We start from the raw sequence: 47,853 nt of genomic DNA, 5'->3' as shown, positions 1-47,853 counted from the left end.
GGCTTCCACCTTATAGCCCCGATCTGAATCAGATAGAGAAAAAGTGGGCTTGGATTAAAGGTGTTAGGAATCGGCTGCGAATTACGGATGTGGATTGGCTGTTTCAGGTGTGTATCGATAAATAAGTTTATTTGCTATATGAGCGGTTGAACCGTTAACTGTGACTCAAACATGGATTCCCACTTGCGCGGGAATGACGGGAAAACATGGTTGCTGATGGCTCGGACTTGGCGGTTTTTAGGCTGCGAGTCGGGTGGCGCGGCATTCCCGCTTGTCCGGCAATCAAGGCTGCCCGAGTAGGGGAATCAGCGCATGCACCCCGACTATTGCATGAAGCGAAGCCGTTGTTCATGTTGTCCGGGAAAGAAGTTGATCAAGGCCGTCTGAAAACGGTGTCGCGTTTTCAGACGGCCTTCGTATTGCGGTTCGGCTAAACGGATTAGCGTGCCGGAACGGTTCCCATGCGCTGTTTCAGCGAAGTGGGGGAAGTGTTGAACAGGCTGGCGTAATAGGTGGCGTTGGCCATCACTTTTTTCACGTAATCGCGCGTTTCGGTAAACGGGATGGTTTCCGCGTAAATCGCGCCTTCGAGCGGGGTGGAAGCCTGCCAGTTGCGGGCGCGGGAAGGGCCGGCGTTGTAGCCCGCGGTGGTCATCACTTCGTTGTTTCTCAGACGGCGTTTTACGTCGGCCATATACCATGTACCCATGCGGATGTTGCCGTCCATGGTGTACAGTTCGCTGCTGCTCATGCCCGTTTTACCGGCGATTTCGCGGGCGGTGGCGGGCATGACCTGCATCAGGCCCTGTGCGCCGACAACCGATTGCGCGCCGATGGCGAAACGGCTTTCCTGACGGATCAGGCCGTACACCCAAGCCGGATCAACGCCGACCTGCGAAGCATAGCGCATGGTGGTTTCTTTAAAGGGCGACAGGTAGCGCAGGTTGTAGTTGAGCTTCTTGTCGGTGCGCTCGGCGCTGTTGATGGCCATGTCGTAGAACTTGTTGTCGTAGGCCAGCTGTGCGGCGGCCAAGAGCGTGTCTTCGTCCGCGCCGCGGGTGGCGAAACGCCATTCCGCCTGCGCCATGCTGCGCATTTTGCCGTTGCCGCTGCTTTGCGCGTTTTTAAACAGCGTCAGCGCACGGGCATATGCGCCGTCTTTGGCCAAGCGTTTGACATCGCCTTTGTCCGGTTCGGCATTGTTGCGGGTGCTGACGCGGTTGCCGAGTTCTTCGGCGGCCATCAATGCGTAGAAGTTGCGGCCGGATGCGGCGGCTTTTTCATAATGGCCGCGGGCCGAACCGCTGTTGCCTTGGGCAGCGAGACTGCGGCCCAGCCAGTATTGCCATGCGGGGTCGTTTTGCAGTTTCGCGGGCATGCTGCGGATGACGGATGCCAAATCGCTCCAACGTTGCAGGCGCAGGGCGGCACGGGCGTACCATTCGAACTGTTCGTTATCGAGCTGGCTGCGGTCGGCGCGGTTGAAGTGGTTCAGGGCGGTGCTCATATTGTGCGCACGGGCCTGTACCAAACCGAGTACACCCCAGGCATAGCCCGCCTGTTCGCGGCTCAGGCTGCCGGACATGCTTTGCAGCGCGGCGGCGGAGGATGCACTTTTCTGTGCGCTGCTGCCGATGATGTTGACCAGACGGAATTCCTGTTCGGTCTGGCCGCCGCCCAAAGCTGCGGCAAGGTTGCGCGCGTCGGTGGTCTGGCCGTTGCCGATCAGGCCGCGCACGCGGCGCCAGCCGTCGCTTTTGGAGAGTTTGCCGGACTGTGCGGCGGCTTCGACCAAACGCGTGCAGCCTGCGGGCAGGCGTTTGGTTTCCTTAACCAGTTCGCCCGCCAACTTGCCGTATTCGCCGCTGTTCAGTTCGGCGAAACACTGCACTTCCTGACTGCGACCGGCGGGGGCGAGCTTGGCGTATTCGCGGCGGAACATATCCCATGCGCCGCGCGCGCCGAGGCTTTTCAGCCATTCGTTGCGCACGTTTTCCGCCATCGCGCTGTCTCCGGCCTGTGCCAGAAACTGTTGCGGATAGGCATCGTCGCCGCGTTTGGCCGCGTCGAATGCGGATTGGTACTGGCTGAAGTCGGAAAGGACTTTGGAATCCGATTCGACCGCGCGCGAAGATTTCGTCGGCTGGCTGCCTGCTTCTACGGGATGGACGGTCTGTTCGGAGGATGTACAGGCCGTTACGGCCAGCATGGCTGCCAAAGTGGCGGCGAGTGCGGAATAACGGAAGGTGCGTTTGGCGCTCATGTGTGCTTTCTTCAAATTCTGGAATATTGGATTTTTAGATAGAAAATTGAACGAAGTATAACCGATTCGCTACTTGAAGACAAAAAGGCCGTCTGAAAGGTTTTCAGACGGCCTGAAAGGAGGTTTGAGAGCGGTTTGTTTTCGGTTAACCGCAAAAACGGGCGGGATTTATCATGAATTTTCTGCATGCGGAACGGCAAATAATATCACGCAAAGCCTGCCGTTCCGCTGTGTTAAAATATTGTCAACAATTTCAAATAGCTGTTTTTCATAAATTTTTCCCGGGTTGTTGTTGCCAATCAATGCTTCCAGAGGTTTTGCATGAAATTTCTCGATCGTTCCCGTTCCGTTGCGCCTGCTGGGTTCAACCGCTGGCTGGTGCCGCCTGCGGCATTGGCCGTACACCTTTCCATCGGCCAGATTTACGCTTATTCGGTGTTTAACGCGCCGCTCACGAAGGTAGTCGGCATTACCGAATCTGCTGCGTCCGATTGGACGCTGGCAACCGTCGGCTGGGTGTTCAGCATTGCGTTGGCGGTACTCGGCGCATCCGCGGCGGTGTTCGGCACTTGGATGGAACGGGTGGGGCCGCGCAAAGCGATGTTCGCCGCGGCCTGCTGTTTCGGGCTGGGTTTTCTGGTGTCGGCGCTGGGGGTTTATACGCACAACCTGTGGCTGCTGTATTTGGGCAACGGTGTGCTCGGCGGCGTCGGTCTGGGTTTGGGCTACATCGGACCCGTCTCGACGCTGATGAAGTGGTTTCCCGACAAACCGGGCATGGCCACGGGATTGGCGATTATGGGCTTCGGCGGCGGCGCGATGCTGGCTTCGCCGTTGTCGGTGGCGTTGATGAAGTTTTTCGGCGGCCCGGCCTCGGTGGGGGTGGCGGAAACCTTTGTGGTGTTGGGGATTTTTTATTTTGTGTTCATGATGTTCGGCGTGTTTACCATCCGTGTGCCGTCTGAAGGATGGAAGCCCGAAGGTTATGTGCCGCCGAAAAAAGCGCAAAAACTGGTCAGCAGCAGCCATGTGAGCGCGGCTCAGGCCGTGAAAACGCCGCAGTTTTGGCTGCTGTTCGGCATTTTGTGCCTGAACGTTACCGCCGGCATCGGCGTGCTCGGGCAGGCTTCGGTGATGATTCAGGAGCTGTTTTCCGAGCTGTCGGTGGGCAGGGATGCGGCGGTGGATGCCGCGGCGGCGGCAGGTTTCGTCGGCCTGCTGAGCCTGTTCAATATGGGCGGACGCTTTTTCTGGTCGAGCATTTCCGACCGCATCGGCCGCAAAGGCGTGTATATGGTGTTCTTCATACTCGGCTCGCTGCTGTATTTCGCTGTGCCGACTTTGGGGGAAAACGGCAGCAAGACATTGTTCGTTATCGGGTTCTGCGTCATCATGTCGATGTACGGCGGCGGGTTTGCGGCGATTCCCGCCTATCTGAAAGACCTGTTCGGCACTTATCAGGTCGGCGCCATTCACGGACGGCTGCTGCTGGCATGGTCGCTGGCCGCCGTGCTCGGCCCCGTGCTGGTAAACTATATCCGTCAGGCGCAGATTGACAGCGGCGTGCCGGCCGCCCAAGCCTACAGCGTAACCATGTACATCATGGCCGGTTTGCTGGTTCTCGGGTTGTTGTGCAACATCGCGGTGAAAGCCGTTCACGAAAAACATCACCACCAAAGCATCGAAGCAGCCGCGCACAGCGGCAATCCCGACGACGAAACCGCCGTTTCCGATGCCTATCTCGTTGCCGAACAACTTTCCCACAGCGGTTTTGCCGTGTGGTGGCGCTGGCTGCTGGTGTCCGTGCCGTTGGGCTACGGCATTGTGATGGTGTTTGCAAAAGTCATGGATTTGTTCAAATGATTTTTCAGACGGCCTGTCCGTGCCGCAGATGCCGTCTGAAACAACAACGTTACCGCCCGCAAAGGAGGCATGATATGAAACTGACCCTGCTGTCCCGCGAATATTGCAGCCTGTGCCACCAAATGCGTGCCGCGCTGGGGCCGTATCAGGTGCAATACGGCTTCACGCTCGAAATCATCGATGTCGACGAACACCCCGAACTTGAAGAGAAATACAATGAACTTGTCCCCGTATTGCTGGGCGGCGGCACCGAAATCTGCCATTGGTTTTTAGACGAGGCCAGATTGAAGGCATGGCTGGAAGAGCAGGTAAGGCACAAGGAAAAAGGGCGGGGTATGAACCGTTAGGTTTGCGGTTGTCGGGCATGCCGCCGTTATGGCCGGTTATGGTGTACTGCATACCTGCAACGCGCTTGCGGGCGAACGGCATTGGCGTTCACAAAAATCTGCAATGCCGGGTATGCGGTCAGGCCGTCTGAATAATGTTTTTGACCGTGTTCGGATCATGCGTTGACGGCATCAATGCCGCCTTTCCCGTGCAGGCGGAAGTTTGGATGTTTGAATTCAAATTTAATTTAGAAACAAAGGCTTGTTGTCTTGGGTGGCTGTTTCTGCCAACACGGGGAAGTCGCGCAGTACCTGTGATACCCGAGCCGTCATGACATCACGGAATGCGGAATTGCCGTTTTGCCGGTGATGAATCCCGCCGCAACAAAAGGCCGTCTGAAAACTTTTCAGACGGCCTTTTGTTGCGGCACGGCAATGCTTACATCTGCGTTGCCTGAATCGCGGTCAGGGCGATGGTGTACACGATGTCGTCCACCAATGCGCCGCGCGAAAGGTCGTTGACCGGTTTGCGCAGGCCTTGCAGCATGGGACCGACGCTCAATACGTTGGCGTTGCGCTGTACGGCTTTGTAGGTGCAGTTGCCGGTGTTGAGGTCGGGGAACACCAATACGGTGGCCTGACCTGCCACTTTGCTGTCGGGCGCTTTGGATTTGCCCACGCTGGGGACGGTGGCGGCATCGTATTGCAGCGGGCCGTCAATCAGTAGGTCGGGGCGTTTTTCTTTGGCGATGCGGGCGGCTTCGGCCACTTTCTCAACATCGGGGCCTGCGCCGGAAGTGCCCGTGGAGTAGGAAATCAGCGCGACTTTGGGGTCGATGCCGAAGGCTTTGGCGGAATCGGCCGACTGGATGGCGATGTCGGCCAGTTGCGCGGCATCGGGATTGGGGTTGACCGCGCAGTCGCCGTACACCAAAACCTGATTGGGCAGCAGCATGAAGAACACGCTGGAAACCAGGCTTGCGCCCGGAGCGGTTTTGATAAGCTGCAAGGCGGGGCGGATGGTGTTGGCGGTGGTGTGCACGGCGCCGGAAACCAGGCCGTCAACATCGTTTTGCGCCATCATCATGGTGCCGAGCACCACGGTATCCTGAAGCTGTTCGCGCGCCTGTTCGGGTGTCAGGCCTTTGGATTTGCGCAGTTCCACCATCGGGGCGACGTATTGTTCGATTAAGGTGGCGGGGTCGATGATTTCCAGCGAATCGGGCAGGGTGATGTGGCGTTCTTTGGCAACGGCTTCCACTTCGGCGCGCGGTGCGAGCAATACGCAGCGGGCGATGCCTTTTTCATGACAGATGGCGGCCGCCTGCACGGTACGCGGTTCCGCGCCTTCGGGCAATACGATGCGCTTACCGGCTTTGCGGGCGGAATCCATCATGTTGTAGCGGAACTGTGCGGGCGACAGGCGGCTGTGCGGCCGGTCGGTAAGCTGTTCCAAGCCTTGGAGTGCGGCAGTGCTGCCGAAATAGGTCAGGCCGGTTTGCTCGGCCACGGCCGCACCTGTGCCGGCGTCGGCATTGTCGAGTATGAAGCCCGCCAATACGCCCGGTGCGGTGGCATAAGCCTGTTTGGCCAGATTGAGTTTGCGTACCATGTATCCGATGTCGCCGTCGCAGGTGTGGGCGGCAAAGACCACGGCGGCATCCAGCGACAGGGCGAGTTCCACGTTTTGGGCAGACAGGAATACTTTTTCGGCATCGGGACGGATGCCTTCGATAACGGTGTTGGCAGCGGAAATCGCGCTGACTTCGCCCACGACCGAATCAAACCAGTCGTCGCCCTTGCCTTGGGCAATCAGAGCTTCGGCCCTGCCGTTGTCGTCGAGCGCCTGAAAGGCTTGTGCATCGTGCAGCGCGGCGGCTACGGCTTGGGTGGCGGCACGGCCGTCTGAACCGGTGGAAACGGGGACAATCAATACATTGGCCATAATCTTATCCTTATTAAACGGGTATCAAAACCGCCCGGTGCGGGCGTCGGTTTATTCTAGCACCAACAGCGCGGCGGATGGAACAACGGCGCAGTGGCGCAGGAGGAATGCGGTTCGGGAAGCAGGCCGTCTGAAATTTCGGGCGGATGCCGTTCAGACGGCCTTGCCGGTTGGGGTGCGTTCGGGTTGTCCGGTAAAAGTGTGTTGATGGTATTTAATTGAACGGTATTTCTGTGTCGGTGGGAAACGGCGGTTCTGCCGGACAAAATACCTGCATTGAAACGGTCGCGGCGGATTGCCGTTTAATCGGGGCGGCGGAAGGTAAGGACAGGTTGGTTTCATTCGCCGGCCCGATGCGGTATCCGGTTTGCAAAACCTGTTTCCGGTTCATCCGGCCGATTGCAGCGGAGCAGGCCGTCTGAAACTTCAGGCCAATATCCTTAAAACGGCATGTTCAGGGTTTTTGAACTTATGCTTCAGCAGGGCGGGCAGGTTGCGGTCGAAATAATATTGCCCGTCGGGCAGCAGCAGCGCGCCGCCGGTGCAGCGGAACGTGTGCGCGGTGGCCGAAAACGGCTGCGTTTCCGTGATTTCGATGTCGTGCGCCCGTCCCCAGTCGACTACGGGCAGCAGCGGGGCGGCTTCTCGGATGCGGCGGTTTTGCGTTTCGATGCCGTCTGAAGTATTGCACGTGCCGCTGCATTGGCCGACGGCGTGCACGGGGCAGACGGTTTGGTCGTGTCCGTCGGGCAGGATGCCCAGCGATTCGGGACAGAAACCGTATGCCTGCGCCCATTCGGCCAGGGCGCGGCAGGCGGCTTTTTTGTGCAGGAACAGACCGTAAGGCGGTTCACTGCGGCAGCCGTCGGCCAACGGCACAATCCGCGCCTGCAAGCGGCCGCGCGTATCGGGCGCGAAGCGGACGGTAAAATAATTTTTCGCACCGCTGCCGCCGTTTTCAGACGGCCTGAGATTGTGCCGGAGCATGGTTTGGGCTTTGAGCGATACGGTGTGCAGACTACCTGCCGACGGCAGAAATCGTACCTCCGAAGCCGACTGCACCCAAGCGGGCAGGTGTTTGCCGTGGAGTAGGGCGGCGGTTTCGGCAAACGCACGTTCGTGCGCTTCAACAGCTTGCGCCTGCCCGAAGGCGTCGAACCATATCGTAACGCCGTCTGAATCCGGCAGCGCGTAGAGTTGCTGCGAAAGCGCATCGGGCAGCCATGCGGGCAGCGGTTTCGGGTTCATTAGATGGCGGCAGTGGTTCGCCCACTCGGTTTCGTTTTTCTGCGTCAGACTGAGTTCCAGAAAATCCGCCAAAACCAAGACATCGGTCATGGCGCGGTGGCGGTTTTCAACGGGAATGCCGAAACGACAGATGATGCTGTCGAGACTGTGTTTGTAGTGTTCGGGATACAGCTTGCGGGAAAGCTGCACTGTACACAGCGCGGGAGCAGCGAAATCCAGCCCCGAGCGGGCAAACTCGCGGCGCAGAAACGTATAGTCGAAACGGCTGTTGTGCGCCACCACCAGCGTGCCGCGCAGCAGCGGCAGCAGTTCGTCGGCCAGCTCGCCGAACACAGGCGCGTCGGCTACCGTTTCGTTGCTGATGCCGGTGAGCCGTGCCACAAATTCCGGGATTTCCTGCTGCGGATTGACCAGCCGTTCATAGCGGCTGACCAGGCCGTCTGAAAACCGCAAAACCGCGATTTCGGTAACCCTGTCGTCGGTCAGGCTGCCGCCCGTGGTTTCCAAATCCACCACGGCCACCGGCATGCCGAAGCCCGCAAAAGCAGCCGCCAAATGCGGCCAGCGCGGAAAGTCAGCCATTTCTTATTCCTTATAATTCAAAGGCAAAACGCGCATTTTAACCCGTTTTCCGATTTTTTTCAGACTCAGGCTTGACACTTTCAGACGGCCTGAATATAATGCCAGTCTTTCTAGCAGCACCCGTAGCTCAGTTGGATAGAGTATCTGGCTACGAACCAGAGGGTCGGGCGTTCGAATCGCTCCGGGTGCGCCAGAAAACATTTATTTTATTCCGCGCCCATCGTCTAGCGGTTAGGACATCGCCCTTTCACGGCGGTAACCGGGGTTCGATTCCCCGTGGGCGTGCCAGATTCCGAAAACCCCAAGCAAATCAATCATGCTTGGGGTTTTTGTTTCGTATAGCCGATGCGGAAGTTTGATTCGGAATTTTGCGATATGCGTTACCTATAACCGCAGGGTATTTTTGAATAGGCTGTTCATCCCGTGGTTGACCGATGAAAATACAGTTTGGTTTTATCAGTGTCTTGTTTAGGCCGTCTGAAATTGTTCAGACGGCCTGTATCGGGAAGGTTTGATGAACAATTCCGAGGCGACGCGGTTTCTGCAATACGCGGATTCCACTATAATCGCGGCTTTTGCAGAATATCTCCGAATCCCGTTGAAAGGGCTGGTTTGTCCATGAATATCAGGCGTTTGCTTTTACGGTTTTTGCCCGGCAAAGTTGTCGGCAGGTTGTCGGTGTACGGCAGGCTGATGCGTATCGACAAGCCCATCGGTACGTTGCTGCTTTTGTGGCCGACTTATTGGGCGATGTGGGTGGCAGCAGAAGGCTATCCTGGCCATACGGTGTTTTGGGCGTTTACTTTGGGTGTGTTTTTGATGCGCAGCGCAGGGTGCGTGGTCAACGATTTTGCCGACCGTCATTTTGACGGTGCGGTTGCGCGCACGAAGAACCGGCCGTTTGCTGTCGGAGAGGTAGGGGAAACAGAAGCGCTGCTGCTGACGGCGGTTCTGTGTGTGTTGGCGGCGCTGTGCCTGCTGCCGCTTAATAATCTGACAAAATGGATGAGCCTGCCTGCGCTGTTTTTGGCGGTTACTTACCCGTTTACCAAGCGGTTTTTCCCGTTGCCGCAGTTTTATCTGGGATTGGCTTTTTCTTTCGGTATCCCGATGGCTTTTGCCGCCGTGCAGAACGACGTTCCCCCCGTTGCATGGTTGATTTTTGCGGCCAATGCGTTGTGGACGCTTGCGTATGACACGATTTATGCGATGGCTGATAAGGAAGACGATTTGAAAATCGGCATCAAAACTTCCGCCGTTACTTTCGGTAATCGTGATGTTCTTGCCGTTATGGTGTGCCATGCCTGTTTTACGGCGTTGATGGTGGTTCTCGGTTGGCAAATCGGTGCGCAATGGCCGTATTGGTTGGCACTCCCGATTACGCTGTGGATGCAGTGGCGGCAGTATCATGCCGTCAAAACCCGAGACCGCATGGTGTGTTTCCGTACATTTCTCGGCAACAACCGTATCGGTTTGGTTTGGTTTGTCGGTTTGGCCGGACATTATTTGCGGCAGGCATGGTAAGGATGGGCAGCGGCATGACAAAGGCCGTCTGAAAAGTTTTCAGACGGCCTTCGCTGTGTCAGCAGGTTGGTTGCGGCCGGTCGGTTTTTTATTGTCTTGAAGTTTGATTTGTATCTGTTTTTTGTTTTTTCGGTTTGGTTTGGAATCGTAGGGAACACGGGGCGGACAGGAGTGTAAATTGCACTGCCGCGATTGTGGTTTGGACAGACAGTGGGTACAATCGCAACTTGTTTTTCCCTTTGTAAGAGAATCCTATGAGCCTGATCGGCGAAATCCTACCGTTATCCCACATCGCTTTGGATTTGGAAGTGAGCAGCAAAAAACGCCTGTTCGAACAGGCCGGGCTGTTGTTGGAAAACGAGGCGCAGCTGCCGCGTTCGGATGTGTTCGAATGCCTGTTTGCGCGCGAAAAGCTCGGGACGACGGGTTTGGGGCAGGGGGTGGCGATTCCGCACGGCCGTCATGCCTGCGTTAAAAAAGCCACCGGTGCTTTTATCCGTACTCAGGAGCCGGTGGCGTTTGATGCGCCCGACGGCAAGCCGGTATCGCTGGTGTTTGTTTTGCTGGTGCCGGAAAACGCTACGGGCGAGCATTTGGAAGTGTTGTCGAAACTGGCCGGCCGCTTTTCCCAAAAAACGGTGCGCGAGGCGCTGATGAACGCGGCTTCCGCAGAAGAAGTGCAGAAGCTGCTGACCGAAGAATAATTATGCCGAGTATTTCCGTCCGCCGGCTGTATCAGGATAACCAGCACAAGCTGCAACTGGCTTGGGCGGCCGGTACAGCCGGAGCCGATAACCGTATCGGCGTTGAGGCCGACAAGCCCGTTTTGGCGCTGGTCGGCCATTTGAATTTTATCCACCCCAACCAAGTGCAGGTTATCGGGGTGGCCGAGGCCGAATATCTGCGGCGCATGGAGTCGGACGACGTTCCTTATGACTTGGATGCGGTTGTCGACAGCACCAAACCTTTGCGCGATATTCAGGCCGGCAGCAGCACGCCTTTGGGCAGGTTCGGCAAACTGTTCGACATTCCGATGTCGATGGTGATTGTGGCCAACGGTCTGCCGGTGTCGCCGATGCTGCGCGATTATTGCCACACCAACAATATCCCGCTGCTGACATCCAAGCTGGAAAGTCCGCATCTGATGGATGTTTTGCGGATTTACCTGCAACGCCAGCTGGCGGTTTCCACCGTAAAACACGGCGTGTTTCTCGATGTTTTCGAAATCGGCGTGATGATTACCGGACAGTCGGGTTTGGGCAAGAGCGAGCTGGCGCTGGAGCTGATTTCGCGCGGACACAGCCTGATTGCCGACGATGCGGTCGAGTTTTACCGTACCGGCCCCGAAACCATCGACGGCCGCTGCCCGCCGATGCTGCGCGATTTTCTTGAAGTACGCGGCTTGGGCATTCTCAATATCCGCCATATTTTCGGCGAAACGTCCATCCGTCCGAGAAAAATGCTCCAGTTGATCATCAACTTGGTTCCGGCCGACGACGAATACATGAAACGGCTCGACCGCCTGAGCATCCGCAGCGAAACCGAATCGGTGCTTGATGTCAGCATCCGTTCGGTAACGCTGCCGGTGGCGGTGGGCCGAAACCTTGCCGTACTCGTCGAAGCGGCCGTGCGCAACTACATCCTGCAACTGCGCGGCAAAGACAGCACCAAAGAATTTCTCGAACGCCACCAAACCATCTTGAAAGAAAACGAACCGAAACATGAAAATAGTGCTGATTAGCGGTCTGTCCGGCTCGGGTAAATCCGTCGCACTCAAGCAGCTTGAAGATTTGGGTTACTACTGCGTGGACAATCTGCCGATGGAGATGCTGCCCGCGCTCGTGCTGCACCACATCAACCGTGAAAACGAAACCCGGCTTGCCGTCAGCGTGGATGTGCGCTCGGGGGTCGACATCGTGCAGGCACAGGTGCAAATCCAATATCTGCGCGACGAAGGCCACCAAATCGAAATCCTGTTTCTCGAGTCGGAAGAAGGCGTACTCGTGCGCCGTTTTTCCGAAACACGGCGCGGCCACCCGCTCTCGGGCCATAACCTGACGCTGCTCGAAAGCCTGAAAAAAGAACGGGAATGGCTGTTCCCGCTGCGCGAAATGGCCTACTGTATCGATACATCCAAAATGAACGCCCAGCAACTGCGCTATGCCGTACAGCAGTGGCTCAATATCGAACGGCGCGGATTGTTGGTCATTCTCGAATCGTTCGGTTTCAAATACGGCTCGCCGGTCAACGCCGATTTCCTGTTCGATATGCGCAGCCTGCCCAATCCTTACTACGACCCCGAACTGCGCCCTTACAACGGCATGGACAAACCCATCCAAGATTATCTCGACGGCCAGCAGTGGGCGCAGGATATGGTCAACGACATCGATACCTTTCTCGCCCGCTGGCTGCCGCGGATGCAGATTGAAAGCCGCAGCTATGTAACCGTCGGCATCGGCTGCACGGGTGGCCAGCACCGTTCCGTGTATGTTGTCGAAAAACTGGCCGAACGGCTTACCGGCAAATACGAACTGCTGGTGCGCCACAGACAGGCTCAGAATCTGGCAGGACGGTAATCCGCAATAGCCGCCGACAGGCCGTCTGAAATAGGGGAGGTGTTGCCGCACAAACGGCAGGCCGTCTGAAAAACAGTTTTCCCGAAAATCAGTTTCAGAAAACTTAAAGTCTGGCCTTCAAACTGCGACATTTTCCCCTAATATCCTTAAGGCCGTCTGAAAACTTTTTCAGACGGCCTGAACACAGAAAGCACACAAAAATGGCAATCCAATGGTTTCCCGGCCACATGAACAAGGCCAAAAAAGCAATCGCCGAGCGCATCAAAAGCATAGACATGGTTATCGAAATGCTGGATGCCCGCCTGCCCGCTTCCAGTGAAAACCCCCTGCTTGTCCAATTATCCAAAGGCAAACCCAAACTCAAAATCCTAAACAAACAAGACCTTGCCGACCCCGAACGCACCGACGTCTGGCTCGGGTACTACAACAGCCGCCCCGACACCCGCGCCATCGCGCTGGATTCGTCCGAAAAAGGCGCAACCGCCAAAATCACCGCCGCCTGCCGCGCCATGATGCCCAACCGCGGCGGCATCGACAAACCCCTGCGCGTCTTGATTTGCGGCATTCCCAATGTCGGCAAATCCACCCTAATCAACGGCATGATAGGCAAAAAATCCGCCAAAACCGGCAACGAACCCGGCATCACCAAAGCCGAGCAGCGCCTGTTTCTCGCCGACGACTTCTGGCTCTACGACACCCCCGGCATGTTGTGGCCGAAAATCATCGTCGAAGAGGGCGGCTACAACCTCGCCGCCAGCGGTGCCGTCGGCCGCAACGCGCTCGACGAAGAAGAAGTCGCCCTCGAACTTTTAGACTACCTGCGCCGCCACTACCTGCCGCTGCTGCAAACGCGCTACCAGGCCGACAAAGACCCCAGCAGCCACTGGCAAGACACCGACTGGCTCGAATGGATAGCCAAAAAACGCGGCGCAGTTTTAAGCGGCGGCCGCATCAACTACCAAAAAGCCGCCGAAAACACCCTCACCGACTTCCGCGACGGCCAAATCGGGCGCATCACCCTAGAAACACCGCACCAATGGGAAAGCTGGCTGAAAGCGGCCAAACAGAAAGAAGCCGAGCTTAAAGCCGCGAGGGAAGCCAGAAAGGCAGAGAGAAAAGGAAAACCCTCATGAAACCGATATTTTCCGCCGCATTATGGGCAGGCATCTTATCTTTAACCGCCTGCGCCCATTCAGACGGCCTGAACAAGCCGGCAACCGAACCATCAGAAGAGCGCGTCCGAATCTACAAATCCGACGGCTCGCGCCAATGCGAAGGCGGCGGCATCAGCCCCGAAGCCATGAAAAAAGAATTACAGGGCATACGCGTGTATGCCGCCGAAAAACAGGTTTTGCGCGGCATGATGTTCCCCGCCGTGTGCGGCGGCCAAACCGGCAGCATTAACGTATATACTATTGCCGAACAAGATTTATCCGAAGCCGGAAAGCGCGGGTTTAATATATTGAAGCAGAAAGATTAGCTTATGTTTCAGCCAGGTAGGTTGGGCCATGATCTAACCTACGACTTGTTATCTTGAAATTAAGAAAGAATACATAATGAATTACTCTTTGATTATTGATAATATTTGGAATGTCTTGGTACCTAGTATAATTGGAAATACTGTCTATGACGGACTCAAAACCATATTAGGTGAGGTGTTTGATGGACTATTAGCACATAAAAATAATGGTAATAAAAAGCAGTTTACTGAAACATTAACAATTACGCTTGAGAGAAATCCGGAAATGGTTAAACAATTGGAAATATTCTTTCAACAGAAAAATACTTCCAATAACATTAGTATTAAAACAGGAAATATTCATGCAGGTGGGAATGTAACTATTGGAAATATTAAAAATGGATAAAATTTTAACATGCAATACGACTGGTGATATTTATAGTAATGGTGATGTATCTATTGGCAATCAGACTATTAATTATTGCAAATCAATTGAGTGGCAGAGTTTAGAAAAAAACAAACAAAAGATTTTAGAAAACATTAGAAGTACCGAACATAAAATTGAGAGATATCCTGATGATAGTGATTTTAAGGAAGAATTATTAAAATATAAGAAGGAACTGATTGAGTGCAATTGCGAGCTGGAGCAGTTTAAGCATGAAATTTTTCAATTGGCACAAAAATTTAGTCAAATTGAAATTAATAGTGAACGCAGAAAAATAGCATATCAAGCTTTCTTAGATGGTAAATATTCAGAAGCAAGAGCTATATTAGAAACTGAAGAGGCTATACAAGAACACAAGGATTTATTACAACAAAGAGAGTATTTGAAACGACAGCAAGAAGAAAACGAAAAAAAGTTAAAACATAAATCTGAAGAAAGTATTTTATTAGCGCATTTATATATGATTTATTACTCTTTGGGTAATGATAGAATCAATAAAGTAAAAGAGTACTTCGAGTTAGCGATTAAAGAACATGATATACCGAAATATCGTTTGGAGTATGCTCGATTTTTATATATAAACAATGATTTAAAAAAATCAGAGGAAGTTTATGTAGATACGTTAAATAAATGTGAAGAATTGGCTTTGCGAGACAAAAAAGAAAATGCAATATATTTAATATGGTGTTTAAAAGATTTTGCTGGCTTATTACAAAATTATCCCAATAGATGGAATGAAGCAGAGCAGCATTATTGTCGAGCAATCTCCATATATGATTCATTAATGGATTGTACGGAAAAATATGATAAGCAATTCATATTATTATTAAAAGAATATGCAGATTTATTAGATTATTGTGCTCGATATCAAGAGGCAGAAAAATATTATAATAAATGTTTGAAAAGTATAGAGCATAAATCTATAAATGATCCTGTGTTGCAAGCAATGGTTTTTCATGATTTTGGAATTATGCTTGCAAAGAATCCAAAAAAATTTGATATTGCCGAGAGCTTACATAAACAAGCATTACAGATTAGACGTACATTACCAGAAAACCAACTAGAAGCTTTAGAGCATTTAATTTATAGTTTGAAAAGTTTAGGGAAATTATTATCAGACTATCCTGATAAATATAATGAAGCCAAAGAATATTTTGAAGAGGCCTTAGCTCATCTGGAAAAGTTAATTGAAAACGAATCAATAAAATATCAAAAATTAGAAGCGGATATATATTCTCTCTTTGCAATGTTATTAAATAATATATGGGAAAAATTTGGAAGTAATCAAAATGCACAACAAGCAAAAAAATATTATGAAAAAGCTATTTTCTCTTTTCGAGATTTAGATGCATTAGCTCCTAATGCATATGACTTAAGATTAGCTTTAGCATTGAATAATTACGGCACACTTCTTCAGTATGCATTAAACGATAAAGTTTCAGCAAAAAAAATGTATGAAGAGTCCTTGAATATTTTTGAGAAAATTTATGCCAACCTTTCTGCAAACAATTCTGATGATATTCAGGATAGTATTGCGATGGTTAAGAACAGTTTGGCAAACCTATATAGTAATATGGATATGTTTTCTAAAGCTGCATTTCTCTATAAGCAAGTTTTAGATATTCGAATAGATTTGGTAAACAGACAACCAGATGTTTATTTGAAAAATTTGAAATATTGTCTTAAATGTGTCGAACAATCAGGTATAAAAGAAGAGAGTTTGCAGAGAAAATATGAACAAGCTGTTAATCTGTTGCATCATATAAATGCTTGAATTGTCTAAAAATCATTTTTAAAACCATGGCCGAAAAACTCCCACCCGATGCGCTGATTGAAGCCGCGCTTTTAACCCAAACCGAGCCTTTAAGCGAAAAAACCATGCGCGAGTTGTGCGTGCCGCCGCTGTCGCAGGATAAACTGATCGACGTGTTGGCCAACCTGAAAGCCCGCTGGCATAACCGCGCCCTGCAATTAACCCACACCCACGAGGGCTGGCGTTTCCAAATCGCGCAGGCGGCATTCGAGCGGTTGGGCAGCTTGCAGGAGCAGCGCGCGCCGCGTTATTCGCGTGCGGTGATGGAAACGCTGGCGATTATTGCCTACCAGCAGCCGGTTACGCGCGGCGACATCGAGGGCATACGCGGCGTGGCGGTGTCGCAAAACGTGATGCAGACGCTGCAAGACAGGGGCTGGATTGAGGTTATCGGCCACCGCGATTCCGTCGGCCGTCCTGCGCTGTGGGCGACTACCGATGTTTTCCTCAGTGATTTGCAGCTGGAAAGTTTGGAAGAACTGCCGCCGCTTACCGAATTGGGCGAGTTGGTGCTGCCCGATTTAATTGAGCCCGTGCCAGGCGGGGAAGAAAACGCGGAATCGGGGACGGCGGAAGCGTCTGATGAAGACGAAGAGGGCGATACACAGGAGCGGGTGTTGAACTGAAAATCCGGCTTACGTTTTGCGCAAAGCTGCGGTTTTCAGACGGCCTGTTATAATTTCCATATGAATCCGTCTTCCAAACCCATCCGAATTTTAGGTATCGACCCCGGCAGCCGTACCACAGGTTTCGGCATCATCGACGTATATGGCCGTGAGCATGTTTATGTGGCATCCGGTTGCATTAAAACCATTTCCGGCGACGAGCTGGCAGGCCGGATTGCCGTGATTTGCCAACATATCGCAGAACTTATCGATACTTACCGTCCGCAGCAGGCGGCGGTGGAACAGGTGTTTGTCAACGTGAACCCCGCTTCCACGCTGATGCTCGGGCAGGCGCGCGGTGCGGCGATTGCCGCGCTGACCATGCGCGGCCTGCCCGTTTACGAATATACCGCCTTGCAGGTCAAGCAGGCGGTGGTGGGGCAGGGTAAGGCGGCGAAAGAACAGGTGCAGCATATGGTGGTGCGGATGCTTGCACTCTCGGGTACGCCGCAGGCCGACGCTGCCGACGGTTTGGCCGTTGCGCTGACCCATGCCCTGCGCAACCACGGCCTGGCTTCCAAGTTGAATCCCGATTCGATGCGGATTAAGGGCGGGCGGTTTCATTTGTGAACATGCGCATCAGGCCGTCTGAAAAAATATTTTCAGACGGCTTATTTGGTTACTTGAAATGGTTAATTCATTTTTAATGCAATTGTTATATATCTAATGTATCTGATGGTTCGAGAGACAGTGTCTTCATGGTGGAGTGAATTACCATTGTTATTGTATTAGAAACTAACGTGTTTGGTGGGCTGGACTTGCCTAGTTTGATGTAGATTTTGTGACTGATAAATTTTTCAAGACGGTATGTACTATAAAAGGGGGAGGGATTCCAGTGAGAAATATATTGTGGTCGAATTGGAATTAAAATTTATAGTGAAAAATACATTACCTGAAAACGGGTTATTGGGTTTATTTCAGTTTTGTGACTGGTTTTGTTTTGGTGGGTAAGGGAGGTAGGCGAATTAGTAAAGTATCCTTATGTTGAAAGTGATTATTATCAGAATGTTTTAATTAATAACTATAATATTAAATTTCTATTAATATTTTAGACAAAAAGAAAATAATAGATAACTTGTTAATTTACAATAAAATAATTTAAAAATTATTGTATTGAATTTTAAAATAAAATATTAAAATTATTAATAAAATTTAGAGGGGTGTGAATGGAGTGTTAAAAAATATTTGAAAGCTAAAAAGTTTTTATCTATGTGGGCTGGGGTGGCTTCCGAACAACAGCCGTCGTTATTGTAGACGAGCGCAACAATCTTAATTCTTAATCTATTATGATAGGAACACTTCAATGGTCACTAGAGAAAGCGTATGTAAAGATTTTGCCGACAGTTCTATTGAGGAAGAAGATGTCAATTAGGGGGGGATAATGGGCAGACGCTCCGCTTCATCCGAATATGCTTGAGCGGGTAGATGGCAAGATTGTGCAATGGATAGCAGAACTGTTTTCTTAAAATTTAAATAACTTGAAAGGGATGGCACAATATTTGACGAACACACTATCCCACTCGAATTGCTTAAAATTGATCCCAATCTACCACAGCCGTTTCAACTCAAGTTACCCCAGAAGAAGGTATGATAGGTTGGGGGCTGACCATCGATAATGTTATGATAATATTATTAAGAATAGGCTGTTATGCCACTATGTATTGGGAAATTCTTCCAATTTTCAGGTAAAACAAATGGCTTTCCTGCTTCTCGATATGATCGAACAATTCGGCCACTTAACAAGAAAACCGTCACAAAAAACTGTTATGAGGCAAAACTGGATTGGTTGCAAGTAATTGGGAGTTGGTCTGACAAACGTACACGTCTACATTAACTTACATATAGGCTGAAAAAGATCTAAGTATCGATATACTGTTGTTCAGCAGCTTTGGTTATTAAGTCTGCCCTCCAAATCCCAAACGGCTTTGCTAGAGTTTAAATGTGAGTTCTTATATAGATTTAACTCCCATTCTCCAAAAAGATTTGCTAAGGAAGGGCTTCCTAACGAGTTTTAGAAAATTACAAGTTACCTAACCAGTAGCGACACCTGTAAAATGGTGGCTACAAAAGCGTACGGTATTCGAACATGGTGGTTACAATACCAGTATAGATCCGTTTGGAACGGGTCTATACTGGTATTGAGCCTATATTTCACCGATTATTTTAGATTGAGATCGGGACTATACGGCGGCAATCCATAAAACCAGCATCAATAACTGATTTCAAATAAATCGAATAAGAAATGAAATATTTGGCTAAGGTTGAAATGTCCATTGAGGAAAAATTCAAAAATCAGGCTAAACGGTAAAAGAATAATTTTATAAAAATTTTTAGGAACTGCCTTAGATAATTATAAAATTATCTTAACATGGTTTTGAATACTCTGGTTGTCTGGAACAGCTTCTTATGCTTTATGGTTAGGGACTGAACGGAGAATCAATAAAGTTAGAAGTTATTACACGGTTTCAGGCCAAACCGTTTGCGGCGGCCTGGTTCAGACGTTCTTCAAACTGGGTTAAATCTACGCCTGCTTTTGCGGCGGCGGTTTTGACTTCGGCAGTTGTCATGCCGTTTTGTACCTGATGGAAACCCCAAAGCAGGGAGCTGCGTGTACCGGTGCGGCAGTAGGCGAGTACGGGGGCGGGCAGTTCGCTGAGCAGCCGTTGGAATTCCGCTACGTCTGCGGCGTTGATGGCGGGGGCGGTAACGGGCTGGTGTGCGGCCTGAGTGATGTTTTGTGCGGCGAGCCATTGACTGACTCGGGCAAAATCGGGTTGGTCGGGCTGTTCTGCGTCTGGGCGGTTGCAGATGACGCTTTTGATGCCGAGACGGGCGGCTGTTTCGGCATCGGCTTCGGTCAGTTGGGGGGAAATGTACAGGGTGTCGGTCAGTTTCAGGATGCTCATGGTCGGTGCCTTTTTCGGGTAAGGAATGGTTGGGTTTTGCGGAGGCTGCGTTTTCAGACGGCCTTGGTGGGTGTGGTGCGGGCGGCAAATGGAATGATGCTGCCGTTCGGACGGAAAACCGCCGGTTTCCGCAACCGCACGAATCAAAACCGTTTCTGGCTTGGCCGTATTTCTTTGTTTGGATGGTAAGACCGGGTTTGCCAACGTTGCGTTTTCAGACGGCATGGATGCCGTCTGAAAACACGGTTTCGCGGAAGTGGAATATGCCGCTTATTCCGGCCATTGTTGCTGCTGTTGTTGCCGCTGCATTTTCTGCAACTGCCGTTCTGTTTCCTGACGCGCTTCCTGCCACAGCGGGCTGTCGGGGTCGGTGTGGTTTTGCAGGTAGTCGAGCAGTTCTTCGGGATTGTTTTTGAGTTTTTTCACGGCAATCAGGTTGGCGGTGAAATCGGCCAAGGTGGGCGCGGCGGGGTGGGGTATCCATGCGCCGCCGCGTCCGCGTTTGCAGAAATAGACGGGAAAGCCTTGCGCTTCTTCGTTGAAATCGACGGCAAACGGGTCTTCGTAGTAGTTGCGTGCGATGACGTACCAGCCGTTCTGCCATGCGCCTTCGGTATTGCCGGTGAGGTCTTCGCTGCTCAGGCCGCTGAAGCGGTAGCCGTCTTGGAACAGCTCGTGGAAGTTGCCGTAGTCGGGGTAGGTTTGCGGCAATACGGCAGGGGCTTCGACGACGACGGGATAGTCTATCCATTGGCGCACGGCTTCGGGAATCGGCGTTTTGCTGATTTGGTGGACGAAGCGGGCGGTTTGGCCGTAGAGCCACTGTTCGAACAAGGCGCGGTCGGCGATGCGCAGCAGGGCGGTATCGGCTTCGGCGGCCTGTACGGTCAGGGTGGTGCTGTGCAGGTAGCCGTGGCGGAAATAGTGTACGGATACGCTGTCGCCGGGTTCGAATGCTTGGAAACGTGCGGCGAAATCGGTGCAGGCGAAGCCGTCGAGCGCGATGATGCGGTCTTGCGGGCTGAGTCCGGCTGCTTCGGCGCTGCCGCCGTTGAAAACGTGGGTCAGGGTGATGCTGTCGTCGTTCTGTTTGTAGCGTGCGCCGAAATCGGATGCCGGTTTGAGCGTTACGGTATCCGCGGTAAGTCCGCCGCCGTGGTTGCGGGGCAGGGGCTGCCATTGCAGTTCGATGCCGGCCTGGGCGAGACATTCGCGCAGGGGCAGGTCGTCGGTACTGTATAGGGCCGTCTGAAAAAAGTCTTCGAGGCGCGTGCCGGTGATGCGCTGGCATTGCTGCTGCCATTCCTGTTCGGGAATGCCTTGGCCGTTTTCACACCATTTGCGGTACATTTCCTGCAGGACGGTATCGAGGCTTGCGCTGCCTTGGCGTTGGCGGCGGATGAGCAGGTCGAGACACAGTGCGGCGAGTGCGCCTTTCTGGTAATAGCTGACGATGGCGTTGGGGCTGTTTTCGTCTTGTCTGTAAAACTTGTTCCATGCGGTAAAGCTGGATTGGGCAAGGGTCTGTTTCAGACGGCCTTTGCCCTGCTGTACGCGGGTAATGGTTTTGGCGAGCAGGTTGAGATAGGTTTCGGGCGTGATGACGCGGCTGCGGGCAAGCAGCAGGTCGTCGTAATAGGATGTGATGCCTTCGAATGCCCAAAGCTGTTCGGTGTAGGTTTCGCTGTCCAGACTGTACGGCTCGAAGAGGGCGGGTTTGATGGATTTGACGTTCCATGCGTGGAAGTATTCGTGGGAAAACAGGCCGAGCAGTTCGGTGTATTTTTCGTCGGCGTCGTCCATGTGCAGCGGCGGCAGGCTGTCGCGCCCGGCCAAAAGTGCGGTGCTGCTGCGGTGTTCGAGACCGCCGTAGAGGTTGTCGCCGATGTGCAGCAGAAACAGGTATTCGGCAAACGGTGCGGGCGTGGGGAACATTTGCAGCGCGGTTTCGCAGATTTTCCGCACGTCGTCTTTCAGACGGCCTCTGTCGAAATTGCGGTAGTGGCCGCTCAAGACGATGCGGTGCGGGATGCCGAAGGCTTCAAATGCAATGGTTTCGAGCGAACCGAGTTCGACGGGATGGTCGATGAGTTCGGCGTATGAGGCCGTCTGATAAATGTGGCCGCCGAGGTGGGGCAGGGTGGTGGCGGTCAGCCAATGGGTAGGCAGCCGGTTGAGCGTGATGCGGTGTTGGGTGTTTTCCTGTCCGGCGATTTTCAGAAACAGGCAGGCACCGTCGAAGAAGCCGCGTTCGGGAGAAAGGAAAGAGCCGCGGACGGATAAATCGTGGGCGTAAACGGTGTATGAGATTTCCCAGTTTCCTGCGCGGGCTTCGGTTTCCCAAATGTTTTTGGCAGTTTGGACAATGCGGGCGGGCTGGCCGTGGCAGCGTGCGGAAATTTCGATGATGTGGCGGGAAAAATCTCGGATGAGGTAGCTGCCGGGTACCCAGTTGGGCAGGGAAAGAACCAGCATGTCGCTTTCTTCTTGGCTGAAACTCAGTGTAATCTGCCATTGGTGGGCATGGGGCAGGGGGGTTAATGTGTAGTGGAGCATATGCTTGCGCCTTTTTCGGGAAAGATGGAATTATCGGATGAATTTGATTTAAGTCAAACAGTTGCCGACGATAAGCAACAGCCTTGTAAAAATATGTTTTGAATATCAGACCGCCGCGCTAAAAAATAAGGTTTTATACCAATTTGGCTTGGTGCGGTAAAGGTTTTTGATTTAGAATACCGCCGTCAGACCCCGTTTTGCGTTGTTTTTGTATGCGTTCGGGCGTTAAATTAAGAAAAATCGGGTATATCTTGGGCGCATAAAACGCCGAAGCAAAACCGGTAAACCAATGCCATGTTTAATGGAGACCTTCAATGGACACACAAACTTACAACTACAAAGTGGTGCGCCAGTTCGCCATCATGACCGTAGTTTGGGGTATCGTGGGTATGTTGGTCGGTGTCATCATCGCCGCACAGCTCTTTGCCCCGGCTCTCAACCTATCCGAAATCGGCCCCTGGTTCCACTTCGCCCGCCTGCGTCCGCTGCATACCAATGCGGTGATTTTCGCGTTCGGCGGTTGCGGTCTGTTCGCCACTTCTTATTATGTCGTGCAGCGTACCTGTAATGTGCGTCTGTTTGGCGGAAATTGGCTGCCTGCCTTCACTTTCTGGGGATGGCAGGCTGTGATTGTCGCCGCGGTTATTTCCCTGCCGATGGGTTGGACGCAAGGTAAGGAATACGCAGAATTGGAATGGCCCATTGATATTCTGATTACATTGGTGTGGGTGGCTTATGCGGTAGTGTTCTTCGGTACGCTCGCCAAGCGCAAAATCAAACATATTTATGTGGCCAACTGGTTTTATGGCGGCTTCATCTTGGCAGTGGCATTGCTGCATATCGTGAACAACATCAGCATCCCCACCAGCCTGACTAAATCTTATCCCGTATATTCCGGTGCGATTGATGCAATGGTGCAGTGGTGGTACGGTCATAATGCGGTGGGTTTCTTCCTGACTGCGGGCTTCTTGGGCATGATGTATTATTTCGTGCCGAAACAGGCCGGTCGTCCGGTTTATTCCTACCGTTTGTCCGTCGTTCACTTCTGGGCGCTGATTTTCACTTACATGTGGGCCGGTCCCCATCATCTGCACTACACTGCTTTGCCCGACTGGACACAGTCGCTCGGTATGGTGTTGTCGCTGATTCTGTTCGCACCGTCATGGGGCGGTATGATTAACGGTATCATGACCCTTTCCGGAGCTTGGGACAAACTGCGTACCGACCCGATTCTGAAATTCTTGGTGGTGTCCCTGTCTTTCTACGGTATGTCGACCTTTGAAGGTCCGATGATGTCGATTAAAACCGTCAATGCATTAAGCCACTACACTGACTGGACAGTTGCACACGTTCACGCAGGTGCCTTGGGTTGGGTGGGTTTTGTAACCATCGGTTCCATCTATTATCTGATTCCCCGCCTGTTCGGTAAAAGCGAGATGCACAGTGTGAAGCTGGTCGAGTGGCACTTCTGGATTGCAACCATCGGCGTGGTGCTTTATATCGCCTCTATGTGGATTGCAGGAGTATTGCAAGGTCTGATGTGGGGTTCGCTGAACGAAGACGGAACATTAACCTTCTCGTTTGTAGAATCCGTAAAACGCACCATGCCTTATTACATGATCCGTTTTACAGGCGGCCTGCTGTATTTGAGCGGCATGTGTCTGATGGCATATAACGTTTACCGTACCGCTATTAACGGTAAACCTGTTGATGCCGAGATTCCCGCCGTCGCACAAGCCCAGCATCATTAATATAAGAAAGACAGGCTACCAAAATGAAATTACAACAATTAGCTGAAGAAAAAGTCGGCATTCTGATCGTGTTTACTTTTTTGGTAATCAGTTTCGGTTTGCTGATTGAAGTCGTGCCTTTGTTTTTTACCAAAGCGGTTACCCAGCCCGCTCCGGGTGTAAAGCCCTATAACGCCCTTCAGGTGGCGGGTAGGGACATTTATGTGCGCGAAGGCTGCTATAACTGTCATTCCCAGATGATTCGTCCGTTCCGTGCTGAAACCGAGCGTTACGGCCATTATTCGGTGGCGGGGGAATCGGTGTACGACCGTCCGTTCCAATGGGGTTCCAAACGTACCGGCCCTGATTTGGCCCGTGTGGGCGGCCGCTATTCCGACGAGTGGCACCGTATCCATTTGCTGAATCCGCGCGATGTTGTACCGGAGTCCAATATGCCTGCATTCCCTTGGCTTGCATATAACAAAGTGGATGTAGAATCCACCGTGACCAATATGAAGGCTCTGCGCGCAGTCGGAACACCTTACAGCGACGCGGAAATCGAAAAAGCTCCCGAAGCCTTGGCAAACAAATCAGAGCTTGATGCTGTGGTTGCCTACCTTCAAGGTTTGGGTTTGGCATTGAAAAACGTAAGGTAACATCATGGATATAAACTGGATTCGCTCATTGTTTACCGTATGGGTGTTTGTCAGTTTCGCGTTGGTTCTCTATATCGTATTCAACCGGCGCAATAAGAAAAACTACGATGATGCTGCCAGCAGCATTATGGAAGATGACGACACCCCGCACGAAAAACAATAAGATATAACAGCGATTCCGGTTATCCCGTGATCACGGAGCAAAATAATATGAACACCACTTCCCAATTTACCAGCAGTTTCTGGCATTTCTACATCATCGCCATCGTGGTGGTGAGCTTTATTGGTTTGGCATGGCTTTTGTTGTCGCAAAATGTTGTCAAACCGCCTAAAAAAGGCGAAGAAGTTAAAACCATGGGCCATTCGTGGGACGGTATCGAAGAATACAACAATCCCCTGCCGCGCTGGTGGTTTTGGCTGTATGTCTTGACGTGGTTCTTCGGTATCGGTTATCTGGCTATGTATCCTGGTTTGGGCGATTACAAAGGCCGTTTTGGCTGGAGCAGTACAGGCCAATATCAAGAAGAAGTGAAAGCGGCCAATCAAGAATATGGTTCGTTGTATGCCAAATTTGCCAAAATGCCGATTGAGCAGGTGGCAAAAGATCCGGAAGCGAAGGCCATCGGCCAGAATATGTTCAACACTTACTGTATCCAGTGTCACGGTTCGGACGCCAAAGGTTCCAAAGGCTTTCCCAATCTGACCGACCATGATTGGTTATGGGGCGGAGATCCTGCCAAAATCCAGGAAACCATCAAATCGGGCCGTAAAGCGACCATGGCGGCATGGGGACCTGCTTTGGGTGAGGAAGGTGTGAAAGATGTGGCGCACTATGTCATGTCGTTGTCTAAAAAAGAAGGGCAATACGATCCTGACCGTGCGGTACGCGGTAAAGCCTTGTTCCACGGCGGCCCTGCCAACTGTTACACTTGCCACGGCGATAAAGGGCAGGGTGTGCAGGGGGTAGGTCCGAATCTGACCGATGATGTCTGGTTGTGGGGCGGTACGCAGAAAAACATTATCGAGACCATTACCAACGGCCGCAATAGCACTATGCCTGCTTGGGATAACTTCTTGGATAAAGACAAACTGCACATCATGACTGCTTATGTTTGGGGACTGTCGAATAAAGACGGTAAAGCACCTGCGCCTAAAGCTGTTGCAACCCCCGTTCAAAGTGTTGCATCCGCTCCGGCTGCTGCCAGTGCTGCGCAGGCGTCAGCCGCCCCTGCACCCGCATCCGCTGTATCAGCTCCGACTGTACCTGCCGCCGATAAAGCCGGTGTCAGCTATGATGCAGGCAAGGGTATTTTCTACTTTGCTACCGGTAAGAGCGATGTGGCGGCAGAAGCCGACAAAGTGGTAGCAGACTTGGTAAAAGCGGGCAAGGAAGGTAAAAAACTGGTTGTTAGCGGTTATACCGACAGTACGGGTAATGCTGCAGCCAATGCCGCTCTTTCCAAAAAGCGTGCCGAAGCTGTACAGGCATTTCTGACTAAGCAAGGTGTCGATACGAAAAATATCGAATTGCGCAAACCTGAAAATACCACCGCTGCCCAAGGTAATGATGCGGCAGGCCGACGTGTGGAAGTTAAAGTCGAAGGTTAAGTATCATCAGTTGAGCAAAAAAACCGTTCCAATCGGAACGGTTTTTTTGTTGTGTCTATGGAATGGCAGAAAATTTAAGGCCGTCTGAAATCGTGAGATGTCAGCCGCTTTGGATAGACTTTGCTGGGTATGTATAACAGGTTAAATTTAAAAAGTGATGCTGCTGGTACTCCTGTTACTGATGTTTCGTTGTAGATGTAAATTTATGCGAAAACTCAAAAATATTTGTTATCTAAAGAGTTATTACTTGAGGAAAATTAAAACACAGCATTGTTTGAATATGGATTTTTCCACTTGGTTGGGGTGACTGCCGAGCTGTGCACGTTTAAAACGTAGTGTTTATCCGTACTGCCTGTCAAATTGCAGCGATCGGTAGGATTTAAAAAGGCCGTCTGAAATTTTTCAGACGGCCTTGCTGCTTACTGTAAGTCTTTCGGGGTGTAACGTCCGGCCATGGATTTATAAATCATGTTTTCATACTTCAATACTTCGTAACGTTGGTTGAGCAGGCTTTGGGCGGAACCGTATTCGGTGTTCAGGGCCTCGAGCCAGTCTTTCAATTCGTTCTTGCCGTATTGGTAGCGTACTTGGTAATAACGGCTGTTTTTTTGGTCGAGCGCGTATTTATTGCGCTGGATGCGAAGGGTTTCGGCGGCACGGCCGTATTTTTGGTAGTTGCCGTACACTTCGTTGACGGCGGCAGTCAGGTTTTTTTCAAAATTGAGCCGTGCGCCGTCGAAATTGGCTTGAGCGGTTTTATCCTGCCATTTCAAAGTTTTCCAGTCGAGAAAAGGCAGGTTGATTTGGACGTTGCCGCCGAGCATGGGTACGTTGAACATGGATTTGGCTTTGTTCGAGGATGCCCCTAAACTGGCGCCGACGGTAATGCTGGGATACCAGTTCCGTTTTTGGTAATCCACGTTTTTCAGTGCGGATTGCAGGCGGTATTCGGCAGCGCGGATGTCGGGGCGGTTGGCGAGTGTGGAAACCGGCACGTTCAAGTCGGGGTTTTTACTGTTGTGTAAGCGGTAGCCGTCAGGATGAGCGGCATAGGCTTCGCCGGGCTTGAGATTGAGCAGGTTGCGCAGGGTTTCTTCAAGCTGTTCGCGCTGGTTTTTCAAAGAAACAAGGCTGTTTTGTGCGGACAGCAGCGATTGTTCCGCCTGACGTGGCTGGGCGGCATCGGCTTTGCCGTGGCGGTATTTGCTGTCGGTAATGCGGCCGATGCTTTGGTATTGCTTGATGGTTTTTTCGGTCAGTGCAACCGCTTCGTTGAGGTAGGCGATGTTGAAATAGGCATCGGCAATATTGTTGGCAAGCGTCAGGCGGACGGCGGCCATGTCTTGTCGGGTGGCGTGGTATTCCCATACCTGCGCGTCGGCTTGGGCATTGAGTTTGCGCCACAAATCGATTTCATAGCTCAAACCGAGCTGGCTGCTGAAATTGTTGCTGCTGCCGTTACTGCTTGAGCCTGTCGCATTGGTGGTGTTTTTCAGCGGTTTGGACGTGGATGCGCCGAGTGAACCGCTGAATTTGGGCACGAGATTCGCACCGAGAATATTGGCCTGATACAGGGCTTTGTTGACATTGACAGCGGCCTGTTTCAAATCGGTGTTGTTTTCGAAGGCTTGGTTAATCAAGGCGTTGAGTTGGCGGTCGTTGTAGATTTCCCACCAATTGCCGTTGATGTCGTAATGCTGTGCGGTTTCCGAGGCAGGAGTAATGTGGCCGGTGGATTCGAGCGTCAGGTTGCGGTCGGCACGTTGTCCGGCGGCACATGCGCTGAGTGCAACGGCAAGGGCGATGCTTAAGGCCGTCTGAAAAACAGGTTTGGTATGGTATTTCATGGTTTTCGGTTTCCTTTTTTCAGACGGCCTTGGGAGGAACAGGCCGTCTGAAAAGATGGTTCTGCTGAACGGTTGTCAATCATGCGCCAGCGCATCAATCGGATTGAGCTGCGAAGCGCGTTTGGCGGGCATAAAGCCGAAAGCCACACCGATAACGGTGGAAAACAGTACGGCGGCGATAATCGAAAAAGTGGAAAACGACATGGCAAAATCGCTGACCAAGGCATTGAACAGCAGGCTGATGCCGAACGACAGCAAGACACCGGTCAGGCCGCCGATGAGGCATATCAGCATGGCTTCAATCAGAAACTGCTGGAGAATGTTGCCCTGCCGCGCACCGATGGCCATGCGCACGCCGATTTCCTTGGTACGTTCCGTTACCGATACCAACATGATGTTCATCACGCCGATGCCGCCGACCACCAGCGAAATAAATGCGATGCACGAAATCAGCAGCGTCATGGTGTTGGTGGTACTTTCGATGGTCTGTTTCAGGCTGTCGCTGTTGTCCATGAAGAAATCTTCTTTGCCGTGGCGCGACATCAGCAGCGCATGCAGACTGTTTTCGGCGGCTTGAGAGTTGGCCGAATCCTTGACTTTGACGGTAATCGAATTGATGTGCCGCTGGCCGTTAATCTGGTTGATAACCGTGGTGTACGGCGCCCACATCTGCAAACTGTCGGTGCTGCCGCCGAAAGAGTTGTTTTCTTTTTCGGTTACGCCGATAACGGTAAGCGGACGCTTCTTAAACAGGATGGTTTTCCCCAGCGGGCTTTGGCCGTCGGGAAAAAACTTGTTTTTGGTATTGTGGTCAATCACCACCACACGCGCATTGTTTTTCACGTCGTCGGCATCGTATAGACGGCCTTCCCCGAGCTTGATGCCGCGCACGCCGAAATATTGTTCTCCCGCACCGTAAAGCTGGCCGGTGGCATCAGTGTTGCGGTAGGTAACGGTGGCACTGACGGAAGTCATCGGCGTAACGCTGTCCACATAGCTCTGTTTGGCAATCGCTTCCGCATCGCTGATGGTCAGCGTGCGGATACGGTTGGCCTGACGGTCGCCGAAACCGCGGCCGGGGCGGATGCTGATGGTGCTCGTACCTATCGAGTTGATGTCTTCGAGAATTTTTTCCTGCGAACCTTTGCCCAACGCCACGACGGATACTACCGACGCAATGCCGATGATGATACCCAGCATGGTCAGCAGCGAGCGCATTTTGTGTGCCATGATGGCCTGCACCGACATACGGAACGATTCCATAAACTGATCTTTGAAAAACAGCCACGACGTGTTTTCCTTGACGCTCTCAACCTTGCTCGGCGGGATTTCCGTAGTTTTGCTGGTATCGGAAATAATACGGCCGTCGCTGATTTCAATCACGCGGTTGGCGTTGGCGGCGATATTCGGGTCGTGTGTAACCAAAATCACGGTATGGCCGTCTGAATGCAGTTTGTGGATGATTTCCATCACGTTTTTGCCGCTGGCGGTATCGAGCGCGCCCGTAGGCTCGTCGGCAAGGATGATTTCGCCGCCGTTCATCAGCGCGCGGGCAATCGATACGCGCTGCTGCTGGCCGCCCGATAATTCAGACGGCCTGTTGTTTTCTTTGCCTTCCAAACCCAAGTCGTGCAGCAGTTTTTCCGCACGTTCGGAACGCGTTTTCTGTTCCATGCCCGCATAAACCGAGGGCAGGGCAACGTTGTCGCGGGCATTGAGCGAACTGAGCAGGTTGTAGCGCTGGAAAATGAAACCGAACCGCTTGCGGCGCAGGCCGGCCAGTTCGTCGGCGGCCATCTGCGAAGTTTCCGTGCCGTCGATTTTGTACGAACCGGAAGTGGCGGTGTCCAAGCAGCCTAAAATGTTCATCAGTGTCGATTTGCCCGACCCCGACTGGCCGATAATCGCCACAAAATCGCCTTTTTCAATCGACAGGCTCACGTCTTTCAAAACGTGTACGCGGTTTTCTCCGCTGCCGAACCAGCGGTTGATGTTGTTGCACTCGATTAAACTCATCACGCGCTCCGGCTACATCCGACCGGGACCGCCCGGGCGGTGACGGTTGCTGCTCTTGGTGTCGGAACCGTTGGATTCGGACACGATGACTTTGTCGCCTTCTTTTACGCCGGATTTGATTTCGGTATTCGTGCCGTCGGTCAGGCCGGTTTGCACTTCGCGTTCCTGAGGTTGGCCGTTTTTGTCTTTTTCAGACGGCATCAGACGCACGAATTTCTTACCGTTTCGGGATTGGATGGAAAGATTGGGTACGGTCAGCACGTTTGCGGCATCGTTGATGATGATCGTGTTTTCCGTGGTCATGCCGATGTGCAGCGAACCGTCCGCGTTCGGCACGATGGAACGGGCGTAGTAGTACACCGCGTTTTCACTGGTATCGGTGCTGGTGGTGTAGGAACCTTTCGACATTGTGGTCAGGCCGGGGTCAACCACATCCAGCACGGCCTCGCGTATGTTGTCGGGCTGCGAGAGCGTGGTAAAAGTCAGCTTCAAACCGGCTTTCACCTTGTTGGCATCGCCTTCGGCAATCTGCATTTTGTTGAGCATCTTGCCCAAATCGGCAATCTGGGCGATGTTGGGCGTGGTTTGGTTGGCGTTCACGGTTTGGCCTTCTTCCACCATCACCGCCACTACGGTGCCGCTGATGGGCGCGGTGATGCGGGTGTAGCCCAAATCCGCTTCGAATGTGTTGATGGCAATCTGCGACTGGCGGATTTGCGATTTCAATTCGGCCACCGATGCTTTGGCCGCAGCATAGTTGTCCTGAGCGTCTTCCAGCTCGGCTTTCGATGTCGCATCTTCTTTCCACAAAGCCTGTTCGCGTTTGAGCTTTTTATCCATCGACTTCAGCTTGATTTCCGCAGAAGCCAGTTGCGCTTGGAACGTGTCGAGTTTGGCCTTTTCGGTGTTGAGCGTGTTCATCTGCGTGGTCGAATCGATTTCGGCAATCAGATCGCCTTTGCTGACCTGTTGGCCGAGTTTGACGTGAAGTTTTTTAATCTGCCCCGAAGCCTGCGAACCGACGTCCACAAGCTGAGCTGCCGAAATTTCTCCCGTTGCGGTAACGGTTTGGCGGATATTGCTGCGGCGGACGTTTTCGGTAATGTAGTTCATCTCTTCTTTGGGTTTGAAATACATCCAAGCCGCGGTGCTGGCCGCAGCCAGCAATGCAACAATGATCACCCATTTAATTATCTTTTTTGCCATGATTCTTACCTGAAAATAAAAACAAGCGCGCCGAAATACATTGCGGCACACTTCGGAAACGGAAGAAAGTGTACTGTAAATACACGCGCCAAGCCAAGTGTGGTATTACAACATAATCGATATAACTTTTTGAATTTTAATAAACATATCTATTTTGACTGATGAAAAATTGCAAGCCATTTACACAATTTCCCGAATTTCATGTGGTTTTATACATGAAACATCCCAAAAGAATTTATAATAATGCCGTCTGAAAACCGCCGCCGTTCCGACGGTTGCACCATACCGAATAACAACACCGAATATTGCACATTATGAAAAAAACACAACATGGCATAACGCTTATCGACATGCTGATTGCCATTACCATACTCGCGCTTTTGGCCGCCATCGCCTATCCCGTTTACACTTCCTACATCCGCAAAGCCCGTTTGCAGAATGTACGCGCCACTTTATTACAGAATTCTCAGGATATGGAACGTTATTACGCGCAACATCATAAATTTACAGGTTTTTCCGCAACAGTTAACGACAACGATTATTTTACGGTTTCGGTTGAAAGTGCCGACGAAGTCGGTTATCTGCTGAAAGCCGTACCGAAAGACAGCAGCGAAACTTGTTCTGCTTTTCTCAATAGCAACGGCTTGTTTTATGCCGTAGAAACGGGCAAAACTGCCGAAACGTCCGACTGCCCAGGTTTCTAAATCCGTCCCCATCCCATCCGCCCCTGTTCCCGATTTGGAGCAGGGGCGTTTTTCAGACGGCATGATACCGGCAAGGTGGTCTGTTGCGCCTGATTCAGACTTGTACTATTTGTCTGTATGGCTGAAATAATTGGATGCGTTATGGATTGCCATTGCCAAAGCATGAAAGCGACCGATAAAAAAAGACCGTCCTTTAGGACGGCCTGAAAGAAACTCTTGCTGCTGGGAGTGATTAGCAAGAGATTACGACACTTTTGACAAAAGTTTCGAAGGAATGCGTTGTACTGCTTCTGTAAGCTGCGCCGTTTCCGTTACCACGGTAATACCTGCTTCGCGCATTTTGTAAACGGTTTCGATGGTGGTTTCGGGCGTATAACCGCAGCAGGCGGCTAAATTTACGATGATGTGCAAATCGTTGTTGTACCAGCTCAGTTGTTTGGCGGTATCGGCAACGGCTTCTTCGGTGGCAAGGCCGCCGATGATGACGGTGTCGGCATTTTGCGCGTACAGCCACTCAATCAGGCCGGTGCTGCGTTTTTCTTCGGCATCGTGGAAACAGGCACCGAAATTGTGCGAACCGGCTACTTCGACTGAATGGTCGTAGTCTGCTTGAAAGGGCAGGCCGTTCAACAATTCTCTGGCGCGGCAGCCTGAGTTGCAGTCGGAAAAATAGCGGTTGCGGTTGAAAATGAAGCTGGCGCGATCTGTCGGCAGCTCGTTTTCTTTATGGATGCGGATGTGGCACAGCGCTTCGTTGTGTATGGTAGTGTTTTCGACCAGCAGGCGTTTGTCGGCAAACTGCGCCTGACGGTTTAATTCGCCGACGATGCTTTCGGGGCGGATTAAAAAACGCTTTTCATTGGCAGCCATGCAGGAAAAACGGTATTGCGGTTGGATGTCGATTGCAACGATGGCCATGGCCACTCCCCTTGGTCGTTAAACAGGAATTTAGTCGGTAATGTATCAAGTTGCTTTGTGCAGCCAACTTGTTTGATGAAAGGTTTTTATTTTGGATAATCGGTGTCAAGTCCGATAATCGGCATATTATCAAAACAAACGGTATTAAAGCAACTGTTTTTTGCAGGGAAAATTATTTTGCGGCGGATAATTCTGGAAATGTGCGGGAAATGGGAATGGGGAGGGCAGTAGAGTTTTTTATAAATTATTGAAATAAAATAATTTTATGATAGGTTTGTTTGGGCGGATCGAGCTTGGTGTGCATGTAATCAGCTGAAGGAAATCGCGGTTTTTCGGGCGGCGTGTGTGGTTTTTCAGATGCAGAATTGAAAATAATCGGTAATATTTTTAGACAAGCGGTTAATTTTTGAGTGAGAAGAGACGGCGTGTAGGCAGGTTTCAGACGGCCTGTCAGACCATAAAGAAAAGATAGGGCAGGGTGTGTGCCAAGGCAACCGTTGCGGCGGCTGTTGCGGCGGCGGCAACGGGACGGCGACGGTAGATTTTCGGAAAAGCGAATACGGCAACAAAGGAAATGAAGAATGCCGCCAGCCCGCCGAAGCCGAAGAAGAACATCATCAGCCCTTCAAAGCTGGCGTTATTGCTTTCAGACGGCCTGATAATGTAGAGCAGATACATCAGAAAGATAGAGAGCGAAGCGGCGGCTGCTCCGGCTACTGCGGCGGGCCGTGTTTTGGAAAACCAGACGACGGCGGCAATATGCGGTACAACGAAAACGGAAAGGGCAATCAGCGCGTCCTGCCAGACAAAGCCTTCCGAAAGGATGTGGCGGAACATCAGCGGTATGGGCAGAAGGAAGACAAACAGACAGCAACAGGCCGCCGCGAGCCGTTCGTTTTTGGATACGGGCAGCGGAGCAGCGGGCACGGTGGTTTTGGCTGTCATGATGCACTTTCGTAATTGTTCGTATCGGGTGTTTTATCAGTGTCTATTATATGCCATGACCGTTTGCGGATGGAATGCCGAATCTGCCGTTTGATAGATTGTCTTTGGCGTAGGGTTGGCAGATGCCGTCTGAAAGTTTTCAGACGGCCTGTTTGCTTTATTCCTGCCAGCCGCCCAGATAGGATACCAACTCTTCAATCATGGTACTCAGCGACTCTGCCGACAAAACCTGAGATGCAAAAGCCAAAGCAGCATCATCGCCGTGGCTTTCGGCCTCTTCCTGCAATACGTCGAGATACTGGATACGCTTGAGCGTGAACTCCTGCGTGAGTACGAACGCAATCTGTTCGCGCCATACCAAACCGAGCTGGGTAACGGTTTTACCGTTTTTCACATGCTGCACCACTTCGTCGGCGGTCAAATCCTGTTTCGACACTTTGACGGTCGGCACCACGTCGCCCGTACCTTTGAGTTCGCACATATCGTCCAGCTCGAAACCGCCGTCGCAAGCGCCTTTCAACAGCCAGTCGGTCATCAGCGAAGACGGGTTTTGCTTGGTGTTCGGCAGGGCTGCTTCCAAACCGCCGAGTGCTTCGCGCAGCTTGGTCAGCATGGCTTCGGCTTTGGCCGAAGAAGCATTATTGATGAGCAGGTAGCCGTGTTTGGTATCGAAAACGGCCTGCACGCGGCTGCTGCGGGTGAAGGCGCGGGGCAGCAGGTCATCGGTAATCTGTTCTTTTAATTCCTGTTTTTCCTTGCGGCCGACATTGCGCGCTTCGGCGTTTTGGATTTCGAGCACTTTGTCTTCCAAAATGTCGCGAATCACACCGGCAGGCAGCACTTTTTCTTCTTTTTTCAAAGCCACGCCCAGCGTGAAATCGGCGGGGAATACCAGTTCGGGAGAAAACGGCACGGGCGCGGCAAAACCTTCGCTGAACCAGTCCAAACCCTGAACGGGGGCAAATTCCGCTTCGGCCAGTTTTGCCGCCAGCGTTTCCGCATCGGGCAGGCCGTTTTTGTTTTTCAAAGGATAAAAGCTGATTTGTTTGAACCACATGTCGTGTCTTCCTGTTCGGCAAAGGGCGGTATTATACAGTACGGGCAGAACGTTGCATGAAAATGCCGCCCCACCGGACGGGAAGCGTTTTTTCAGACGGCCTTAATTGTAAGAAAAGCTAGTGTTGCTTACAGTATTTGAAAGACATTACTATTGTAGTGAACATCACAGCAATATTGCTTTAGCCTGCATTAACACCAAGCTGTTCTTGGTGTGCTTATATTACTCAGAATAAAACCACCTTTACCTAGCTCCGCAATACTAGTAACCATTTACCGCATCCTCAAAGGGATATAGCTACAATTCTTGCACTGAAGAACAACATCAATAACTGTTTTAAACAAGTCAAATCAGGAACGAAATATTTGGCCAAAAGTAGAATGGCCATTGAGGAAAAATTCAAAAAGCAGGTTAAAGATACTATCAGTTGAGTGTCTAGTTGCTTCCAGTACCAAATATTAAGCAGTTTACTTTGGATTCTCTCTTTTAATTTAGGGGCTGATTAGCCTTAAACACCACACCCAGTCTGCAGGATTTTCAGCTGCTGACTTGATGTTACATAGTTAAACCTGAACTCGCATTCTTTCAAGAACAGCGGGAAAGATTTTAGATTAATCCCATTGTATTTGCGTAAAGTCCGCTTTGCCTGATTCCAAAAATTCTCAATGTCGTTGATGTGGCCGCGACCATCTGCAAAGTGTTTGCTGTGGTTATGCACAGATGGCGGAAACCGCCCACATCTGGCACGTCATATCTGCTCAAGCTATCAGTATAGACGATACTATCTGGCATGGTTTTCTTCTCAAAAACAGGTAACAGGCAATAAGCTCTCTTTTTGGGCATTGTCCACAACGACGGTATAGACTTTGCCGCTGCGTTTGAGAATGCTAAAAACCACAACTTTTCTGCTGCCCTCTACCGCGTTTTCTCTTGCGTTTGCTACCGACAATAGCTTTTATCCGGCTCTAGGGGAACCATCAAAAAGCGCATCGGTTGGTAAGGCTAAATAATGGGCGATCACCAGAAGGATTTTACGGTAGAACAATATGGTGGTATTAGCTTGAATGCCCAGTACATTAGTAGCTGAACGGGCAGTGACTTCAAGTACGAAATATTCAAGGAGTCTATTCTACATTTTTTATTTAATTTTCAGTGATTTATATTTATTTTTGCAGCCTGCCGTAACTGTTAATTTACTGAAGCTCCTAGAATAAATATATTTTGATGGTATTGGATGTGGTTATAATATTTAAATATAAAAAATGTTGTGGGTATTTTGGGTGGCCTTCATAATCCTTTGTATTTCGTGCCAAAAACCGTCGGGGCGGAGTTCGAGCACGGCGGTCAGGCCGTCTGAAATATCGTGTAGGGCTTCGGGCGGCAGGGTGTCGGCTGCTTGGATGCGGGCGGGGGCGAGATAGGCGGTGCGCGGTAATGTGTAGAACCGTACGGCGGGGGCGGGCGGGGTGTAGTCCGTCCAGTTTTGCAGGTAAAGGCCGTGCCAGCCGTAGGGGTTGAGCGGGGCAGCGGGGAGAGGGTGGCCGTCTGAAAAAAAGGCGGTGCCGCGCACGATGGTTGCGGGTTGCGGCGGACGGGGCAGGTTGAGCGGTTGCAGGGCGCGAAGGCCGTCTGAAGTGTTCAGCAGCGCGATTTGGTTTTGCAGTTTGGCGGCTTTGGCGGCGAGTGTGTCGGCGGGATTGCTGCCGCGCAAGGTGTCGGGTGTGCCGGTGGTGCTGCCGTAGTATTTGCAGGTCAGTTCGATATGGTAGGGGATGTTGTTTAAGGAAACGATGAAGTCTGCCGCGCCGAGCGTTTGGTGTTGCGCGTCGTACACGGCAAGGTTGCGGGCGTGGAGACGGCTGTGCGGGGCATGGGCAAACCAGAAGGCGAGCAGTGATTCGGCGTACAGCCCCAGGCGGTGGCCGAAAGGGGCTTCTGCGGCAAGGTGGGTTTCAAGCGGAACGGGGTTGCGGTCGAGCGTCAGCAGGTGGCGGAAGCCGGTTTCGCCCAACAGCGTGCGCACGGGCAGTTCGGCGTCGGTGTGCCAGAGCGGCGGGGCGGTCAGGATGGAAGCAAGGGCGCGTATGTCGGGGTGGGTGAGTTTCCACCAAAGGGCGTCTAGGGCGTAGTTCATGGTTGGGACATAAAAAGGGCGACGGATGGGATTTTGCGGGATGGCGGCAGGGATTGCAAACGGGAAAACGGTTTTTCAGACGGCCTGAAGCGGGGGACGGACAGAACCGTCTGAAAAGTTTGTCGGAACGGCTTGTCGTTTCTGGTTTTGCCGTTGTCCGAAAATTGCCTGAAAGATTTCTGAAAACGGTATGCCGGACGGGATTAAATGTTGACAATTTTACATGGTTTTTCCTGTGGAAAAGCGGGATTTCGGGCCTGGCAGAGAGTCTCTGCGGGTGGGTTTTGAATTGTAATTGACTGTTTTTCAAGAGTTATGTGGAATGGCGGTAAAAAGCGGGAAAAAAGGGCTGTTCAAACGAAAGCAAACAATGTAAATTACGTCCTGTAGTTTCATGTAATTCGGTACATGGAGCGGCGGATGGTCAAAAGCCGTCCGTTTGGTTTTGAGAAAGCCCGTACGGCGAAAATATATTCATCAATGAGGAACAGATATGCAGCCCAAACCGCGTCCTGTCTTTCTGGAGCTTCCCAATATCAGGCTTCCGATTCCCGGAATCGTCTCTATCCTGCACCGCATCAGCGGCGTGATTTTGTTTGCGGCGCTGCCGGTGCTGCTTTATCTGCTGTCGGGCACGCTGAGCAGCGAGGCCGCTTTCGACGCTTATTACGCCTTTGTTTCCCATCCCCTTGTCAAACTGGGTTTGATTGTTCTGCTGTGGGCGTTTCTGCACCACGCCATCGCAGGTATCCGCTTTCTGCTGCTGGACGCGCACAAAGGATTGGAGCTGCACACCGCCCGCAATACTGCCAAGGGTGTGTTTGTGTCGGCTTTGGTGTTAACCGCCGTATTGGGAGTTTTATTATGGTAGACCGCAAACTGGCAGGCGCACACTACGGTTTGCGCGATTGGGCGATGCAGCGTGTAACGGCCGTGATTATGCTGGTTTATACGGTTGCATTGATTGTTTTCCTGTTTGCCATCCCCAGCGGTTACGCCGAATGGCAGGCGTTTTTCTCGCAGGTTTGGGTGAAGGTTTTGACGCAGGTAACGTTTGTCGCCCTGCTGCTGCATGCTTGGGTGGGCATCCGTGATTTGTGGATGGACTACATCAAGCCTTTCGGCCTGCGCCTGTTTCTTCAGACGGCTACGATTGTATGGCTGGTTGCCTGTATGGTTTATTCGGTTAAAGTGATTTGGGGGATTGTATGAGTTATCCGGTTCGTAAATTTGACGCCGTGATTGTCGGTGCGGGCGGTGCGGGGCTGCGTGCCGCTTTGCAGGCTTCCAAGGCCGGTTTGAGCGTGGCTGTTTTGTCCAAAGTATTCCCCACCCGTTCGCACACCGTTGCCGCGCAGGGCGGTATTTCCGCTTCTTTGGGCAATGTGCAGGAAGACCGTTGGGACTGGCATATGTACGATACGGTCAAAGGTTCCGACTGGCTGGGCGATCAGGATGCGATTGAATTCATGTGCCGTGCCGCCCCCGAAGCCGTTATCGAACTGGAACACATGGGCATGCCGTTCGACCGTGTGGAAAGCGGCAAAATCTACCAGCGTCCGTTCGGCGGCCATACGGCCGAACACGGCAAACGTGCCGTGGAGCGCGCCTGTGCGGTGGCCGACCGTACCGGCCATGCCATGCTGCACACGCTTTACCAGCAAAACGTGCGCGCCAATACGCAGTTTTTCGTGGAATGGACCGCGCTCGACCTGATTCGCGATTCAGACGGCGATGTCGTCGGCGTTACCGCGATGGAAATGGAAAGCGGCGATGTTTATATCTTCCATGCGAAAGCCGTATTGTTCGCTACCGGCGGAGCAGGGCGCATTTATGCCTCTTCCACTAACGCTTTCATGAATACCGGCGACGGCTTGGGTATTTGCGCTCGCGCGGGCATTCCGCTGGAAGACATGGAATTCTGGCAGTTCCATCCCACCGGTGTGGCCGGAGCGGGCGTTTTGATTACCGAAGGCGTGCGCGGCGAAGGCGGCATCCTGCTGAATGCCGACGGCGAACGCTTTATGGAACGCTATGCGCCCACCGTGAAGGATTTGGCCTCGCGCGACGTGGTTTCCCGCGCGATGGCGATGGAAATCTACGAAGGCCGCGGCTGCGGTAAAAACAAAGACCATGTGCTGCTGAAAATCGACCACATTGGTGCCGAAAAAATCATCGAAAAACTGCCGGGCATCCGCGAAATTTCCATCCAGTTCGCCGGTATCGATCCGATTAAAGACCCGATTCCCGTGGTGCCGACCACCCACTACATGATGGGCGGTATCCCCACGAATTACCGCGGCGAAGTGGTCGTTCCCAAAGACGGAAATCCCGAAGCCGTGGTCGGCGGCCTGTATGCCGCGGGCGAATGCGCCTGCGCATCGGTTCACGGAGCCAACCGTTTGGGTACGAATTCGCTGCTCGATTTGGTGGTGTTCGGCAAAGCGGCGGGCGACAGCATGATTGCCTACGTCAACGCGCAAAACGGCTGGAAACCGCTGCCCGAAAATGCAGGCGCGTTTACCGAAGGCCGTCTGAACCGTCTGGAAACCCAAACCGGCGGCGAAAATGTGGACGACCTGCGCCGCGAGCTGCAACGCACGGTACAGCTCCATGCCGGCGTGTTCCGTACCGATGCGATTCTGAAAGAAGGCGTAAACAAGGTATTGGCCATTGCCGAACGCGTGAAACGTACCGAAATCAAAGACAAGAGCAAAGTTTGGAACACCGCGCGCATCGAAGCATTGGAACTGGACAACCTGATTGAAGTTGCCAAGGCCACGCTGGTGTCGGCGGAGGCCCGCAAAGAATCGCGCGGCGCACATGCTACCGACGACCACCCCGAGCGCGACGACGAAAACTGGATGAAGCACACGCTCTTTTATTCGGCGGACAACAGCCTGAGCTACAAACCCGTACACACCAAGCCGCTGACCGTGGACTATATTCCGCCTGCCAAGCGCGTATATTGATTGCGTGCAGGCCGTTACGGTTTTCAGACGGCATATTGCGCCGTGCAGTCCCGACGGTATCCGCATTTCAAACAAAGGCCGTCTGAAAAAACAAACCGGTAAAAGAAAAAAGCAAGGAACACATCATGGAAAAAATCCGTTTCCAAATCTACCGCTACAATCCCGATACCGATGCCAAGCCTTATATGCAGGACTATGAAATCGAAATCGAACCCACCGATGTCAAACTGCTCGATGCGCTGGTGAAACTCAAAGCACAGGACGACAGCCTTGCTTTCCGCCGTTCCTGCCGCGAAGGCATCTGCGGTTCCGACGGTATGAACATCAACGGTAAAAATGGCTTGGCCTGCCTAACCGACATCCGCAGCCTGAAGCAGCCCGTCAAAATCCGTCCGCTGCCCGGCCTGCCGGTCATCCGCGACCTGATTGTGGACATGACCCAGTTTTTCAAACAATACCATTCCATCAAGCCCTACGTTGTCAACGATACGCCCGTCGACAGCGACAAAGAGCGGCTGCAATCCCAAGAAGACAGAAAAGAACTCGACGGCCTTTACGAGTGCATCCTGTGTGCCTGCTGCTCGACTGCCTGCCCGTCGTTCTGGTGGAATCCCGACAAATTCGTCGGCCCTTCCGGCCTGCTCAACGCCTACCGCTTCATCGCCGACAGCCGCGACACCATTACCAACGAGCGTTTGGACAACCTGAACGACCCCTACCGCCTGTTCCGTTGCCATACGATTATGAACTGCGTCGACGTATGCCCCAAACACTTGAATCCGACCCGTGCCATCGGTAAGATTAAAGAAATCATGCTGAAACGGGCGGTATAAATGGTTTTCGACGATACGGCCAAACGGAAAATCCGCTTCCAAACCCGCCGCGGCCTGCTCGAACTCGACATCGTGCTCGGGCGGTTTATGGACAAGGAATTCGACCGCCTGAGCGATGAAGAACTGGCGGCGTTTGCCGGATTTCTCGAAGGGCAGGATCACGACCTGCTGGCTGAAATCAACGGCAGCAGAAGTACCGGCGATCGGGAGTTGGACGCGCTGCTGGAAAAAATCCGCCGTTCCTGAAACAGGGCAGGCCGTCTGAAACCGACCGTTTGGTTTTCCTTTGGTCTTTCGTTAAGGAAATTCGGGGAGGTGGCCGTGTGTTTTATGCGTCGGTAATGCAGATGCCGTCTGAAAACAGCACACAGCGGTTCCTGTACCATTTAAGATTCACGGCTTTGCCGGAGCAGTTAAGGCCGTCTGAAAACAATATTTCAACAATCCGTATCTATTATTACGGACCAACCCACCGCATCTTAGGCATACATAAGGAGAGAGAAAATGACCGATAACGTCAAACTGCAAACCGCAAATCAAGAGAATATCGAACTGCCCGTGCGCAAAGCCGTACTCGGCAACGATGTCATCGACATCGGCCAGCTTCACAAACAGACAGGCATGTTTTCGTTTGACCCGGGTTTCGTGTCGACCGCAAGCTGCGAATCGAAAATCACCTTTATCGACGGTGAAAAAGGGCTGCTGTATTACCGCGGTTATCCCATCGAACAGCTTGCCGAACATTCCGACTACATGGAAGTGTGTTACCTGCTGATTTACGGCGAATTGCCCACGCCCGAGCAGAAGGAGCAGTTTGTGCACACCGTCAGCCGCCATACTATGCTTCACGAACAGCTTACCTGGTTTTTCCGCGGTTTCCGCCGCGACGCGCATCCGATGGCGATGATGGTGGGTGTGGTGGGCGCACTCTCCGCGTTCTATCAGGACAGTTTGGAAATCGCCGATCCCGAACACCGCAAAATCGCCGTGTACCGCCTGATTTCCAAAATCCCCACCATTGCGGCGATGTGTTACCGCTACTCCAACGGCCTGCCGTTCAACTATCCGAAAAACGACCTTTCCTACACGGCCAATTTCATGCACATGATGTTTGCCACCCCGTGTGAGGAATACAAGCCCAACCCCGTGCTGGTGCGTGCGCTTGACCGCATCTTCATCCTGCATGCCGACCACGAGCAAAACGCTTCCACGTCCACCGTCCGTCTGGCCGGTTCTTCGGGTGCCAATCCGTTTGCCTGTATCGCGGCGGGCATCGCCAGCCTGTGGGGGCCTGCGCACGGCGGCGCTAACGAAGCCGTGCTGACCATGCTCGATGAAATCGGCGACGTTTCCCGCGTGCCCGAATACATGGAAGGTGTGAAACAGCGCAAATACCGCCTGATGGGTTTCGGCCACCGTGTTTACCGCAATATGGATCCGCGTGCCAGCATCATGCGCGAAACCTGCTACGAAGTGCTGAAAGAGCTGGGTTTGGAAGACAGCCCCAAATTCAAGCTGGCGATGGAATTGGAAAAAATCGCCCTGAACGACCCGTTCTTCATCGAGCGCAAACTGTATCCGAACGTGGATTTCTACTCGGGCATCGTGTTGTCCGCACTGGGCATCCCCACTTCCATGTTTACCGTGATTTTCGCGCTTGCCCGTACGGTCGGCTGGATCTCGCACTGGCACGAAATGATCGGCAGCCCCAACCAGAAAATCGGCCGTCCGCGCCAACTCTACACCGGCGCACCGCGACGCGATTTCGTGCCGCTGGATAAACGCTGATGCAGCTTTCAGACGGCCTGTTCGGAAACAGGCCGTCTGATTCACATTTGCCGTTTTATTTAGTTTATTTTTATCGGTTCGATAAGTAAAAAATCCGGCAACGGGCCGGCCGGATTGAAAGCAGCGCCCGAAAAACAGCAAGGCATCTGCGGAACGGCCAAGCCCGTGCCGTTTGCCGAAACCGTTTTTCAGACGGCCTTGAAGCAAGGTCAGGCCGTCTGAAAACTTCCGAAGAGAAAGCACCATCATGGCGAATCAAATGGACAACAAACTGAATTTTTCCTACCTTTTCGGCTCAAATGCCCCTTATATCGAAGAACTTTACGAACAGTTTCTCGAAAATCCGAATTCGGTCGACGGCAAATGGAAAGCCTATTTCGGCGAACTGGCGAAACAGCCCGGTGCGGCGGACATCGCCCACCGTCCCATCCGCGAATCGTTTGCCAATCTGGCCAAGCAGAAATCCACCGCAGCGATTTCGGGTGCGCTCGACGAAACCATGTTGAAAAAACAGGTGGGCGTATTGCGGCTGATTACTTCCTACCGCATACAGGGTACGGGTGCGGCGCAGCTCGATCCGCTCAAGCGTATGCCGCCGCGCAACATCGAAGCACTCGATCCCAAATTCCACGGCCTGACCGATGCGGACATGGCGGTGCAGTTCAGTGTGGGCGAAGACGATTTTGCAGGACGCGGCAAAATGGCGCTGTCCGACATTCTCACCAGCCTGAAGCAGACCTACTGCGGCCACATCGGTGTGGAATATATGTATATGGCCAACACCGAGGAACGCCATTGGGTGGGGCGTTATTTTGAAAACGTGCTGTCCACGCCGCAATTCAACGTCGAGCAAAAGCGCAGCATTCTCAAAGAGCTGACCGCCGCCGAAACGCTGGAACGCTACCTGCACACCAAATACGTCGGCCAGAAACGCTTCTCCGTCGAAGGCGGCGAAAGCGTGATTGCGGGTTTGAATTACCTCATTCAGAACGCAGGCAAGGACGGTGTGGAAGAAGTGATTATCGGCATGGCGCACAGGGGCCGTCTGAACGTGTTGGTCAACACCTTGGGCAAAAAGCCCGCCGATTTGTTCGCCGAATTCGAAGGCCGCGCAGAATCCAAGCTGTCCAGCGGCGACGTGAAATACCACATGGGCTTCAATTCCGACATCGCCACGCCCTACGGCCCGATGCACGTTACCCTTGCGTTCAACCCGTCGCATCTCGAAATCGTCAACCCCGTGGTGGAAGGTTCCGCGCGCGCCAAACAGCGCCGGCACGGCGAAGGCGGGCAGGAAAAAGTGCTGCCCGTGCTGATTCACGGCGACTCCGCTTTCGTCGGACTGGGTGTCAACCAGGCCACGTTCAACCTGTCCAAAACGCGCGGTTATTCCACCGGCGGCACGGTGCACATCGTCATCAACAACCAAATCGGCTTCACCACCTCCGATACCCGCGACGTGCGCTCTACCGTATATTGCACCGACGTGGCGAAGATGGTCGAGGCCCCCGTGTTCCACGTCAACGGTGACGACCCCGAAGCCGTCTGCTTCGTGATTCAGGCTGCGCTCGACTACCGCCGCAAGTTCAAAAAAGACGTGGTGGTGGATGTGGTGTGCTTCCGCAAACTCGGCCACAACGAAGGCGACGACCCCACGCTCACACAGCCGATGATGTACAAAAAAGTATCGAAACACCCCGGCACCCGTGCGCTTTATGCGGAACAGCTCGTGCGCGAAGGCGTGATTACCGAAGCCGATGCCGACCAATACATCCAAGCCTACCGCGACGCGCTCGACAAAGGCGAACACGTCGAAAAAACCACGCTTGGTACATTCACGCAAATCGGTTGGGAAAACTATCAGGGTACCAATTGGCGCGAAGCCGTCGATACCGCGCTTCCTGCCGCCGATATCCGCCGCCTGACCGACAAATTCACTGCCGTGCCCGACGGTTTCGCGCTGCATCCGACTGCCAAACGCGTGCTCGAGGCGCGTAAAGCGATGGCGGCGGGCGAACAGCCGGTGGATTGGGGTATGGCCGAAACGCTGGCCTATGCCGGCTTGGTGACCCAAGGAACCGCCGTGCGCATTTCCGGCGAAGACTCCGGACGCGGCACATTCTCGCACCGCCATGCCGTCCTGCACGACCAGAACCGCGAAAAATCCGATGCGGGCGCGTATGTGCCGCTGCGCAATATGGGCGACGGTGCGGCCGGTTTTCTGGTGATTGACTCCATCCTCAACGAAGAAGCCGTAATGGCCTACGAATACGGCTTCGCCTGTTCCGCGCCCGACAAACTCACCATTTGGGAAGCCCAGTTCGGCGATTTCGCCAACGGCGCGCAGGTGGTAATCGACCAGTTCATTTCGTCGGGCGAAGCCAAATGGGGCCGGTTGTGCGGTCTCGTAACCCTGCTGCCGCACGGCTACGACGGCCAAGGTCCCGAGCATTCTTCGGGCCGCCTCGAACGCTGGCTGCAACTGTGTTCCGAGCAGAACATGCAGATCGTGATGCCGTCTGAGGCCTCGCAGATGTTCCATGTGCTGCGCCGCCAAACCATGCGCAGCTACCGCAAGCCGTTGGTCATTTTCATGAGCAAACGCCTGCTGCGTTTCAAAGACTCCATGAGTCCGCTGGAAAACTTTACCGAAGGTTCGGCCTTCCGCAACGTTATCGGCGACACCGTGTCCCGCGCCGACAACGGCAGCGTGAAGCGTGTGATTCTCTGTGCCGGACAGGTGTATTATGATTTGGTTGCCGGCCGTGCCGAGCGCGGTTTGGAAAACGACATCGCCATCGTGCGCGTCGAGCAGCTCTATCCCTTCCCTTACGAAGAAGTTCAGGCCGAACTCGCCAAATACCCCAATGCCGCCGAAGTGGTGTGGGCGCAGGAAGAACCGAAAAACCAAGGCGCGTTTTACCAGCTCCGCCACCGCATCGAGAAAATCCTTGACGGCCGCAAACTCAGCTACGCAGGCCGCCCGGCCAGCCCGTCGCCCGCCGTCGGCTACATGGCCAAGCATACTGCGCAGTTGAAACAGTTGGTGGAAGATGCCATGAGTCTGAATAAGGCCGTCTGAAAACGGCAGGGTAGGGTGCAGCAAAAATCCCGCAACAACGGTTTTGTACCCTGTCGCAAACAAGGTTGCCGAAAAGCCGAAAAATGACCCGAGGCAGCCTGACAAACCGAACACACGCCGTCTGAAATCCTTTCAGACGGCATCAAGGAGACCCAAATATGATTATCGAAGTAAACGTACCCGTATTGTCGGAAAGCGTATCCGAAGGCACATTGATGAGCTGGCACAAAAAAGTCGGCGATGCCGTCAAGCGCGACGAAATCCTGATTGACGTGGAAACCGACAAAGTCGTGCTGGAAGTACCCTCGCCGCAATCCGGCGTGTTGGTGGAAATCATCGAACAGGACGGCGCCACCGTAACCGCCGGCCAATTGCTCGCCCGCATCGACACCGCCGCCGTTGCAGGCGCGTCGGCATCCGAAGCGGCACCTGCCGCCGAAGCCAATCCCGCAGCCACGCCGTCTGAAAAAACCGCAATGCCTGCCGCCGCCAAACTCGCCGCCGAGACAGGCGTGGACGTGAACACCGTCGAAGGTTCGGGCCGCGACGGACGCGTGCTTAAAGAAGACGTTCAGAAAGCCGCGGCTCCCCAAGCCGCCGTTCAGACGGCCTCTGCGCCCGTACCCGCAGGCAGCCGCCCCGAGCAGCGCGTGCCCATGAGCCGCCTGCGCGCGCGCGTGGCCGAACGCCTGCTCGCTTCGCAGCAGGAAAACGCCATCCTCACCACCTTCAACGAAGTCAATATGAAGCCCGTGATGGATTTGCGTAACAAGTACAAAGAAAAATTCGAAAAAGAACACGGCGTGAAGCTCGGGTTCATGTCGTTCTTCGTCAAAGCCGCCGTTGCCGCGCTGAAAAAATTCCCCGTCGTCAATGCGTCGGTGGACGGCAGCGACATCGTTTACCACGGCTATTTCGACATCGGCATCGCCATCGGCAGTCCGCGCGGTTTGGTCGTTCCCATCTTGCGCGACGCAGACCGGATGAGCATTGCCGATATCGAAAAAGCCATTGTGGATTATGCGGCCAAAGCCAAAGACGGCAAAATCGCCATCGAAGACCTGACCGGCGGCACTTTCTCCATCACCAACGGCGGCACGTTCGGATCGATGATGTCCACGCCGATTATCAACCCGCCGCAGTCGGCGATTCTCGGGATGCACGCCACCAAAGAGCGCGCCGTGGTTGAAAACGGTGAAATCGTTATCCGTCCGATGATGTATCTGGCGCTGTCTTACGACCACCGCATCATCGACGGTCGCGAAGCCGTGCTGACGCTGGTTACCATCAAAGACCTGCTCGAAGACCCCGCGCGTCTGCTGCTGGATCTGTAAACGGCTTTTCAGACGGCCTGCAACCCGATAAGGTGCACGCACCGCTCGGCAGAGCCTGTCAAACGGACAGGCCGTCTGAAAACAGGCAAACGGCAAAGGGCGGGTTTTTACCCGCCCTGTCCGCATCGTGAAAACGGGCGGATAACCGCCATGTAACAGCCGCCGCTCCGCCGCAACCGTTGGACTGCGAAAACATTTCCGCTAAAATGACCCGTAGGCCGTCTGAAAAACGGCCGTGCCGTACCCGTCAGCCGCCGTGAAGCCGGATAAGAAAGATACGGGACAACAAACCGCAGGCATGCTGCCTGTTGCCGGTGCGGCAGATTTTCTCATTTATTCCGCCATCAAAAACCCGGGAGTCAACCATGAAATACGCATTATCCGCAGCCGCAGCCCTGCTGCTCGCCGCCTGCGCAGCGGCAACCAACAGCTATTCCGTCGGCGCCTACAACAGCAGCGGGCGGCTGTTGAACCAGAAAGTCGAAATCGACAGCAACCAGGCCGGCATCAGAGTGGCCGCAGGTGCTTTGTGCAAAGTGCATCCGGGCGCGCAAATCCGCGTCCACAGCAACATTACCGGCGCGGAGCTGAAAGAACACCGCCGCCGCTGCCGCTAAACCGCCCATGCCGTCTGAAACCTTCCGAACGATGAAGAACCCGTTTATGAAAAAAGCCCTTACCGTCCTGACCTGTACCGCCCTGCTTGCCGCCTGCGGCACCATCATGCCCGTGCCTGCGAAACGCCAATACAGCGGCCAGGAAGCAGAAGCCGCCGCCAATGGTGCGCTCGAACAGATTACCCGCAAAAAAGAAGAAACCTACCATTACGACAAAAACGGCAAGCCCGTCGAG

Annotated in this window: 39 protein-coding genes, 2 tRNA genes and 2 pseudogenes; 29 read left to right on the top strand and 14 right to left on the bottom strand. The window is 52.8% G+C overall.

Features of this window, described 5'->3' with window-relative positions:
- Positions 1-439: 439 nt before the first annotated feature.
- Positions 440-2,263, bottom strand: coding sequence for a transglycosylase SLT domain-containing protein (locus tag ACEYDX_RS10900; RefSeq protein ID WP_373742038.1), 1,824 nt, complete (start codon positions 2,261-2,263; stop codon positions 440-442).
- Between the two features lie 321 nt (positions 2,264-2,584).
- On the opposite strand from ACEYDX_RS10900, the gene ACEYDX_RS10895 reads away from it, so the two are divergent.
- Positions 2,585-4,126, top strand: coding sequence for an OFA family MFS transporter (locus ACEYDX_RS10895; protein ID WP_373742037.1), 1,542 nt, complete (start codon positions 2,585-2,587; stop codon positions 4,124-4,126).
- Between the two features lie 74 nt (positions 4,127-4,200).
- On the top strand, positions 4,201-4,473 hold the full coding sequence (locus tag ACEYDX_RS10890) for a glutaredoxin family protein (protein ID WP_373742036.1): 273 nt from the start codon (positions 4,201-4,203) through the stop codon (positions 4,471-4,473).
- 418 nt (positions 4,474-4,891) lie between these two features.
- Here ACEYDX_RS10890 and pta read toward each other — a convergent pair whose 3' ends face one another.
- Entirely contained in the window at positions 4,892-6,397 is a 1,506-nt protein-coding gene (pta, locus tag ACEYDX_RS10885) for a phosphate acetyltransferase (RefSeq protein ID WP_373742035.1), read from the bottom strand.
- Positions 6,398-6,823: 426 nt separating this feature from the next.
- Positions 6,824-8,227 carry a PolC-type DNA polymerase III gene (locus ACEYDX_RS10880; RefSeq protein WP_373742034.1) on the bottom strand — a complete coding sequence of 468 codons (1,404 nt, stop codon included), beginning with the start codon at positions 8,225-8,227 and terminating at the stop codon, positions 6,824-6,826.
- 116 nt (positions 8,228-8,343) lie between these two features.
- Between ACEYDX_RS10880 and ACEYDX_RS10875 the strand changes: the two genes are divergently transcribed.
- The 12 genes from ACEYDX_RS10875 (at position 8,344) to ruvC (ending at position 17,279) form a co-directional block, all read left to right on the top strand.
- A tRNA-Arg gene (locus ACEYDX_RS10875) sits at positions 8,344-8,420 on the top strand.
- A gap of 20 nt (positions 8,421-8,440) precedes the next feature.
- Positions 8,441-8,515 (top strand) — tRNA-Glu (locus ACEYDX_RS10870).
- Positions 8,516-8,845: 330 nt separating this feature from the next.
- Positions 8,846-9,751, top strand: a complete 906-nt coding sequence (ubiA, locus tag ACEYDX_RS10865) for a 4-hydroxybenzoate octaprenyltransferase (RefSeq protein ID WP_373742033.1) — start codon at positions 8,846-8,848, stop codon at positions 9,749-9,751.
- A gap of 254 nt (positions 9,752-10,005) precedes the next feature.
- Complete coding sequence (gene ptsN / locus ACEYDX_RS10860) at positions 10,006-10,455, top strand: PTS IIA-like nitrogen regulatory protein PtsN (RefSeq protein ID WP_373742032.1); 450 nt, start codon at positions 10,006-10,008, stop codon at positions 10,453-10,455.
- 2 nt (positions 10,456-10,457) lie between these two features.
- Positions 10,458-11,492, top strand: a complete 1,035-nt coding sequence (hprK, locus tag ACEYDX_RS10855; protein ID WP_373742031.1) for an HPr(Ser) kinase/phosphatase — start codon at positions 10,458-10,460, stop codon at positions 11,490-11,492.
- Entirely contained in the window at positions 11,473-12,327 is an 855-nt protein-coding gene (gene rapZ / locus ACEYDX_RS10850; protein ID WP_373742030.1) for an RNase adapter RapZ, read from the top strand. Before hprK ends, rapZ begins: the two co-directional genes overlap by 20 nt.
- 200 nt (positions 12,328-12,527) lie before the next feature.
- Positions 12,528-13,460 carry a ribosome biogenesis GTPase YlqF gene (gene ylqF / locus ACEYDX_RS10845; protein WP_373742029.1) on the top strand — a complete coding sequence of 311 codons (933 nt, stop codon included), beginning with the start codon at positions 12,528-12,530 and terminating at the stop codon, positions 13,458-13,460.
- Positions 13,457-13,807, top strand: a complete 351-nt coding sequence (locus tag ACEYDX_RS10840) for a hypothetical protein (protein ID WP_373742028.1) — start codon at positions 13,457-13,459, stop codon at positions 13,805-13,807. Before ylqF ends, ACEYDX_RS10840 begins: the two co-directional genes overlap by 4 nt.
- Before the next feature lie 76 nt (positions 13,808-13,883).
- The gene (locus tag ACEYDX_RS10835) at positions 13,884-14,192 is read left to right on the top strand and encodes a hypothetical protein (protein ID WP_373742027.1); all 309 of its coding nucleotides are present in this window, start codon (positions 13,884-13,886) and stop codon (positions 14,190-14,192) included.
- The gene (locus ACEYDX_RS10830; protein ID WP_373742026.1) at positions 14,185-16,005 is read left to right on the top strand and encodes a hypothetical protein; all 1,821 of its coding nucleotides are present in this window, start codon (positions 14,185-14,187) and stop codon (positions 16,003-16,005) included. The genes ACEYDX_RS10835 and ACEYDX_RS10830 overlap by 8 nt, the downstream gene beginning before the upstream one ends.
- 26 nt (positions 16,006-16,031) lie before the next feature.
- On the top strand, positions 16,032-16,670 hold the full coding sequence (locus ACEYDX_RS10825; RefSeq protein ID WP_373742025.1) for an SMC-Scp complex subunit ScpB: 639 nt from the start codon (positions 16,032-16,034) through the stop codon (positions 16,668-16,670).
- Positions 16,671-16,730: 60 nt separating this feature from the next.
- The gene (gene ruvC / locus ACEYDX_RS10820; protein ID WP_373742024.1) at positions 16,731-17,279 is read left to right on the top strand and encodes a crossover junction endodeoxyribonuclease RuvC; all 549 of its coding nucleotides are present in this window, start codon (positions 16,731-16,733) and stop codon (positions 17,277-17,279) included.
- Between the two features lie 1,895 nt (positions 17,280-19,174).
- Here ruvC and ACEYDX_RS10815 read toward each other — a convergent pair.
- Positions 19,175-19,615 (bottom strand): TIGR01244 family sulfur transferase, encoded by a 441-nt coding sequence (locus ACEYDX_RS10815; protein WP_373742040.1) that lies wholly within the window; start codon positions 19,613-19,615, stop codon positions 19,175-19,177.
- A gap of 810 nt (positions 19,616-20,425) precedes the next feature.
- Positions 20,426-22,171 (bottom strand): annotated as a pseudogene (locus ACEYDX_RS10810) (M61 family metallopeptidase); the annotation flags it as partial.
- A 314-nt stretch (positions 22,172-22,485) separates the two neighbouring features.
- On the opposite strand from ACEYDX_RS10810, the gene ccoN reads away from it, so the two are divergent.
- From ccoN to ccoP, 4 genes are read left to right on the top strand one after another with little or no spacing between them, the layout of a single operon-like run.
- Positions 22,486-23,922, top strand: coding sequence for a cytochrome-c oxidase, cbb3-type subunit I (gene ccoN / locus ACEYDX_RS10805; RefSeq protein ID WP_373742023.1), 1,437 nt, complete (start codon positions 22,486-22,488; stop codon positions 23,920-23,922).
- A gap of 23 nt (positions 23,923-23,945) precedes the next feature.
- Positions 23,946-24,557: a cytochrome-c oxidase, cbb3-type subunit II gene (ccoO, locus tag ACEYDX_RS10800; protein ID WP_373742022.1), complete on the top strand. Its 612-nt coding sequence runs from the start codon at positions 23,946-23,948 to the stop codon at positions 24,555-24,557.
- Positions 24,558-24,561: 4 nt separating this feature from the next.
- The gene (locus ACEYDX_RS10795; RefSeq protein WP_373742021.1) at positions 24,562-24,720 is read left to right on the top strand and encodes a cbb3-type cytochrome oxidase subunit 3; all 159 of its coding nucleotides are present in this window, start codon (positions 24,562-24,564) and stop codon (positions 24,718-24,720) included.
- A gap of 47 nt (positions 24,721-24,767) precedes the next feature.
- Positions 24,768-26,165 (top strand): cytochrome-c oxidase, cbb3-type subunit III, encoded by a 1,398-nt coding sequence (gene ccoP, locus ACEYDX_RS10790; protein ID WP_373742020.1) that lies wholly within the window; start codon positions 24,768-24,770, stop codon positions 26,163-26,165.
- Between the two features lie 419 nt (positions 26,166-26,584).
- Here the strand turns inward: ccoP and ACEYDX_RS10785 are convergent, their stop codons facing one another.
- The 3 genes from ACEYDX_RS10785 to ACEYDX_RS10775 form a co-directional block, all read right to left on the bottom strand.
- On the bottom strand, positions 26,585-28,012 hold the full coding sequence (locus tag ACEYDX_RS10785; RefSeq protein ID WP_373742019.1) for an efflux transporter outer membrane subunit: 1,428 nt from the start codon (positions 28,010-28,012) through the stop codon (positions 26,585-26,587).
- Positions 28,013-28,087: 75 nt separating this feature from the next.
- Positions 28,088-30,028: a MacB family efflux pump subunit gene (locus ACEYDX_RS10780; protein ID WP_373742018.1), complete on the bottom strand. Its 1,941-nt coding sequence runs from the start codon at positions 30,026-30,028 to the stop codon at positions 28,088-28,090.
- A gap of 12 nt (positions 30,029-30,040) precedes the next feature.
- Positions 30,041-31,234, bottom strand: a complete 1,194-nt coding sequence (locus tag ACEYDX_RS10775) for an efflux RND transporter periplasmic adaptor subunit (protein ID WP_373742017.1) — start codon at positions 31,232-31,234, stop codon at positions 30,041-30,043.
- Between the two features lie 314 nt (positions 31,235-31,548).
- Here ACEYDX_RS10775 and ACEYDX_RS10770 point away from each other — a divergent pair, with 314 nt between their 5' ends.
- Positions 31,549-31,938: a type IV pilin protein gene (locus tag ACEYDX_RS10770; protein ID WP_373742016.1), complete on the top strand. Its 390-nt coding sequence runs from the start codon at positions 31,549-31,551 to the stop codon at positions 31,936-31,938.
- 243 nt (positions 31,939-32,181) lie between these two features.
- Here the strand turns inward: ACEYDX_RS10770 and ACEYDX_RS10765 are convergent, their stop codons facing one another.
- The 5 genes and pseudogenes from ACEYDX_RS10765 to ACEYDX_RS10745 form a co-directional block, all read right to left on the bottom strand.
- Positions 32,182-32,856 (bottom strand): isochorismatase family protein, encoded by a 675-nt coding sequence (locus ACEYDX_RS10765; protein WP_373742015.1) that lies wholly within the window; start codon positions 32,854-32,856, stop codon positions 32,182-32,184.
- Between the two features lie 450 nt (positions 32,857-33,306).
- Positions 33,307-33,801, bottom strand: a complete 495-nt coding sequence (locus ACEYDX_RS10760; RefSeq protein ID WP_373742014.1) for a hypothetical protein — start codon at positions 33,799-33,801, stop codon at positions 33,307-33,309.
- A gap of 157 nt (positions 33,802-33,958) precedes the next feature.
- Positions 33,959-34,858 (bottom strand): recombination-associated protein RdgC, encoded by a 900-nt coding sequence (locus tag ACEYDX_RS10755; RefSeq protein ID WP_373742013.1) that lies wholly within the window; start codon positions 34,856-34,858, stop codon positions 33,959-33,961.
- A 508-nt stretch (positions 34,859-35,366) separates the two neighbouring features.
- A pseudogene (locus ACEYDX_RS10750) lies at positions 35,367-35,984 on the bottom strand (IS1595 family transposase); the annotation flags it as partial.
- 123 nt (positions 35,985-36,107) lie between these two features.
- On the bottom strand, positions 36,108-36,992 hold the full coding sequence (locus tag ACEYDX_RS10745) for a DUF1853 family protein (RefSeq protein ID WP_373742012.1): 885 nt from the start codon (positions 36,990-36,992) through the stop codon (positions 36,108-36,110).
- A 493-nt stretch (positions 36,993-37,485) separates the two neighbouring features.
- Here ACEYDX_RS10745 and sdhC point away from each other — a divergent pair, with 493 nt between their 5' ends.
- From sdhC to odhB, 8 genes are all read left to right on the top strand, one after another.
- Positions 37,486-37,863, top strand: a complete 378-nt coding sequence (sdhC, locus tag ACEYDX_RS10740) for a succinate dehydrogenase, cytochrome b556 subunit (RefSeq protein WP_373742011.1) — start codon at positions 37,486-37,488, stop codon at positions 37,861-37,863.
- On the top strand, positions 37,857-38,204 hold the full coding sequence (gene sdhD, locus ACEYDX_RS10735) for a succinate dehydrogenase, hydrophobic membrane anchor protein (RefSeq protein ID WP_373742010.1): 348 nt from the start codon (positions 37,857-37,859) through the stop codon (positions 38,202-38,204). The genes sdhC and sdhD overlap by 7 nt, the downstream gene beginning before the upstream one ends.
- Entirely contained in the window at positions 38,201-39,964 is a 1,764-nt protein-coding gene (gene sdhA / locus ACEYDX_RS10730) for a succinate dehydrogenase flavoprotein subunit (protein ID WP_373742009.1), read from the top strand. Before sdhD ends, sdhA begins: the two co-directional genes overlap by 4 nt.
- A 125-nt stretch (positions 39,965-40,089) precedes the next feature.
- On the top strand, positions 40,090-40,797 hold the full coding sequence (locus tag ACEYDX_RS10725; protein ID WP_373742008.1) for a succinate dehydrogenase iron-sulfur subunit: 708 nt from the start codon (positions 40,090-40,092) through the stop codon (positions 40,795-40,797).
- Positions 40,798-41,043, top strand: coding sequence for a succinate dehydrogenase assembly factor 2 (locus ACEYDX_RS10720; RefSeq protein ID WP_373742007.1), 246 nt, complete (start codon positions 40,798-40,800; stop codon positions 41,041-41,043). It begins immediately after the preceding gene.
- A 258-nt stretch (positions 41,044-41,301) separates the two neighbouring features.
- The gene (gene gltA / locus ACEYDX_RS10715) at positions 41,302-42,585 is read left to right on the top strand and encodes a citrate synthase (protein WP_373742006.1); all 1,284 of its coding nucleotides are present in this window, start codon (positions 41,302-41,304) and stop codon (positions 42,583-42,585) included.
- Between the two features lie 259 nt (positions 42,586-42,844).
- A complete protein-coding gene (locus ACEYDX_RS10710; protein WP_373742039.1) occupies positions 42,845-45,667 on the top strand; it encodes a 2-oxoglutarate dehydrogenase E1 component in 2,823 nt (940 codons plus the stop codon).
- A 158-nt stretch (positions 45,668-45,825) separates the two neighbouring features.
- Positions 45,826-47,001 carry a 2-oxoglutarate dehydrogenase complex dihydrolipoyllysine-residue succinyltransferase gene (gene odhB / locus ACEYDX_RS10705; protein WP_373742005.1) on the top strand — a complete coding sequence of 392 codons (1,176 nt, stop codon included), beginning with the start codon at positions 45,826-45,828 and terminating at the stop codon, positions 46,999-47,001.
- Positions 47,002-47,059: 58 nt separating this feature from the next.
- Here the strand turns inward: odhB and ACEYDX_RS10700 are convergent, their stop codons facing one another.
- Entirely contained in the window at positions 47,060-47,197 is a 138-nt protein-coding gene (locus tag ACEYDX_RS10700) for a hypothetical protein (protein WP_373742004.1), read from the bottom strand.
- A 169-nt stretch (positions 47,198-47,366) separates the two neighbouring features.
- On the opposite strand from ACEYDX_RS10700, the gene ACEYDX_RS10695 reads away from it, so the two are divergent.
- Both ACEYDX_RS10695 and ACEYDX_RS10690 read left to right on the top strand, forming a co-directional pair.
- The gene (locus ACEYDX_RS10695) at positions 47,367-47,618 is read left to right on the top strand and encodes a hypothetical protein (RefSeq protein WP_373742003.1); all 252 of its coding nucleotides are present in this window, start codon (positions 47,367-47,369) and stop codon (positions 47,616-47,618) included.
- Between the two features lie 46 nt (positions 47,619-47,664).
- A partial coding sequence (locus ACEYDX_RS10690) for a hypothetical protein (RefSeq protein WP_373742002.1) occupies positions 47,665-47,853 on the top strand: 189 nt, incomplete at its 3' end.

This window comes from Neisseria sp., assembly GCF_041804105.1.
GTDB lineage: Bacteria > Pseudomonadota > Gammaproteobacteria > Burkholderiales > Neisseriaceae > Neisseria.
This window is presented reverse-complemented; position numbering and strand designations above follow the sequence as displayed.

What these genes read in the sequence shown, in the direction of transcription:
- ACEYDX_RS10900 (WP_373742038.1), bottom strand. Translation starts at nt 2,263, where the DNA reads ATGAGCGCCAAACGCACCTTCCGTTATTCCGCACTCGCCGCCACTTTG.
- ACEYDX_RS10895 (WP_373742037.1), top strand. Translation starts at nt 2,585, where the DNA reads ATGAAATTTCTCGATCGTTCCCGTTCCGTTGCGCCTGCTGGGTTCAAC.
- ACEYDX_RS10890 (WP_373742036.1), top strand. Translation starts at nt 4,201, where the DNA reads ATGAAACTGACCCTGCTGTCCCGCGAATATTGCAGCCTGTGCCACCAA.
- pta (WP_373742035.1), bottom strand. Translation starts at nt 6,397, where the DNA reads ATGGCCAATGTATTGATTGTCCCCGTTTCCACCGGTTCAGACGGCCGT.
- ACEYDX_RS10880 (WP_373742034.1), bottom strand. Translation starts at nt 8,227, where the DNA reads ATGGCTGACTTTCCGCGCTGGCCGCATTTGGCGGCTGCTTTTGCGGGC.
- ubiA (WP_373742033.1), top strand. Translation starts at nt 8,846, where the DNA reads ATGAATATCAGGCGTTTGCTTTTACGGTTTTTGCCCGGCAAAGTTGTC.
- ptsN (WP_373742032.1), top strand. Translation starts at nt 10,006, where the DNA reads ATGAGCCTGATCGGCGAAATCCTACCGTTATCCCACATCGCTTTGGAT.
- hprK (WP_373742031.1), top strand. Translation starts at nt 10,458, where the DNA reads ATGCCGAGTATTTCCGTCCGCCGGCTGTATCAGGATAACCAGCACAAG.
- rapZ (WP_373742030.1), top strand. Translation starts at nt 11,473, where the DNA reads ATGAAAATAGTGCTGATTAGCGGTCTGTCCGGCTCGGGTAAATCCGTC.
- ylqF (WP_373742029.1), top strand. Translation starts at nt 12,528, where the DNA reads ATGGCAATCCAATGGTTTCCCGGCCACATGAACAAGGCCAAAAAAGCA.
- ACEYDX_RS10840 (WP_373742028.1), top strand. Translation starts at nt 13,457, where the DNA reads ATGAAACCGATATTTTCCGCCGCATTATGGGCAGGCATCTTATCTTTA.
- ACEYDX_RS10835 (WP_373742027.1), top strand. Translation starts at nt 13,884, where the DNA reads ATGAATTACTCTTTGATTATTGATAATATTTGGAATGTCTTGGTACCT.
- ACEYDX_RS10830 (WP_373742026.1), top strand. Translation starts at nt 14,185, where the DNA reads ATGGATAAAATTTTAACATGCAATACGACTGGTGATATTTATAGTAAT.
- ACEYDX_RS10825 (WP_373742025.1), top strand. Translation starts at nt 16,032, where the DNA reads ATGGCCGAAAAACTCCCACCCGATGCGCTGATTGAAGCCGCGCTTTTA.
- ruvC (WP_373742024.1), top strand. Translation starts at nt 16,731, where the DNA reads ATGAATCCGTCTTCCAAACCCATCCGAATTTTAGGTATCGACCCCGGC.
- ACEYDX_RS10815 (WP_373742040.1), bottom strand. Translation starts at nt 19,615, where the DNA reads ATGAGCATCCTGAAACTGACCGACACCCTGTACATTTCCCCCCAACTG.
- ccoN (WP_373742023.1), top strand. Translation starts at nt 22,486, where the DNA reads ATGGACACACAAACTTACAACTACAAAGTGGTGCGCCAGTTCGCCATC.
- ccoO (WP_373742022.1), top strand. Translation starts at nt 23,946, where the DNA reads ATGAAATTACAACAATTAGCTGAAGAAAAAGTCGGCATTCTGATCGTG.
- ACEYDX_RS10795 (WP_373742021.1), top strand. Translation starts at nt 24,562, where the DNA reads ATGGATATAAACTGGATTCGCTCATTGTTTACCGTATGGGTGTTTGTC.
- ccoP (WP_373742020.1), top strand. Translation starts at nt 24,768, where the DNA reads ATGAACACCACTTCCCAATTTACCAGCAGTTTCTGGCATTTCTACATC.
- ACEYDX_RS10785 (WP_373742019.1), bottom strand. Translation starts at nt 28,012, where the DNA reads ATGAAATACCATACCAAACCTGTTTTTCAGACGGCCTTAAGCATCGCC.
- ACEYDX_RS10780 (WP_373742018.1), bottom strand. Translation starts at nt 30,028, where the DNA reads ATGAGTTTAATCGAGTGCAACAACATCAACCGCTGGTTCGGCAGCGGA.
- ACEYDX_RS10775 (WP_373742017.1), bottom strand. Translation starts at nt 31,234, where the DNA reads ATGGCAAAAAAGATAATTAAATGGGTGATCATTGTTGCATTGCTGGCT.
- ACEYDX_RS10770 (WP_373742016.1), top strand. Translation starts at nt 31,549, where the DNA reads ATGAAAAAAACACAACATGGCATAACGCTTATCGACATGCTGATTGCC.
- ACEYDX_RS10765 (WP_373742015.1), bottom strand. Translation starts at nt 32,856, where the DNA reads ATGGCCATCGTTGCAATCGACATCCAACCGCAATACCGTTTTTCCTGC.
- ACEYDX_RS10760 (WP_373742014.1), bottom strand. Translation starts at nt 33,801, where the DNA reads ATGACAGCCAAAACCACCGTGCCCGCTGCTCCGCTGCCCGTATCCAAA.
- ACEYDX_RS10755 (WP_373742013.1), bottom strand. Translation starts at nt 34,858, where the DNA reads ATGTGGTTCAAACAAATCAGCTTTTATCCTTTGAAAAACAAAAACGGC.
- ACEYDX_RS10745 (WP_373742012.1), bottom strand. Translation starts at nt 36,992, where the DNA reads ATGAACTACGCCCTAGACGCCCTTTGGTGGAAACTCACCCACCCCGAC.
- sdhC (WP_373742011.1), top strand. Translation starts at nt 37,486, where the DNA reads ATGCAGCCCAAACCGCGTCCTGTCTTTCTGGAGCTTCCCAATATCAGG.
- sdhD (WP_373742010.1), top strand. Translation starts at nt 37,857, where the DNA reads ATGGTAGACCGCAAACTGGCAGGCGCACACTACGGTTTGCGCGATTGG.
- sdhA (WP_373742009.1), top strand. Translation starts at nt 38,201, where the DNA reads ATGAGTTATCCGGTTCGTAAATTTGACGCCGTGATTGTCGGTGCGGGC.
- ACEYDX_RS10725 (WP_373742008.1), top strand. Translation starts at nt 40,090, where the DNA reads ATGGAAAAAATCCGTTTCCAAATCTACCGCTACAATCCCGATACCGAT.
- ACEYDX_RS10720 (WP_373742007.1), top strand. Translation starts at nt 40,798, where the DNA reads ATGGTTTTCGACGATACGGCCAAACGGAAAATCCGCTTCCAAACCCGC.
- gltA (WP_373742006.1), top strand. Translation starts at nt 41,302, where the DNA reads ATGACCGATAACGTCAAACTGCAAACCGCAAATCAAGAGAATATCGAA.
- ACEYDX_RS10710 (WP_373742039.1), top strand. Translation starts at nt 42,845, where the DNA reads ATGGACAACAAACTGAATTTTTCCTACCTTTTCGGCTCAAATGCCCCT.
- odhB (WP_373742005.1), top strand. Translation starts at nt 45,826, where the DNA reads ATGATTATCGAAGTAAACGTACCCGTATTGTCGGAAAGCGTATCCGAA.
- ACEYDX_RS10700 (WP_373742004.1), bottom strand. Translation starts at nt 47,197, where the DNA reads ATGTTTTCGCAGTCCAACGGTTGCGGCGGAGCGGCGGCTGTTACATGG.
- ACEYDX_RS10695 (WP_373742003.1), top strand. Translation starts at nt 47,367, where the DNA reads ATGAAATACGCATTATCCGCAGCCGCAGCCCTGCTGCTCGCCGCCTGC.